Source organism: Streptomyces sp. Q2, from assembly GCF_056820935.1.
Genome location: NZ_JBXEJE010000062.1, coordinates 1 through 51469 on the forward strand (window position 1 = coordinate 1; position 51469 = coordinate 51469).

40 protein-coding genes and 3 pseudogenes are annotated in these 51469 nt (G+C 71.4%); 31 read left to right on the forward strand and 12 right to left on the reverse strand.

Annotated elements, in window-relative coordinates:
- The coding region (locus ACWBNA_RS43105; RefSeq protein WP_482710077.1) for a homocysteine S-methyltransferase family protein at positions 1-932 on the reverse strand (932 nt) is incomplete at its 3' end.
- A gap of 453 nt (positions 933-1385) precedes the next feature.
- Here ACWBNA_RS43105 and ACWBNA_RS43110 point away from each other — a divergent pair.
- Positions 1386-3434 carry an APC family permease gene (locus tag ACWBNA_RS43110; RefSeq protein WP_482710078.1) on the forward strand — a complete coding sequence of 683 codons (2049 nt, stop codon included), beginning with the start codon at positions 1386-1388 and terminating at the stop codon, positions 3432-3434.
- 56 nt (positions 3435-3490) lie between these two features.
- Positions 3491-4843 (forward strand): class I SAM-dependent RNA methyltransferase, encoded by a 1353-nt coding sequence (locus ACWBNA_RS43115; RefSeq protein WP_482710079.1) that lies wholly within the window; start codon positions 3491-3493, stop codon positions 4841-4843.
- Between the two features lie 809 nt (positions 4844-5652).
- On the opposite strand, the gene ACWBNA_RS43120 is transcribed toward ACWBNA_RS43115, so the two are convergent.
- The 3 genes from ACWBNA_RS43120 to ACWBNA_RS43130 form a co-directional block, all read right to left on the reverse strand.
- Positions 5653-6234 carry a sigma-70 family RNA polymerase sigma factor gene (locus tag ACWBNA_RS43120; RefSeq protein ID WP_482710080.1) on the reverse strand — a complete coding sequence of 194 codons (582 nt, stop codon included), beginning with the start codon at positions 6232-6234 and terminating at the stop codon, positions 5653-5655.
- 926 nt (positions 6235-7160) lie between these two features.
- Positions 7161-10289, reverse strand: coding sequence for an AfsR/SARP family transcriptional regulator (locus ACWBNA_RS43125; protein WP_482710081.1), 3129 nt, complete (start codon positions 10287-10289; stop codon positions 7161-7163).
- A gap of 386 nt (positions 10290-10675) precedes the next feature.
- Positions 10676-10915 carry a hypothetical protein gene (locus ACWBNA_RS43130; RefSeq protein ID WP_482710082.1) on the reverse strand — a complete coding sequence of 80 codons (240 nt, stop codon included), beginning with the start codon at positions 10913-10915 and terminating at the stop codon, positions 10676-10678.
- A 293-nt stretch (positions 10916-11208) separates the two neighbouring features.
- On the opposite strand from ACWBNA_RS43130, the gene ACWBNA_RS43135 reads away from it, so the two are divergent.
- The 3 genes from ACWBNA_RS43135 to ACWBNA_RS43145 all read left to right on the forward strand — a co-directional run bounded on the left by ACWBNA_RS43135 (position 11209) and on the right by ACWBNA_RS43145 (position 14662).
- Positions 11209-12357, forward strand: a complete 1149-nt coding sequence (locus ACWBNA_RS43135; RefSeq protein ID WP_482710083.1) for a serine hydrolase domain-containing protein — start codon at positions 11209-11211, stop codon at positions 12355-12357.
- A 531-nt stretch (positions 12358-12888) separates the two neighbouring features.
- A complete protein-coding gene (locus ACWBNA_RS43140; RefSeq protein WP_482710084.1) occupies positions 12889-13728 on the forward strand; it encodes an alpha/beta fold hydrolase in 840 nt (279 codons plus the stop codon).
- Between the two features lie 100 nt (positions 13729-13828).
- Positions 13829-14662 carry an alpha/beta fold hydrolase gene (locus ACWBNA_RS43145; protein ID WP_482710085.1) on the forward strand — a complete coding sequence of 278 codons (834 nt, stop codon included), beginning with the start codon at positions 13829-13831 and terminating at the stop codon, positions 14660-14662.
- Positions 14663-14999: 337 nt separating this feature from the next.
- Here the strand turns inward: ACWBNA_RS43145 and ACWBNA_RS43150 are convergent, their stop codons facing one another.
- Positions 15000-15869: a helix-turn-helix domain-containing protein gene (locus ACWBNA_RS43150; protein WP_482710087.1), complete on the reverse strand. Its 870-nt coding sequence runs from the start codon at positions 15867-15869 to the stop codon at positions 15000-15002.
- 201 nt (positions 15870-16070) lie between these two features.
- Between ACWBNA_RS43150 and ACWBNA_RS43155 the strand changes: the two genes are divergently transcribed.
- The 9 genes and pseudogenes from ACWBNA_RS43155 to ACWBNA_RS43195 all read left to right on the forward strand — a co-directional run.
- Positions 16071-17087, forward strand: coding sequence for a zinc-dependent alcohol dehydrogenase family protein (locus ACWBNA_RS43155; RefSeq protein ID WP_482710088.1), 1017 nt, complete (start codon positions 16071-16073; stop codon positions 17085-17087).
- A gap of 174 nt (positions 17088-17261) precedes the next feature.
- The gene (locus ACWBNA_RS43160) at positions 17262-17945 is read left to right on the forward strand and encodes an SDR family NAD(P)-dependent oxidoreductase (protein WP_482710090.1); all 684 of its coding nucleotides are present in this window, start codon (positions 17262-17264) and stop codon (positions 17943-17945) included.
- Positions 17942-18460, forward strand: coding sequence for a cyclophilin-like fold protein (locus ACWBNA_RS43165; protein WP_482710091.1), 519 nt, complete (start codon positions 17942-17944; stop codon positions 18458-18460). Before ACWBNA_RS43160 ends, ACWBNA_RS43165 begins: the two co-directional genes overlap by 4 nt.
- A 61-nt stretch (positions 18461-18521) precedes the next feature.
- Positions 18522-19289, forward strand: a complete 768-nt coding sequence (locus tag ACWBNA_RS43170) for a glucose 1-dehydrogenase (RefSeq protein WP_482710093.1) — start codon at positions 18522-18524, stop codon at positions 19287-19289.
- A gap of 36 nt (positions 19290-19325) precedes the next feature.
- Positions 19326-19739, forward strand: coding sequence for a (R)-mandelonitrile lyase (locus tag ACWBNA_RS43175; RefSeq protein WP_482710094.1), 414 nt, complete (start codon positions 19326-19328; stop codon positions 19737-19739).
- A 280-nt stretch (positions 19740-20019) separates the two neighbouring features.
- A complete protein-coding gene (locus ACWBNA_RS43180; protein ID WP_482710095.1) occupies positions 20020-21123 on the forward strand; it encodes an acyltransferase family protein in 1104 nt (367 codons plus the stop codon).
- Between the two features lie 314 nt (positions 21124-21437).
- Entirely contained in the window at positions 21438-21641 is a 204-nt protein-coding gene (locus ACWBNA_RS43185) for a hypothetical protein (RefSeq protein ID WP_482710097.1), read from the forward strand.
- Between the two features lie 392 nt (positions 21642-22033).
- Positions 22034-22216: a hypothetical protein gene (locus tag ACWBNA_RS43190; RefSeq protein ID WP_482710099.1), complete on the forward strand. Its 183-nt coding sequence runs from the start codon at positions 22034-22036 to the stop codon at positions 22214-22216.
- Positions 22217-22490: 274 nt separating this feature from the next.
- Positions 22491-22793 (forward strand): annotated as a pseudogene (locus ACWBNA_RS43195) (STAS domain-containing protein); the annotation flags it as partial.
- Positions 22794-22904: 111 nt separating this feature from the next.
- Here the strand turns inward: ACWBNA_RS43195 and katG are convergent.
- A complete protein-coding gene (katG, locus tag ACWBNA_RS43200; protein ID WP_482710100.1) occupies positions 22905-25121 on the reverse strand; it encodes a catalase/peroxidase HPI in 2217 nt (738 codons plus the stop codon).
- A gap of 33 nt (positions 25122-25154) precedes the next feature.
- A complete protein-coding gene (locus ACWBNA_RS43205; RefSeq protein WP_384308896.1) occupies positions 25155-25592 on the reverse strand; it encodes a Fur family transcriptional regulator in 438 nt (145 codons plus the stop codon).
- 224 nt (positions 25593-25816) lie between these two features.
- Between ACWBNA_RS43205 and ACWBNA_RS43210 the strand changes: the two genes are divergently transcribed.
- The 5 genes from ACWBNA_RS43210 to ACWBNA_RS43230 all read left to right on the forward strand — a co-directional run bounded on the left by ACWBNA_RS43210 (position 25817) and on the right by ACWBNA_RS43230 (position 30357).
- Entirely contained in the window at positions 25817-27127 is a 1311-nt protein-coding gene (locus tag ACWBNA_RS43210) for a phytase (protein WP_482710101.1), read from the forward strand.
- A gap of 358 nt (positions 27128-27485) precedes the next feature.
- Positions 27486-28067 carry a hypothetical protein gene (locus tag ACWBNA_RS43215; protein ID WP_482710102.1) on the forward strand — a complete coding sequence of 194 codons (582 nt, stop codon included), beginning with the start codon at positions 27486-27488 and terminating at the stop codon, positions 28065-28067.
- An 84-nt stretch (positions 28068-28151) separates the two neighbouring features.
- A complete protein-coding gene (locus ACWBNA_RS43220) occupies positions 28152-28859 on the forward strand; it encodes a YcnI family protein (protein WP_482710120.1) in 708 nt (235 codons plus the stop codon).
- A 100-nt stretch (positions 28860-28959) separates the two neighbouring features.
- Positions 28960-29640, forward strand: coding sequence for a hypothetical protein (locus tag ACWBNA_RS43225; protein ID WP_482710103.1), 681 nt, complete (start codon positions 28960-28962; stop codon positions 29638-29640).
- 102 nt (positions 29641-29742) lie between these two features.
- Positions 29743-30357: a sigma-70 family RNA polymerase sigma factor gene (locus tag ACWBNA_RS43230; RefSeq protein ID WP_482710104.1), complete on the forward strand. Its 615-nt coding sequence runs from the start codon at positions 29743-29745 to the stop codon at positions 30355-30357.
- Positions 30358-30768: 411 nt separating this feature from the next.
- Here ACWBNA_RS43230 and ACWBNA_RS43235 read toward each other — a convergent pair.
- Together ACWBNA_RS43235 and ACWBNA_RS43240 are read right to left on the reverse strand one after the other, a co-directional pair.
- Positions 30769-31570: pseudogene (locus tag ACWBNA_RS43235) on the reverse strand (FAD-binding oxidoreductase); the annotation flags it as partial.
- Positions 31571-31677: 107 nt separating this feature from the next.
- Positions 31678-32157 (reverse strand): MarR family winged helix-turn-helix transcriptional regulator, encoded by a 480-nt coding sequence (locus ACWBNA_RS43240; protein ID WP_482710105.1) that lies wholly within the window; start codon positions 32155-32157, stop codon positions 31678-31680.
- Between the two features lie 83 nt (positions 32158-32240).
- Between ACWBNA_RS43240 and ACWBNA_RS43245 the strand changes: the two genes are divergently transcribed.
- The gene (locus ACWBNA_RS43245; protein WP_482710106.1) at positions 32241-32756 is read left to right on the forward strand and encodes a YceI family protein; all 516 of its coding nucleotides are present in this window, start codon (positions 32241-32243) and stop codon (positions 32754-32756) included.
- On the opposite strand, the gene ACWBNA_RS43250 is transcribed toward ACWBNA_RS43245, so the two are convergent.
- The gene (locus ACWBNA_RS43250; protein ID WP_482710107.1) at positions 32737-34467 is read right to left on the reverse strand and encodes a hypothetical protein; all 1731 of its coding nucleotides are present in this window, start codon (positions 34465-34467) and stop codon (positions 32737-32739) included. The genes ACWBNA_RS43245 and ACWBNA_RS43250 overlap by 20 nt on opposite strands.
- Positions 34468-34618: 151 nt before the next feature.
- Positions 34619-38668 (reverse strand): bifunctional nitrate reductase/sulfite reductase flavoprotein subunit alpha, encoded by a 4050-nt coding sequence (locus ACWBNA_RS43255; RefSeq protein WP_482710108.1) that lies wholly within the window; start codon positions 38666-38668, stop codon positions 34619-34621.
- Positions 38669-38853: 185 nt separating this feature from the next.
- Here ACWBNA_RS43255 and ACWBNA_RS43260 point away from each other — a divergent pair, with 185 nt between their 5' ends.
- From ACWBNA_RS43260 to ACWBNA_RS43275, 4 genes are all read left to right on the forward strand, one after another.
- The gene (locus tag ACWBNA_RS43260; RefSeq protein ID WP_482710109.1) at positions 38854-39249 is read left to right on the forward strand and encodes a cell division protein SepF; all 396 of its coding nucleotides are present in this window, start codon (positions 38854-38856) and stop codon (positions 39247-39249) included.
- Between the two features lie 74 nt (positions 39250-39323).
- Positions 39324-40520 (forward strand): AAA family ATPase, encoded by a 1197-nt coding sequence (locus tag ACWBNA_RS43265; protein ID WP_482710110.1) that lies wholly within the window; start codon positions 39324-39326, stop codon positions 40518-40520.
- Positions 40517-40843 (forward strand): nucleotide pyrophosphohydrolase, encoded by a 327-nt coding sequence (locus tag ACWBNA_RS43270; RefSeq protein WP_482710111.1) that lies wholly within the window; start codon positions 40517-40519, stop codon positions 40841-40843. Before ACWBNA_RS43265 ends, ACWBNA_RS43270 begins: the two co-directional genes overlap by 4 nt.
- Positions 40844-41054: 211 nt before the next feature.
- A complete protein-coding gene (locus ACWBNA_RS43275) occupies positions 41055-41513 on the forward strand; it encodes a DUF6099 family protein (protein ID WP_482710112.1) in 459 nt (152 codons plus the stop codon).
- 170 nt (positions 41514-41683) lie between these two features.
- On the opposite strand, the gene ACWBNA_RS43280 is transcribed toward ACWBNA_RS43275, so the two are convergent.
- A complete protein-coding gene (locus ACWBNA_RS43280) occupies positions 41684-41893 on the reverse strand; it encodes a hypothetical protein (protein ID WP_482710113.1) in 210 nt (69 codons plus the stop codon).
- Positions 41894-42138: 245 nt separating this feature from the next.
- On the opposite strand from ACWBNA_RS43280, the gene ACWBNA_RS43285 reads away from it, so the two are divergent.
- The 7 genes and pseudogenes from ACWBNA_RS43285 to ACWBNA_RS43315 form a co-directional block, all read left to right on the forward strand.
- Positions 42139-43062 carry an LLM class F420-dependent oxidoreductase gene (locus ACWBNA_RS43285; RefSeq protein WP_482710114.1) on the forward strand — a complete coding sequence of 308 codons (924 nt, stop codon included), beginning with the start codon at positions 42139-42141 and terminating at the stop codon, positions 43060-43062.
- A gap of 89 nt (positions 43063-43151) precedes the next feature.
- Complete coding sequence (locus tag ACWBNA_RS43290; RefSeq protein ID WP_482710115.1) at positions 43152-44048, forward strand: DUF4232 domain-containing protein; 897 nt, start codon at positions 43152-43154, stop codon at positions 44046-44048.
- A 140-nt stretch (positions 44049-44188) separates the two neighbouring features.
- Positions 44189-45658 carry a 3' terminal RNA ribose 2'-O-methyltransferase Hen1 gene (locus tag ACWBNA_RS43295; RefSeq protein WP_482710116.1) on the forward strand — a complete coding sequence of 490 codons (1470 nt, stop codon included), beginning with the start codon at positions 44189-44191 and terminating at the stop codon, positions 45656-45658.
- Positions 45655-48216, forward strand: coding sequence for a polynucleotide kinase-phosphatase (locus ACWBNA_RS43300; RefSeq protein WP_482710117.1), 2562 nt, complete (start codon positions 45655-45657; stop codon positions 48214-48216). Before ACWBNA_RS43295 ends, ACWBNA_RS43300 begins: the two co-directional genes overlap by 4 nt.
- 179 nt (positions 48217-48395) lie before the next feature.
- A complete protein-coding gene (locus ACWBNA_RS43305) occupies positions 48396-49934 on the forward strand; it encodes a VMAP-C domain-containing protein (protein WP_482710118.1) in 1539 nt (512 codons plus the stop codon).
- The gene (locus ACWBNA_RS43310) at positions 49931-51037 is read left to right on the forward strand and encodes an AAA family ATPase (protein ID WP_482710119.1); all 1107 of its coding nucleotides are present in this window, start codon (positions 49931-49933) and stop codon (positions 51035-51037) included. Before ACWBNA_RS43305 ends, ACWBNA_RS43310 begins: the two co-directional genes overlap by 4 nt.
- A pseudogene (locus ACWBNA_RS43315) lies at positions 51038-51469 on the forward strand (hypothetical protein); the annotation flags it as partial.

Here is a 51469-nt window from a genome sequence, read left to right on the forward strand (position 1 = left end):
TGCTCCGGCGTCGTCCCGCAACAACCACCGATCAAGCTGAGGCCGTAATCACGGACGAACGTCTCCTGCGCATCCGCCAGTTCCGGGGCGGTCAGCGGGTAGTGGGCGCCGTCCTTCCCGAGGACGGGGAGACCGGCGTTGGGCATGCAGGACAGGGGGATGCGGGAGTGGCGGGCCAGGTAGCGCAGGTGTTCGCTCATCTCGGCCGGGCCCGTGGCGCAGTTGAGGCCGATCATGTCGATGCCCAGCGGCTCCAGCGCGGTCAGTGCCGCGCCGATCTCCGAACCCAGCAGCATCGTGCCGGTCGTCTCCACGGTCACCGAGACGATCAGCGGGCGGTCCTCGCCGAGCGCGTCGAGGGCGCGGCGGGCGCCCACGACGGCGGCCTTGGTCTGGAGCAGGTCCTGCGTGGTCTCGACGAGGAGCGCGTCGGCGCCGCCCGCGACCATGCCCTCGGCGTTCCGCTGGTAGGCGTCACGCAGGGTGGTGTAGGGGGCGTGCCCCAGCGTGGGGAGCTTGGTGCCGGGTCCCATGGAGCCGAGGACCCAGCGCTGCTGTCCGGTCGAGGCGGTGAACGCGTCGGCGGTCTCGCGGGCGATCCGGGCGCCCGCCTCGGACAGCTCGTAGACGCGTTCAGCGATGTCGTACTCGCCGAGGGCGGCGTGGTTCGCCCCGAAGGTGTTGGTCTCCACGCAGTCGACGCCCACGGCGAAGTACGCCTCGTGGACGGAGCGGACGATGTCGGGGCGGGTCAGGTTCAGGATCTCGTTGCAGCCTTCGAGGTTCTCGAAGTCCTCCAGCGTGGGGTCCTGGGCCTGGAGCATGGTGCCCATCGCTCCGTCGGCCACCACCACACGGGAGGCGAGCGCGTCTCGGAGCGCGGACACACGAGTCCGGCTGTCGGCGGAAGGGGTCGGCGGCACAGAGGCCATGAAAGGGCTCCCTCGGGTGCGACGGCTGTCGGCTTAGCTGCCGGAGGGCGACCGGCAGACTCGATGCCACGGTACTAGTCGCCCCCATCGGTGTCGCCAAGGAGATCCCATCGGTGTCCCTGGGGGAAGATCCGGGGTGATCACCTGCGGCTGATGCTTCGGACGCTGATGAGGGTGAGGATTCCGAGGCCGACGAGGGTGCCGGCTGCGCCGATCAGCTCTGCGGTGGTGTGCATGGACCCTCCAGCGGTCGGCAACAGCCTGGAAAACGGTCGGGATTTAGTCATATAGGCATGGCGACCGCACGGCCCGCGGAATCCGCAGCCGCACACCCCCTGATTTCACTCGGAGAGCAGACACCGAGCGGTCCGGAAGCCGACGTGGTGCACCCGCGGCGAAGAAGTGGGGTGGCGAGTGGGCGACCCCACGTTCGAACGCCTACGATCCTCTGTTGTGTCCAAACTGACCGACGTGCCCAAACGGATCCTGATCGGGCGCGCACTGCGCAGTGATCGGCTCGGCGAAACGCTCCTGCCGAAGCGCATCGCTCTACCCGTCTTCGCCTCCGACCCGCTGTCCTCCGTGGCGTACGCGCCGGGAGAGGTGCTGCTGGTCCTCTCCATCGCGGGCGTGTCGGCGTACCACTTCAGCCCCTGGATCGCTCTCGCGGTCGTCGTGCTGATGTTCACGGTGGTCGCCTCCTACCGGCAGAACGTGCACGCGTACCCGAGCGGCGGCGGCGACTACGAGGTGGCCAACACCAACCTCGGGCCCAAGGCGGGCCTCACGGTCGCCAGCGCCCTGCTCGTCGACTACGTCCTCACCGTCGCCGTCTCCATCTCCTCCGGCATCGAGAACCTCGGCTCGGCGGTCCCCTTCGTCGTCGAGCACAAGGTGCTCTGCGCGGTCGCCGTGATCGTGCTGCTCACGTTGATGAACCTGCGCGGTATGAAGGAGTCGGGCTCGCTGTTCGCGATTCCGACGTACGTCTTCGTCACGGGCGTCTTCATCATGATCGCGTGGGGAGCGTTCCGCGGGCTGGTCCTCGACGACACCATGCGGGCACCGACGGCGGACTACCAGATCAAGCCCGAGCACCAGGGCCTGGCCGGGTTCGCCCTGGTCTTCCTGCTGCTGCGCGCCTTCTCCTCCGGCTGTGCCGCGCTCACCGGCGTGGAGGCGATCTCCAACGGCGTCCCCGCGTTCCGCAAGCCCAAGTCGAAGAACGCGGCGACCACGCTCGCGATGATGGGCCTGCTCGCCGTCACCATGTTCTGCGGCATCATCGCGCTGGCGGCGGTGACCAAGGTCCGCATGGCCGAGAACCCGGCCGTCGACCTGGTGCACAACGGTGTCGCGCTCGGCTCCGACTACGTGCAGAACCCGGTGATCTCCCAGGTCGCCGAGGCCGTCTTCGGCAAGGGCAGCTTCCTGTTCATCGTGCTGGCCGGGGCCACCGCGCTGGTGCTGTTCCTGGCCGCGAACACGGCGTACAACGGCTTCCCGCTGCTCGGCTCGATCCTCGCCCAGGACCGCTACCTGCCCCGCCAGCTGCACACCCGCGGCGACCGGCTCGCCTTCTCCAACGGCATCGTGCTGCTCGCGGGCGCGGCCACGCTGCTCGTCGTCATCTACGGCGCCGACTCGACCCGCCTGATCCAGCTCTACATCGTCGGCGTGTTCGTGTCCTTCACGCTCAGCCAGACCGGCATGGTCCGCCACTGGAACCGCCACCTGGCGACGGAACGGGACCAGGCCAAGCGCCGCCACATGGTCCGCTCGCGCGCGATCAACGCCTTCGGTGCCTTCTTCACGGGCCTGGTGCTGGTCGTCGTCCTGGTCACCAAGTTCACGCACGGCGCGTGGGTGGCGCTGCTGGGCATGTGCATCTTCTACGCGACGATGACTGCCATCCGTAAGCACTACGACCGGGTGGCCGAGGAGATCGCGGCTCCCGAGGGCCCGAGCGACGACAGCGTACGGCCGTCCCGCGTCCACTCCGTCGTCCTGATCTCGAAGATCCACCGACCCACCCTGCGGGCGCTGGCCTACGCCAAGCTGATGCGCTCGGACACCCTGGAGGCGCTCAGCGTCAACGTCGACCCGGCGGAGACCAAGGCCCTGCGCGCGGAGTGGGAACGGCGCGGGATCGACGTACCGCTGAAGGTCCTCGACTCGCCGTACCGCGAGATCACGCGGCCGATCATCGAGTACGTCAAGAGCCTGCGCAAGGAGTCGCCGCGCGACGCGGTGGCCGTGATCATCCCCGAGTACGTGGTCGGCCACTGGTACGAGCACCTGCTGCACAACCAGAGCGCGCTCAGGCTGAAGGGCCGGCTGCTGTTCACCCCGGGCGTCATGGTGACCTCGGTGCCCTACCAGCTGCAGTCCTCCGAGGCGGCCAAGAACCGGGCCCGCAAGCGGCAGGAGTGGAACGCGCCGGGTTCGGTGCGGCGCGGGCCGGCACAGGAGCGGGCGAAGGAGTCGTCGACACCGAAGTAGACTGGTGGGCTGTTGTCCCGCAGTTCCCCCTCTTACGCACCTGGAGTCACCCCGCCATGCAGGCAGAACCGAAGAATCCGCAGGCGGGGTCGCAGGCGCGGTCGCTGGTGGGCGAGGAGTACGAGGTCGAGGTCGGCCCCGTCGCCCACGGCGGCCACTGCATCGCCCGTACCGACGAGGGCCAGGTGCTGTTCGTCCGGCACACGCTGCCCGGCGAGCGGGTCGTGGCGCGGGTGACCGACGGCGAGGAGGGTGCCCGGTTCCTGCGCGCGGACGCGGTCGAGGTGCTGTCGGCCTCCAAAGACCGCATCGAGGCGCCCTGCCCCTACGCCGGGCCCGGCCGCTGCGGTGGCTGCGACTGGCAGCACGCCAAGCCGGGCGCGCAGCGCCGCCTCAAGGGCGAGGTCGTCACCGAGCAGCTTCAGCGGCTCGCCGGCCTCACGCCCGAGGAGGCGGGCTGGGACGGCACCGTGATGCCCGCCGAGGGCGACAAGGTTCCGGCGGGCCAGGTGCCGCAGTGGCGCACCCGCGTGCAGTACGCGGTGGACCCGGACGGCAACGCCGGACTGCGCCGCCACCGCTCGCACGAGGTCGAACCGATCGACCACTGCATGATCGCCGCGGAGGGTGTCAGCGAGCTGGGCATCGAGAAGCGCGACTGGGCGGGCATGGAGTCAGTCGAGGCGATCGCGGCGACGGGGTCGCAGGACCGCATGGTGATCCTGGAGCCGCGGCCCGGTGCCCGCCTGCCCCTCGTCGAGCTCGACAGGCCCGTCTCCGTGATGCGCGTCGAGGAGCACGACGGCGGCATCCACCGCGTCCACGGCCGCGCGTTCGTACGCGAGCGCGCCGACGGCCGCACCCACCGCGTCGGCAGCGGCGGCTTCTGGCAGGTCCACCCGAAGGCGGCGGACACACTGGTGACGGCGGTCATGCAGGGTCTGACGCCGCGCAAGGGCGAGATGGCGCTGGACCTGTACTGCGGTGTCGGCCTCTTCGCGGGCGCGCTCGCCGACCGGCTCGGCGACAAGGGCGCGGTCCTCGGCATCGAGTCCGGCAAGCGCGCCGTCGAGGACGCCCGGCACAACCTCGCCGGCTTCGACCGCGTCCGCATCGAACAGGGCAAGGTCGAGGCCGTCCTGCCGCGCACGGGAATCACCGAGGTCGACCTGATCGTCCTGGACCCGCCGCGCGCGGGGGCCGGCCGCAAGACGGTGGCGCACATGGCGTCGCTGGGGGCCCGCAGGATCGCGTACGTGGCGTGCGATCCGGCTGCGCTGGCACGGGACCTCGGGTACTTCCGGGATGGCGGGTACCGGGTGCGGACGTTGCGGGTGTTCGATCTGTTTCCGATGACGCATCACGTGGAGTGTGTGGCTGTTTTGGAGCCCGCTGCAAAGGGTGTCTGACCTACTGTTTCCTTGGGTTCTGCAGGTTTCGGGCCGACGAGCCGACCGGTTTGCGCGGGCGCATCACGTAGAGCGCGTCGCGATCCTTGAGCCTTCCGAAAAGGGTCGCTGACCTGCGATTTCACCTGGTGCGCATGATGAGCGCCGTGGGCGTTACGGGCTGATTGTTGACGCTCAAATGACGCTTTCAGAGGTGTCTTGACGCTCATTTGACGCTCGTCCTGATGGGTATCAGGCCCGCGCAGTTCGGTGTGCTCCCCAACAGCACACTCCACCACGCCCCTACACGGGGCACGGAGCAGAAAATGCATCCACCGCATCGGCGCCGAGGCCGCGTTGGGCCCGCAGGTCACGCAGCCAGTCGTCGTCGGTGGCGAGTGCCTTGCGCACCACGTCCAGAGCGCCCCGGGCACAGTGCTGCTGACGCCCGCAGAACTCCAACGAGCGGCGGAAAGCGACGATTCTTCCTTGTCATCGTCTCCGGGCTGGAGGCCGGTACCGCCCCTGTCTCCGTACGCATCATCCGGCAGCTTCTCCAGCAGGGCGGTGCGATTCGTGTCGACGCGGTGCTCCGCACGGCGGGGATCGAGGGGGTGCCTCGGCCGCCTGGAGGATATGACGTGCGCCGTACGCGCGCACGGGGCTGCGCACGGGCCTGCCTCCGGGCACGGGAGCCGCTGCGGTAACTGTTGGATGTCGCCTCCCGCCCGCACGGCTCCGCCGCTGCCGCCTCTGCGGTTGAGGCCGTGCGTGGCGCGGCCCGCCGCCTGCGTGGAGGACCAGGGCGGCACCCACCGCCCGTGCCCTGGCTAGTCGCCGAGTACGTCTTGCTTCTCCAGGGCCTTGCGCAGTGCCCGCACGGCGTAGAAGGCGCGGCTCTTGACGGTGCCGGGCGGGATGCCGAGGTGCTCGGCTGCCTGGGCCACGCTGCATTCCAGGTAGTACATGAGGCCGATAACGGTCCGATGCTGCTCTTTCAGCTCCCGCAGTGCTTCCTGCACTGCGTGGGAGGTGATCGTGGATCTCATGCCGTCCCAGGATGTGTCCAGGTCCTCGACCGGCATCAGCTCAAGCGGCCTTATCTGCCGAGCCCGGTGGTGGTCGATGACAAGGTTCCTGGCCACCGTGAACAGCCACGGCCTGATGTGGTCGCCGCGGGTGCCCAAGAACCGGGCGTGTTTCCAGGCACGGGCCGCGGTCTCCTGGAGGATGTCCTCCGCCTTGTGCCAGTCGCCGTCCAGCAGCCGCGTGGCGTACCGGACGAGGAGAAGTCCGTACTGATCGTAGACGTCTCGGATGAAGGCATCGCAGTCGGCGTCCGAAGTGACGTTCCGGGCCTTCGCCCGAGCCGGAGCGAGGGTGGTGGTCCCCGCTTCCATGATCCCGTTCATGGGTGGCGCCCCATCCTGTTCGAGTGTTCTGTGGCGTGCTCTCCCGCATGCGCGGGCGAGTGGCTCAACCCTCGTAGGGAGCCCTTGGCCAAACCTTGTCGTCTCCTTGTCGCGCCCCTTGGCGTCTCTCGCCGACCGCCCCGGCCAGGCCCTGGCATCACGCTGCGGAGCGCGCTTGTGGCCGAGTCGCACACGGAAGAACCGCCGCCGTGGCGTTCGGGCCGCGGGGGCGGAGCGGGTGCCCGCTCGTGTCGCGACGTCCGTCACGACGCTCTGGTACACGTCGACCGGGCACCGCACCGATCGGCCGGTCCTCCGTCGCGCATCCGCCCCACGCGTTCTCACGCACGGTGAAACGGCCGCCCTGGACGCCGTTTCATGTGTTGGCTGCCCGCGTCGCACACCGGGCCCGTAAGGGCTGAGTGGAGGCCGGCGGTCGGCACAGGTGGCTCAGCGGAGGCAAACCTGGAAGGGCATCGGCCAGGAGGCCGTCGGCCGGCGGCGGGAGAGCGTTGACGCTGTCCTCGGTGCGATCTCCAAGGAGGCGCCGACGATCTCGCGGCGGCCGCCAGGTCCGGATCCTCGAAGGTTCCTTCCTGCCCATCCCCGGTAACGCTCAACTGCGGGCCGATCACCGGCGCGAGACCCTTCAGGCGCAGCTCGCCCGTGACGGCGCCGAGGACGCATTCACTGCAGGGTGAACCGGAGAGCCGCGCGCCTCGTTCAGCAGACCGAACGCCTACGCGTCGGGGCCTGCGGGCCAGGCGGTGACTCCTCGCCAGGTCCGAGACGGTTGCACACGGGCCGGTCGTCCACCCCTTAACTCGGTTACTGAGAGGAGGGCCCGCGCCCGCTGGAGCTCAGCGGACGCGCGGACGAGTGGCCATCCGCTGAACCATCCCGCTCGGTGTCAACGGCGCTCTTGATCAGTACACCTGGCGCGCAGGGTCAGCATTCCTCGGAACCGGGAGCTGATGGCCCCCGGCCGCCCTCTCCGGCACGGTGGGCACGGGATCCGCATCCATGTCCAGGGCGGTGAGCCGGTCACGGACCTGCTGGGCGCTGCGGGACATGGCTCGCTCGTCGGCGCTTTGGAGGGCGTGTACCCAGTCCGCTCGTGCGCCTTCCCGGTCGCCCGAGGCCAGCCGGGTATCGCCCAGCCGCATCAGTGTGCCGACGGCGTTCCTGTGGTCGCCCAGTTCCTCGAACGCCCGCGTCGCACGCTGGTAGGTGGCCACCGATTCCCCGTAACGACCGAGCAGGCGGAGGTTGTAGCCCAGAATGTCCCAGGCCTGGGCCAGCTGCCACGGCGCGTCCAGGCGCTGGAACAAGGCGATGCCCTCCTCGCTGTACTGAAGGCTTTTCTCGAGCTGCCCCAGGTTGGAGCGGAACCAGGCGAGTTCGACGAGGCACTCGGCCAACCACAGCTCTTCACCTGTCTCCCGAGACAGCTCCAGTCCCCGCTCGGAGGACGTCACGGCCTCCTGGATCCGGCCGAACAGGAACAGCGCGCACGCCGTGACGTAGTGGGCTCGGGCCAGCTCACCGGTTGCGTCGAGCTCTTCGAAGATCGTGGTGGCGAGTCGCAGGTGGTGCAGGGCTTGTTCCTGATGACCGAGATAGCCGTGGACGCCACCGAGGTGGCGTAGGCAACGGCCTTCTTCGAGACGGTTGTTCTGGCGCCGGGCCACTTCGAGGGCGGGGGTCAGTGCGGTGATGGCTTCGGGCCAGAATTCCTGGCGGTAGAGATAGTCCTTGAGTGACCAGGCCAGCCCGGTGGTGTGGTGGTCCAGCTTCTGGCTGACGGCGGTGTGGAGCAGGCCGGTCAGCACCGGGTGTTCGGCGGTGAGCCATCGGGCTGCCTGCCTGATGGTGGTGAGGCTCTCCGGGGTGACGCCTGGGTGGGGTGCACCGAGGTCGAGCTCGGGCGTTGTGTCGTGTTTCAGGAGCTGGTTGGCCTCGTAGGCGGTGAACATGTAGTGGTCCAGGACCCGGAGGGTGGCGTGGTGGCGTTCGTCGGTGGTGTCGTGGGTGTGGGTCAGTTCGGTGGCGTAGCCGCGCAGGAGGTCGTGCAGGCTGTAGCGGCCGGGCAGCGGCTGTTCCACGAGGCAGGAACTGACCAGGCCGGCGAGTGCGCGGCGGGTTCGGGGGAGCGGAAGGCCGGCGAGGCTGGCCGCGGCGGGGGCAGTGATGTGGGGGCCGGGGTGCAGGGCCAGGAAGCGGAAGAGCCGGGCGGTGGGCTCGTCCAGATACTGGTAGGACCAGGAGAAGACGGCGCGTACGTCGGTGGTGGTGTCGAAGCCGGTGAACGCGTCGAGGCCGCCGTGGGTGTGTCGCAGTTCGTCGGCGATGGCGTGGAGGGGGAAGGAGGGATCGAGTTCGGCGCGGGCGGCGACCACGGCCATGGCCAGGGGAAGTCGTCCGCACAGGCGGATGATCTCGGCTGTGGCGGTGGGCTCGGCGACCAGTCGTTCGGTTCCCAGGCGTCGTTCGAGGGCTTGATGGGCCTCGGTCTGTGAGGGCAGGGGGAGGGTGAGGGGTTTGGCGCCGTCGGTGGCGATCAGGCCGCGGAGTTGGTTGCGGCTGGTGATCAGGGTGAGGCAGCCCGCTCCCGCGGGGAGCAGGGGGCGCACTTGTTGCTCGTCGCGGGCGTTGTCCAGGACGAGGAGGATCTGCCGGTCGGCGAGGAGGCTGCGGAAGAGTGTGCTGCGGCCGGGGGTGTCTTCGGGGATGCGCGGGGCGGGAACGCCGAGGGCGGTGAGGAAGCCCTGCAGGGCGTTGCCGGGTTCGACGGCGGGTGCGTCGGGGTGGAATCCGCACAGGTTGACGAAAAGCTGTCCGTCGGGGAAGGAGGGGGCGATGCGGTGGGCGTGGTGGACGGCGAAGGTGGTCTTGCCGACACCGGGAGCACCGCTGATGACGGCGACAGGGGCAGCGGTCGGTCCGGGCCGGCCCGGTGCACCGCTCACGGCCGACAGCCACGCGCCCTCGGCCGCCCGCCCCGCGAACACCGGGAGACTGCGCGGCAGTTGTGCCGGACGTGCCAGGGGCGGCGACGTGGTTCCCTCATCATCCGTGGCCGGGCCGCACCTCGCGTCGGAGCGATCGGCCGCGTCGGCCGGTGAGTCGGCGGCCGGGCCGACGGGCGCGGTTGCCCCGCGGTCGTCCGGCATCCCGGACATGGCCGACCCGATCGGATCGCGGCTGCGTCCGGCACCCCCGCCGGGGAAAGATGCCGCACCGAATCTGTTCAGCTCCCTGGCTGCGGCAAGGGGTGGCAGGTCGTGGTGAAGGATGCCGTGGTGCAGGGCGCGTAGGGACGGGCCCGGTTCGAGGCCGAGTTCGTCGGCGAGGTGCCGGCGCAGGTCGGTGTAGCGCATGAGCGCTTCAGGGTGCCGGCCGGCGAGGTACAGGGCGCGCAGCAGCAGGGCCCAGCCGGTTTCCCGCAGGGGATGCTCTGTGGTCATTTCCTGTGCCGCGTCCAGGGCTTCGGTGATCCGTCCTTGCAGGAGCAGGGCGGTGGTGCGGATCTCGCGGGTGGTCTGACGCAGTTCTTCCAAGCGTGCTGCCTCGTGGATGGCGAACAGGTGGTGCGCGGCGTCGGCGAACGGGGTGCCGTGCCACATCTCCAGGGCTCTTCCGGCCTCTTCCACGACGCGTTCGGCCCGGCCCTGGTCCAAGAACCGGTGTGCCTGGGCAAGGGCCCGCTCGAAGCGCACGGTGTCACGGCTCTCGGGCGGCACACGCAGGGCGTAGCCCAGGGGCTCGGTGACCAGCACCTCGAAGGTGCCCTGTCGGCGCAGGTGCTGGGGTTCCAGGACCGCGCGTACCTTGCTGATGTGGGCGTGCAGGGAGCCCATCGCTGCGCCCGGTGTCCGGCCCGACTGCTGCGGCCACAGTTCCTCGCACAGCGTCTGCGGAGCGACCGCCCGGCCGTCGGCGAGCAGCAGGCGGATCAGCAGCAGCCGCTGCCTGCGCCGACCCGGATCGAGTACCGTGCCCGCCCGCCGTACCACCAGCGGGCCCAGCAGTCCGAAGTCGAGCCCCTGCCTCACAGTTGTCACCGTACCCACTCAGAATCCCGCTCGACGGCGCCGCCATCGGGGGCACATACATGACCATGACCGCGAACACGTGGGCGACCCACTCCCGCGGTGATGAAACCGGGCGCCGGCACACCCGGACACCCACGCGCCCCTCGTCGCGGTGACCTGTCCGCCGAGGTGGGGGCGGAGCAGGCGATCGGAAGGGCGAGGACCCCGTCGTCCGCTCTCCGCATACCGGACAGGACATTAGCAGGACGCCACCCGACGGGATGACCTCGACGGCGGCGCGATGCGCCGCGGTGACAGGGGTGCCTTCGCCGGCCACGGCGCCTGCAGTCACGCCGCATTGCGCTGTCGCCTGGGCGCCATCGAGGTGCCCAGGCGGTGATGGAGGTTCAGCGGGCGAGGCCGAAGGCGGCGGCGCGGGGCAGGAACACCGTGCCCCCGTCCGTCGCCGTCACCAGCGCCGAGACGTACCAGGTGCCAGGGTCCAGCTCGGCCGCCTCCTTCGCCGTGACGTTGAGCGTGTAGTGCAGCGGGAGGTTCCGTCCGTGGTGCTGCGGCAGGTGGCGCTTTCCACGTCGCGCATCTCCGCCTCCGCCAAGAAGGGCCGCCCCCACCTGATGGCTGCTCACCCGCTACCCCGACCTCGGCCCGCCATGGAACGAACCGGCGGCCGGCTGATTCCGGCGCTGCTGATCCGCGAGCACCCCGCGCCGGACGGCCGGTGAAGAACGCATCCGGTACGCGGCCCGTCCGGTCGGCCGTGTCGCAGAGCGGGCCGGATCCCCTGTAGACGGTCTCTGTAGATGACCTCCTGCCAGAGGGGCATCCACAGAGATGCCCTCACCTGCGACGAACCGTGAACCAGCGTGACGTTCATTCCGTTGGGTGATCGAACGGTCGTCGTCAGGAGTGGGAAGAAGACATGGTCATCGTCGAAGGAACGAGCACCGCCCGGTTCGAACCGGTCCGAGCGGCGCTGGCAGCGCACCTGGAGTCCGGCGCGGAGTTGGGGGCGTCGATCGCCGTCGATGTCGACGGAGTCATGGAAGTCGATCTGTGGGGTGGGCATGCCGACGAAGCGCGGACCGTTCCGTGGCGTCAGGACACGTTGGTCAGCCTGTGGTCGACCACCAAGACCCTCAGCAGTCTGGCGGCCCTCGTCCTCGTCGACCGGGGGGCACTGGATCTGCACCGCCCGGTCGCGCACTACTGGCCCGAATTCGCCGCTCAGGGCAAGCAGGACATCGAGGTGCGGCATGTCCTGGCACACACCTCGGGACTCTCCGGCTGGCAGCAGCCCTTCACCATCGACGATCTGTACGACTGGCCGACCGCGAGCGCCCGGCTGGCCGCGCAGGCACCCTGGTGGGAGCCGGGCAGTGCCTCGGGCTACCACGTGCAGACTCAGGGACAGCTGGTGGGAGAGCTTGTCCGGCGGGTCAGCGGCCGTACCCTGACCGAGTTCGTCGACACCGAGATCGCCAAGCCGTCGCAAGCCGACGTCCAGATCGGTGCGCGGCAGGCCGACTGGCCGCGTATCGCCGAGCTGGTGGCACCGTCGCAGCTCCCCGCAATGCCCGCCGGCCTCGATCCCGAGGGGATCTTCACCAAGACGTTGCTCGGAAGCCCCGCCCGGGACGAGCACGTCGACACCCCGCAGTGGCGCCGTGCCGAACTCGGAGCCGTCAACGGACACGGCAACGCACGAGGCATGGCCCGTGCCCTCTCGGTGATCTCACGGCGCGGCCAGGTGAACGGCCACCGGCTCCTCGCCGCGGACACCGTGGACAAGGTCCTCGACGTACAGGCCGACGGAATCGACCTGTTCCTGGGCGTTCCCGTGCGCTGGGGCATCGGCTTCGCGCTCGCCGACGCGAGGACGATGCCGCACCTGCCCACCGGGAGGGTCTGCTTCTGGGTCGGCCGGGGCGGCTCGATCGTCATGATGGACCTCGACAGGCGCGTCACGTTCTCGTACACGATGAACCGGCTGGGCGACGGAATCCTCGGCTCGGAGCGCACCCTCAGCTACATGAGGCATGTCTACGAAGTCCTGGACTCCACCGACTGAGGCACGCCCGCTCCACCCCGGAGGCCCGGACGACCGCGAGCTCCGTGGGCAAAGCCGGGACTCACCGGTTCAGCTCGCCCGTCAGGGTGTCGTTCTCGTGTGGTGCCCCCGGCGCAGTGCGAGGACCGCGGAATGACCTCGACCGTAGCCTCGATCACATCGGGAAGCGGCTGACCACCGTGCCCCACGCGGCCACGTTCGATGCCCGCGAACGAACATCCCGTTCCCGGGGTGAACCGGACCTGCCTTCTCATCGTAGGACAGGACGAAAGGCGTTCTGCCCCGGCAGTTGGGGGGTCTGGCGATGCTCCAGGGCCAGGTCGGGCGGCAGCCCGGCAGCCGCTCTCCAGGGCCGCTGTCGCGTGTCGCCCACCATCCGTCCGATCCGCGCTAACCACCTGGCGCAGACGGAACGCACCACAACTCGGTCATCCACAAAGGAACTCGGTGCCTTCGTTTCTCGAAGGCACCGGCCCGCTTCGCCGGCACGGTCCGGTGCGGGCCGACAACCAAGGAAGAGGACATTCACGCATGCGCATCACCCGCCTGGCCCGTCCGAGCCGCAGATCCGCACTGCTCGGCGTCACAGCGGCGGTGGGGCTGTCTGTGGCCGCCGTCACCCTGCCCGGCGTAGCCGGTGCGGTGTCCCACCGTCCGACACGTCCGACGATCGTGCTGGAGCACGGGGCGTTCGCCGACGCGTCGAGCTGGGACGGTGTCGTCACTCGGCTGCAGCGTGCGGGCTATCCCGTGGTGTCCGCCGCCAACCCGCTGCGTGGTCCGGCGACTGATGCCGCTTACCTGCGCAGCGTCGTCGAGCACATCGACGGGCCCGTGGTCCTGGTCGGGCACTCCTACGGCGGTACCGTCATCAGCCAGGCCGCCGCGGGCCTGGAGCGCAAGGTGAAGGCACTGGTCTACATCGCCGCGTTCCTGCCCGACGCGGGCGAGAGTTCGCTCGGACTGACGAACAAGTTCCCCGGCAGCACCCTCGGCCAGGCGATCGAGTCCGTCAACTACACGCTGCCCGACGGTGGTCAGGGCGCTGACGTGTACATCAAGCCGGAGAAGTTCCGCGACCAGTTCGCTGCGGACGTGCCGGCGGACAAGGCCAGGCTCATGGCAGCAGGACAGCGTCCGATCGCCGCCGCCGCGCTGGAGGAGAAGTCGACGAAGGCCGCCTGGAAGACGATCCCCTCCTGGTCGCTGGTCACCACCGAGGACCTCAACATCCCCGTGGCCGCCCAGCGCTACATGTCGGCCCGTGCCGGGGCTCGCACCACGGTCATCGACGCGTCGCACGCGGTGTCCGTGTCCCGCCCCGAGGCCGTCGCCCGCATCGTGGAGCAGGCGGCCCGCACGGTCCGCTGACCGGCAACTCAGCACTGGCGCGGCATCGCACGTCCCAGAGCCATGCCCACCCGGGCACTTCACCACCAGACGCATTTCCCACCGAAAGGCAGTAACCAGCATGGCGTTCATCACCGTCGGCCAGGAGAACTTGACCAGCATCGAGCTGTACTACGAGGACCACGGCACCGGGCAGCCGGTCGTACTGATCCACGGCTACCCGCTCGACGGCCACTCCTGGGAGAAGCAGTCCGCCGCCCTGCTGTCGGCCGGCTACCGCGTGATCACGTACGACCGGCGCGGTTTCGGCCGCTCCAGCCAGCCCACCACCGGCTACGACTACGACACCTTCGCCGCCGACCTGAACACGGTCCTGGAGACCCTCGACCTCAACGACGTCGTCCTGGTCGGCTTCTCCATGGGTACCGGCGAGGTCGCCCGCTACCTGGGAACCTACGGCTCCGCCCGGATAGCCAAGGCAGCCTTCCTCGCCTCTCTCGAACCCTTCCTCCTCAAGACCGACGACAACCCCGGCGGCGTCGACGGCACCATCTTCAAGGACATCGAAGAGGCCGTCACCGCCGACCGCTACGCCTACTTCACCGCGTTCTACGAGAACTTCTACAACCTCGACGAGAACCTCGGCACCCGCATCAGCGAGGAAGCCGTCCGCAACAGCTGGAACGTTGCCGCCGGAGCCTCCTCGTACGCCTCCCTGGCCTGCGTGGCGACCTGGTCCACCGACTTCCGTGCCGACCTCCCCAAGATCGACGTCCCGGCACTGATCCTGCACGGCACAGCCGACCGCATCCTGCCCATCGAGGCCACCGGAGAACGCTTCCACCAGTCTCTCCCGCAGGCCGACTACGTCGTCGTCGACGGCGCCCCCCACGGCCTGCTGTGGACCCACGCCCAGGAGGTCACCCAGGCCCTCCTCACCTTCCTGGCCAAGTGACCGACGGCCGACGGCCCTCCCGCCGAGAGCGGGCACGCGGCCGGTTACGTGGGGGACGCGAGGCTGATCCTGCTCGTTCGCTCGCGGGCCGCTCGTCGGCAGGACCGTGAACCGTGCGCACCCCGCCGTCGTTCCCACGACGGCGGGGTGCGGCGCACGAACCTCTCCTGGATCCAGGACAGTTGCCCGCCGAGCAGCTCTGGCATGATTCGAGAGCCGGAGTGACGCCTCCCTGACGGCTCTTGACCTGCTGATTCTCCCCGATTCTCCCCGATTCTCCCCGGTCCTGACCGGTCAGGACCGGTTGCGGTCCGGGCGTCCTGCTTGCCCGTCGCGGTCAGCCGACGGGGGAGGAGGCCGGCAGGTCCTGGTCGGTGGCCCAGGAGGCCAGGATGCGCAGCCGGTCGTGGGTGGGGGAGCCCGGGAGGGCCGTCCAGACTGTCAGGTGCTGGTCGGGGTCGGTGTTGGCGGTGAGCGTGTCCCAGTCCAGGACGAGTTCGCCGACGACCGGATGGTCGAGGGTCTTGGTGCCCACGGTGCGGGCGGCGACGTGGTGATCGCCCCACCAACGGGCGAACTGCTGGTCGCGCAGGGACAGTTCACCGACCAGTTCGATCAGGTGGGGATCCTCCGGATATTTCGCGGCCTCCATCCGCAGCTGTGCCACGGAGATGTGGGCGGAGGTCTCCCAGTCGGCGTAAAGGGTGCGCATGGCCGGATCCGTGAAGATGATCCGCGGGTAGTTGCGATGCTTTTCCGGGATGCGGGAGAAGTCGGTGACCAGTGCGGCGGCCAACGCGTTCCAGGCCAGGATGTCGCCTCGCCGGCCCTGCACGATGGCGGGCGTGGCGGTGAGGTCGTCCAGGACCCGCTGCAGCTGCGGCTGGACCTTTTGCCGGCCGCGTCGCCGGGTGCGGGTGGTGGTCTTGCCCGCGAGCTGGAAGAGGTAGCCGCGCTCGTCGTCGTCCAGGTGGAGTACCCGGGCGAGGACGTCCAGCACGGGCGCCGACGCCTGCATACGACCCTGTTCGAGCCGGGTGTAGTAGTCGGTGCTGATGCTGGCGAGCTGGGCGACCTCCTCGCGGCGCAGACCGGCCACCCGGCGGGGCTTGCCGGTCTCGGGCAGCCCGACCGTGCGCGGGCTCAGCTCCGAGCGGCGTTTCTTGAGGAATTCTCCCAGCTCGTTGAGGGGGACGTTGGCGGTCATGCATCCCAGGATGACACCGATTACAGCCGGGAAAGGGGGGAGAGTTTCCTCCCAGGATGTTTCCTTCCCAGGATGAATTCCTCCGCTTTTCGCCCCTGCTCCCGAGTGTGAGGCTCGATGTCGAGCAGCCGACCCCGACCCCGACCCCGATCCGGAAGCCGGCTGCGGCACACCGACCCTCGCACCGAAGGAAGCACCCCCATGCGCGGAGCAGTCATCTACGCCCCCGGCGACGTGCGCTTCGAGAACCTCGACGACCCGAAGATCATCCACCCGACCGACGCGGTGATCCGCACCGTCGCCACCTGCGTGTGCGGCTCGGACCTGTGGCCCTACCGCGGCGCGGAACCCGTCGGCGACCCGCACCCGATGGGGCACGAGTACGTCGGCATCGTCGAGGAGGTGGGTGGCGAGGTCGCCAACGTCAAGCCGGGCCAGTTCGTGGTCGGCTCCTTCGCCACCTCGGACAACACCTGCGCGAACTGCCGTAACGGCTGGCAGTCCAACTGTCTGCACCGCGAGTTCATGAGCACCTGCCAGGCCGACCGCGTCCGTATTCCGAACGCCCACGGCACCCTCGTCGCCACCGACGAGCTCCCGGACGGCGCGTTCGTGCCGAGCCTGCTCGCCGTTTCCGACGTGATGGGCACCGGCTGGTACGCGGCCCTCGCCGCCGAAGTGAAGCCCGGCTCCACCGCGGTCGTGGTCGGCGACGGAGCCGTGGGTCTGTGCGGTGTGATCGCCGCCAAGGAACTCGGCGCCGAGCGGATCATCGCCATGAGCCGTCACGACTCCCGGCAGAAACTCGCCCTCGAGTTCGGCGCCACCGACATCGTCAGCGAACGCGGCGACGAAGGCATCGCCCGCGTCAAGGACCTCACCGGCGGTATCGGCGCCGACTCCGTGCTGGAGTGCGTCGGCACCGGCGAGTCGATGCGGCAGGCCCTGCACTCCGCCCGCCCCGGCGGCAACGTCGGCTTCGTCGGCGTCCCGCACGAGGTGGCGGTCGACGGCCAGGAGCTGTTCTTCTCCCACGTCGGCCTGCGCGGCGGCCCCGCCCCCGTGCGCCGCTACCTGCCCGACCTGATCGACCGGGTCCTGTCCGGCCGGATCAACCCGGGCAAGGTCTTCGACCTCACCCTGCCCCTGGAGCAGGTCGCCGAGGGTTACAAGGCGATGGACGAGCGCCGCGCGATCAAGGTCCTCCTCAAGCCCTGAACACGAACGCGTCCACGTCCTGAACGCGAACGCGTCCACGTCCTGAACGCGAACGCGTCCACGCCCTGAACAGGAACGCGTCCACGCACTGACCGCCAACGGGTCCACCCCCGGGGCCACACCCAGGCGCGGCCCCGGACCGGGGGACCACACCCGCTCACGCAAGGACTGACCATGACGACCTTCGCTCTCGTCGGCGCCGGGCCCGGCCTCGGGCTCGCCACCGCCCGCCGCTTCGGAGCCGCCGGCCACACCGTCGCCCTCATCGCCCGCAACGCGGAGAAGCTGGACGGCCTGACCGCCGACCTCGCCCGTGACGACATCCAGGCCCGCGGCTTCACCGCCGACGCCCTCGACCCGGCCGACCTGACGGTGGCCCTGCGGGCGGCGGCCGAGGCACTCGGGCCCATCGAGATCCTCCAGTACAGCCCCGCGCCCCGGGCCGACTTCATGAAGCCGGTGCTCGACACCGGCGCCGACGACCTCGACGCCCCGCTCGCCTTCTCCGCCAAGGGCCCCGTCACCTGCGTGAACGCCGTCCTGCCCGGCATGCGCGCCCTGGGCCGCGGCACCTTGCTGTTCGTCAACGGCTCCAGCGCCGCACGCCCCAACCCGAAGGTCGCCGGCACCTCGATCGCCTTCGCTGCCGAAAGCGCCTACGCCCGCATGCTCCACGACGCGCTCGCCCCGGAGAACATCCACGCCGCTCAGCTGATCATCCCCGGAGCCATCCGGCCCGACGCCGAGCACAGCAGCCCTGACGTCCTGGCACAGCGTCTGTACGACATCCACCAGCAGCGGGACGGCTTCCGCCACTACTCCGAGCCCTTGCCCGACCAGCCACAGGACGGCCGGTGAACCCGGCACCCCTTCGCGCTCTCACCCGCGTGGTCCCGGCCGCCGCCCTCCTGCTGGCCGCGACCGCCTGCACCAGCGAGTCCCCGTCCTCCTCCGCCTCCCAGCCCGCGTCGCCGCAGGCTTCGACAGCCCCGGCGGCCACCATCCCGCCCGGCAGGACAACCGCCATGGACATCCGGCTCACCCTCAACGGCCACCGCGTCGCCGCCACCCTGAACGACAGCGACACCGCCCGCGACCTCGCCGCCCAGCTCCCCCTCACCCTGTCCCTGCGCGACTTCCACCAGGCCGAGAAGATCGCCGACCTGCCGCGAGAGCTGACCACCTCCGGCGCCCCGGAAGGCGCCGACCCCAAGGCCGGTGACCTGGCGTACTACGCGCCCTGGAACCAGCTCGCCACCTACTACCGCGACGCCCCCTACGCGGCCGGCCTGGTTCCCCTCGGGCACATGGCCGACGGCGGCACCGGGCAGCTGGCCACCGCCGACGAGATCACCATCGAAGCCGCGCCCTGACCCGCCCCGGCGAAGACGCTCCCGCGCCGCCACACCACTGCACCCGAACGGAGACCACGACGTGAACCCCACGTACGACTTCACCGGCCAGGTCGCCCTCGTCACCGGGGCCGGCGCCGGTATGGGGCTGGCGACCGCCCGCGCGTTCGCCGCGTCCGGAGCCGCCGTCGCCCTCACCGACATCGACGAAACGGCCCTGAACGCGGCGGCGAAGGAACTCACCGACGCAGGCCACCAGGTCCTCGCCCTCACCTGCGACGTCAGTGACGAGGACCAGGTCGCCGCCGCGGTCGACCGCACCGTCGCGACCTTCGGCCGCCTCGACATGGCCTACAACAACGCCGGCATCCAGATCCCGCCCAGCGACGCAGCCGACGAACCCGCCGAGCGGTTCGACCGCGTCAACGCCATCAACCTGCGCGGCGTCTGGGCCTGTATGAAGCACGAGCTGCGGCACATGCGCGCCCAGGGCAGCGGCGCCATCGTCAACTGCTCCTCCCTGGGCGGCCTCGTCGGCCTCCCCGGCCGCGCCTCGTACCACGCCTCCAAACACGGAGTCCTCGGTCTGACCTCCAGCGCCGCCCTCGAATACGCCCCGCGCGGCATCCGCGTCAACGCCGTCTGCCCCGGCACCATCGACACCCCCATGGTCCGCGACATGATCGCCAAGGGAGAACTCGACCGTGCCGAGGCCGAGGCCGGCCAGCCCGTCAACCGGCTCGGCACCGCCGAGGAGATCGCCCAGGCGGTCCTGTGGCTGTGCAGCCCCGGGTCGGGTTTCGTCATCGGCGTCGCCCTCCCCGTGGACGGCGGCTACGTCGCCCGCTAGGGACAGTCCACACACGAAGGAGACAGGAGAGACACCATGGAATTCGTCAAGCAGCAGTCCAGCAGCAAGGCCCCGGCGCACTGGTTCACCGGCGACGTCTGGTGGGACGTGATCGTGGCCGGTCAGGAGCCGTCCAGGTTGCGCGCCAACCTGGTCCGCTTCTCACCGAGCGCCCGCACCAACTGGCACTCCCACGCCCTGGGCCAGACCCTGCACATCGTGTCCGGCATCGCCCTGATCGGCACCCGGGACGGCACCGTGTTCGAGGCCCACCCCGGCGAGACCGTCGCGTGTCCGCCGAACGAGGAACACTGGCACGGCGCCGCCCCCGACCGGTTCATGGAGCACATCGCCCTGTGGGAGGTCACGGGCGACGGCACCCCCGAGACCGCCTGGGCCGAGCCGGTCACCGACCAGCAGTACGACGGCCCCCGCACCCGCAACCAGTAGACCCGGCCCCGAGCACGCAACCCGGGCTCACTCACACGTTGCCGCCGGTGCTCGCGGCGGCCGGAAAGCGGCGCTGAACGTGTGAGGAACATGAGAATTTGTGTGACCTCCGCCGCGCGGGGCAGACGCGGCCGTTATGAGCACCCCTCATCCGAGCACGGTAGACGAGGCCCCGGAGCAGAGCCTGGGCGGCCGAGCGGCGCCGCCTCTCGTCCCCCCATCGGCGGAACGGGACAGACGCGGTGGGCGGGGCTTTCCGTCGGCACCACGTGGTGGGCGGGTGGCGGGGCTGGACGGATTGCGGACGGTCGCCGTGGTGCTGGTGATCGTCTATCACGTGGAGCCCGCCCGGGTGCCCGGCGGCTCGGTGGGCGTGGACGTCTTCTTCACGCTCAGCGGGTTCGTCATCACCCGGCTGCTGGTCGCCGAGTACGCCCGTACCGGGCGCATCGGCCTGTGGTCGTTCTACCGGCGGCGGTGGCTGCGGCTGGTGCCGGCCATGCTCGTGATGTGCGCGGTCATCGCCCTGCTGTCCCTGGCGCTCCCGATGCCACTGCTCGACGGGGCGTGGGTGGCGGCGGCGCTGGCCGCGGCCTCGGTGGTCAATCTCGTACGGGCCGGGCAGCCGGGCCCGTACTCGGACCTCACCGCGCCCTTCAGTCACACCTGGTCTCTGGGGGTGGAGGAGCAGTTCTACCTGGCCTGGCCGCTCCTGTTGCTGGTGCTGCTCCGGCGCGCGACGGCGCGGACCGTGCTGGGCTGCGTCGCGGCGCTGTGCGTCCTGCCGGTGCTCTGGCGGGTGGCGCTCTGGGACCCCACAGCGGCGCACCGCATCTACAACGGCCCCGACACCCGCGCCGACCAGCTCCTCGTCGGCGCTCTGCTGGCCGTCGTCCTGGCCCGGCTGCGCGCCGACGACCCCCGGCTGGCGCTGTTGCGCCGATGGGCCGGACGGCTCTGCTGGCCCGCCCTCGCGCTGCTCGGTCTGGTCGCCTGGCAGGTGCCGATCACCGGAGCGAGCGGATGGAACCCCGTGTGGTACACGGTCGGCTTCCTGGCCGCCGCCGTCCTGTCGGCCACGGTGGTGGCCGCGCTGGACCTGTGTCCACGGTCGTGGCCGTCCCGTCTGCTGTCGGTGTCCGCCCTGGCATGGGTCGGACGCAACCTCAGCTACGGGATGTACCTGTGGCATTACCCCGTCATCCGGCTGCTCTCCGGTCTCGGTGTGGAAGGCGACCGGCTGCTCCCCGCCGGCGTCGCGGCGACGGTCGCGGCGGCCCTCGTCTCGTACGTCCTGGTCGAGCGGCCCCTGCTGCGACGCAGCCGGTTCCGCGTACGCCGGTTGGAACCGGTGGTCGCCGCGGCGGGTCGGCCGGTCCTGTGATGTGGGCTTTGCGGACAGGGCGGACAGGGCGGACCGCGCGGACCGTGCCGACCACAGGAGCGTGGCCAGGACGGCGTTTCGGACGGGTACGCGGACTGCTTCGGCGGCCTCTTCCGCAGCGGTATCCGGGCGCGACGGCCTACCCGCCGCCCGACGTGGGCGGCGCCGAGCCCGCCGCCGTGGAGGGGCGGGCGCCCGTGCGGTCCGGTCCAGTTCGGCCCGCCAGCACAACCCTCGGGAAGGATCAGCTGTCTTCCTTCGGAGACCGTCCGCCCCGAGGACAAGGCTCATCTCTTGACGAGGAGGCACGTGGGATGGCTGTACATCCTCACGAGTCGGACGGCTTCCTCGCACACTCGCGCAGGCACGGGAAGGGGGTCGTCGTGAGCGGGCAGTCCACCGGGGAACCCGTCGACGTCCTCTCCGAGGTGGTCGCACCGCTGCTGCGCCGTGCCGACCTGTTGTCCCAGCTCCTGCGGATCGGATGCCTGCGCGACCCGCGGGAGCAGGACGCGTAGCCGGTTGCCGAAGATCCGGTAAACCTGCACACCGTTCACCGACAGGCCGCACGAAGCCCGAACCGTCGTCACGACTGCGCCGGATTGCGACGGCCCCGGCGCGGGGGCGTCCGTCCAGGGAATCGGTGGCAACCACCATGCGTGCAGCGCTGACGTAGGTCGCGTGAATTATTCGGCGTATTCGGTCACCGCGGGGGCACGCCGGTGAAGCCGGATTTCGCGATGTGTCCCGTTTGAACTCGGACGGCTGGCCGCCCCTTTGCCGACGTGCTTTGATCCTGCGCGTGGCGAAAGTCGCCGGGATGGGTTCCCGCCTTCTTGACTCGGGCGAACTCTGCCATTCCGAAATACCTATGCGAAGGGAACCGCGCGCAATGAACCGTGCTTGCCCGGTGGAAACAGTCGAGATCTCCGACGCCGACCTGGACAACGTCTCCGGTGGCGGCCTCGCCGTCGGCGGCTTGGGCGCTCTCTCCGTCGAGACGCCGATCGCAGACGTCTGCGCCGACCTCATGGCCGTCGCTTCGACCGAGGGGCTTGCGGCGGGCGGGAGCGTCCACACCACCGCTCTGTGACCAAACGCGCGTCCNAGACGTCTGCGCCGACCTCATGGCCGTCGCTTCGACCGAGGGGCTTGCGGCGGGCGGGAGCGTCCACACCACCGCTCTGTGACCAAACGCGCGTCCAGCCATGGCCCCGGATCTGATGATCCGGGGCCATGGTGATGTACCCCACCATTTTCACGATGTCGACGACGTGGAAATCGGGCCGCCCACAAGCCCCAGCGCCCTGATCCCGTACGCGCCAGCCGTTTGGTACGGCGCGGGGCGCGGGAGCGGGCTCTTTCCCCACCTGGCCGACGTCACCGTCGTCGCGGACCCCGACGGCACGCGGGTCGTCTACGCGGTGACCGGCGAGCTGTTCTTCGCCTCCTCCAACGACCTCGTCGGCCGGTTCGACTACGCCGGCGATCCCGGCAAGGTCGTCATCGACCTGTCGGCCGCGCACATCTGGGACGCCTCCTCCGTCGCCGCCCTGGACGCCATCGAGGCGAAGTACGCCCAGCGCGGCAAGGCGGTCGAGATCATCGGCCTGAACGACCCCAGCGCCGACCTCCACGGCAAGCTCACCGGCGAACTCGCCGGTCACTGAGTCCCGCTCCCGTCCCGGCGGGACTCCGGCCGGAGGACCGCGCAGCGCACGGGAAGCGCACACGACGATGCCCGGGCGACCCCTGTGGGGGTGGCCCGGGCATCTTCACGATCAGACGAGGTCGAACCGGTCCAGGTTCATGACCTTGTCCCACGCGGAGACGAAGTCCTTCACGAACTTCTCCTTCGCGTCGTCGCTCGCGTAGACCTCAGCGAGGGCGCGCAGCTCGGAGTTGGAGCCGAAGACGAGGTCGGCGCGGGTGCCGGTCCACTTGACCTCGCCGGTGGCGGCGTCGCGGCCCTCGAAGGTGGTCTGGTCCTCCGAGGTCGAGCTCCACGCCGTGCCGAAGTCCAGGAGGTTGACGAAGAAGTCGTTCGTCAGGGTCCCGGGGGTGTCGGTGAGGACGCCGTGCGCGGACTGCCCCTGGTTGGCGCCCAGGACGCGCAGGCCGCCGACGAGGACGGTCAGCTCGGGGGCGCTCAGGGTGAGCAGGTTCGCCTTGTCGAGCAGCAGGTACTCGGCCGGCAGGCGGGTGCCCTTGCCGAGGTAGTTGCGGAACCCGTCCGCGACCGGCTCCAGCGCGGCGAAGGACTCCGCGTCGGTGTGCTCCTCGGTGGCGTCCACGCGGCCCGGCGTGAAGGGGACCTCCACGTCGAAGCCGGCGTCCTTGGCGGCCTTCTCGACCGCGGCGGCACCGCCGAGGACGATCAGGTCGGCCAGGGAGACCTTCTTGGCGCCGGCGTTGAACTCGGCCTGGACGCCCTCCAGGACGCGCAGGACCTGGGCGAGCTGGTCGGGGTCGTTGGCCTCCCAGCCGCGCTGCGGCTCGAGGCGGATGCGGGCGCCGTTGGCACCGCCGCGCTTGTCGCTGCCACGGAACGTGGACGCCGAGGCCCACGCGGTGGACACCAGCTGCGAGACGGTCAGCCCGGACGCGAGGAGCTTGGCCTTCAGGGCCGCGATGTCGGCGGCGTCGATGACCTCGCCCTCGGCCTGCGGCAGCGGGTCCTGCCACAGCAGCGTCTCCCCGGGAACCTCCGGGCCGAGGTACAGGGACTTCGGGCCCAGGTCGCGGTGGGTCAGCTTGAACCAGGCGCGGGCGAAGGCGTCCGCGAACTCGGCCGGGTTCTCGTGGAAGCGCTTGGAGATCTCACCGTAGATCGGGTCGAAGCGCAGCGAGAGGTCGGTGGTGAGCATCGTGGGCAGACGCTTCTTCGACGGGTCGTGCGCGTCCGGGATGATCGCCTCGGCGTCCTTGGCCACCCACTGCTTGGCGCCGGCCGGGGACTCGGACAGCTCCCACTCGTAGCCGAAGAGGATGTCGAAGAAGTCGTTGCTCCACTGGGTGGGCTTGGTGGTCCAGGTGACCTCCAGACCGGACGTGATGGCGTCGCCGCCCTTGCCGGTGCCGTAGGTGGACTTCCAGCCCAGGCCCTGCTCCTCCATGGAGGCGGCCTCGGGGTCGTTGCCCACGTGGTCGGCCGGGCCGGCGCCGTGGGTCTTGCCGAAGGTGTGGCCACCGGCGATGAGGGCGACGGTCTCCTCGTCGTTCATCGCCATACGGCGGAACGTCTCGCGGATGTCGCGGGCCGCGGCCAGCGGGTCCGGGTTGCCGTTGGGGCCCTCCGGGTTGACGTAGATGAGGCCCATCTGGACGGCGCCGAGCGGGTTCTCCAGCTCACGGTCGCCGGTGTAGCGCTGGTCGTCGAGCCAGGTGGTCTCGGGACCCCAGTAGACGTCCTCGTCGGCCTCCCAGACGTCGGCGCGGCCGCCGCCGAAGCCGAAGGTCTCGAAGCCCATCGTCTCCAGCGCGACATTGCCCGTGAGGATCATGAGGTCGGCCCAGGAGATGGACTGGCCGTACTTCTTCTTGACCGGCCACAGCAGACGGCGGGCCTTGTCGAGGTTGCCGTTGTCCGGCCAGCTGTTCAGCGGCGCGAAGCGCTGCTGGCCGCGGCCGCCACCGCCGCGGCCGTCGCTGATGCGGTAGGTGCCGGCGCTGTGCCAGGCCATACGGATCATCAGCGGGCCGTAGTTGCCGAAGTCGGCGGGCCACCAGTCCTGCGAGGTGGTCAGCACCTCGGCGATGTCCCGTTTCACGGCCGCCAGGTCGAGGTTCTGGAACGCCTCGGCGTAGTCGAACGACTCACCGAGGGGGTTCGCGACGACCGGGTCCTTGGCAAGGATCTTCAGGTTGAGGCGCTCCGGCCACCACTGGCGGTTTCCGCCGCCCTGGGTGGGGTGCGGGGCGCGCCCGTGCGCGACCGGGCAGCCCGAGGCCTCCTCCGGCTTCGGGTCCGTGACGATCGCGTCATGGTTCTCGGTCATGGGGAATCCTTCCGAACGGGGTAAACCACAAGCTCAGGAGCTGGGGGCGGTGGAGCAGGAGGGGCACAGGCCCCAGTAGATGACTTCGGCCTCGTCGACCGAGAAGCCGTGGTCGACGGACGCGGTCAGGCAGGGGGCGTGGCCGACCGCGCAGTCGACGTCGGCGACGACACCGCACGACCGGCACACGAGGTGGTGGTGGTTGTCGCCGACGCGTCCCTCGAACCGGGCGGGGCTGCCCGGTGGCTCGATGCGGCGTACGAGCCCCGCGGCAGTGAGTGCGTGCAGGGCTTCGTACACCGCTTGAAGCGATATGTGACCGACACGGTCGCGCACCCCGGAGGCGATCGCCTCGACGCCGAGGTGGTCGCCGCCCCGGACGGTCTCGAGCAGCGCGACACGGGCGGCCGTCACCCGCAGGCCGGCACCACGCAGTTCCTCGGCAGTGGCGGGGGGCTGGGGTGCAGTCATGCCGCCAACCTACCCTCATAAACACGAATGGTTCAAGAAATGGAACGGTACAAGTTTGGTGTCCTGTGGGTGGCGGGCGAACGCCGGGCCGTCGACCCCGGCGAACGGCGGTCGTCCTACGGCCGTACGCGCCACGGCGGCCCGACAGATCGCCGTCTCCTGGTGGCAAACTTTCTCGCGCACCATCGACATGTCCTTGACACATCGACGGTAAGGAAGCGCCTGTGAGAACGCCCCGCACCGCGCGAAGAGCCGCACTTCTCGCCTCGGGCACCGTGCTGACGACCCTCCTCGCGGCCTCCCCGGCATGGGCGGCCGACCTCCCGGTGGTGACGGCCACCGGTGAGACCGCCGCCCTCTACGACGACGAGGCCGGCGGCAACTCCGACGCCGACGACCCGGCGATCTGGCGCAACCCCGCCGACCCCGGGCGCAGCCTCGTCGTGGCCACCGCCAAGGAAGGCGGTCTGCGGGTCTACGACCTCGACACCCGCCTCGTGCAGTCGCTGCCCGCCCCGCAGCCGCCCGGCGCGGACGACGCCCCGGGCCGCTTCAACAACGTCGACCTCGTCTCCGGCCTGCGCACGCCGGCCGGGCGGGCCGACGTGGCGGTGGTGAGCGACCGTGGCGGCGACCGGCTGCGGATCTACCGCGTCGATCCGTCGCGGCCCGGCGGTCCGCTGACCGACGTCACCGACCCGGCCGCCGCCCCGGTCTTCTCCGCCGGCCAGGCCGAGATCAACGACCAGCGCACGGCGTACGGCCTGGCCACCTGGAAGGACCGGACCACCGGCCGGGCCTACGCGGTGGTGAGTCAGCGCGAACGCACCCGCCTCGCCCTGCTCGAACTCGTCCCGGCCGCGAACGGCACGGTCGGCTACCGCAAGGTCCGCACCCTCGACCTCCCCTCCTCCTTCCGTCTGCCGAACGGCACGACCTGGAGCCCCTGCCTGGAGCCCGGCGAACTCCCGCAGGTCGAGGGCATGGTCGTCGACCCGGCCACCGGCACCCTCTACGCGGGCCAGGAGGACGTCGGCATCTGGCGGCTCCGCGCCGACCTCACCGGCAAGCCGGCGCTGGTGGACAAGGTGAAGGAGTACGGCGTCCCCGGGACCTATGACGAGGAGACCGAGGAGTGCGCCCCGGGCGCCGACCCCGGCTACGGCGGCAGGCGTCTGGCGGCCGACGTCGAGGGCCTGACCCTCTTCCAGGAGCCCGACGGCGACGGCTACCTCCTCGCCTCCAGCCAGGGCGACAACACCTTCGCCCTGTACGACCGAGAGGTGAGCGAGGGCAACGAGTACGAGGGCGGCTTCCGGATCGGCGCCGCGACGGACACGCTCGACAGCGTGGAGGAGTGCGACGGCGCCGCCGTCCTGAACGCCCCGCTCGGCGACCGCTACCCGCGTGGCCTGCTCGTCGTCCAGGACGGTCAGGAGACTCCCGCCGTGCCGGACGGTGAGGGCGGTACGCGTACGGCGACCGGCTTCACGTTCGTCGACCTCGGTGCCGTGGTGGACGCCGCCGGGATGTGACGTCGGTGGGTTGTGACATCGGTGGGAGGCCCCGGCGCGGTGTTGGGCAGCCTGCACAGGTCGGTGCCCGGGCGCGCCGGTACCCGCGGCGAGACGCACGGGCCTGCCAGGCACGGCGGTGACGCCGACGAACCTACTGTCCGACGCTGTGGCCGGTCCTGGAGTCCTGTACTCCGGCACCCGCGGGGCCGGCCGCCTGGGCTGGTCGGCGGAGTCGGCGGAGTCGGCGGAGTCGGCGGGGGTCGGCGAGGTCGGCCGCACGGCGGCAGGGAAGCGTCCGGTCATGCCCGTGCAAAATCGTCGCGGGATGGCCGGGCGCGGGGCGAACCTCCCGAGGTGAGTGGCAGGATCGGGCGGCATGAGGGCGTCCCCTGCGGTGCGAGGGCTGCGCGCGGCGGTGTTCGCGGCGCTGTCCGTGCTGCTGGCCGCCGCGGGGCACGCACTGGCGACCGGGATGACGCCGCCGGTGTGGGTGCAGGTCACGGGGTTCGTGCTGGCGTTCGCGGCAGGGTGCCTGCTGGGCGGGCGGGAGCGGTCGCTGGTGCCCATCGGCGGGGCGACGCTCGCGGCGCAGGGAGGGCTGCACATCGCGTTCGGGGCCGCGCGGTCGCACGCGGTCGTGGCCATGCACGGCATGCGCATGCAGCAGTCACACGCCCTGACGCCTCACGCCACCCTGGCCCATGTCTCGGCCGCCCTCCTGCTGACCTGGTGGCTGCGACGCGGCGAGGCCGCGCTGTGGTCGCTGTTGCGCCGGGCCGTCGCGATCGTGCCGGGGCTCGCCGCCTGGTGGCAGGTGCGCAGGGGCGGGTGGGCCGTGCCGGCCCGTCCCGGGGCCGTACGACGAGCGGGCGACGGACCGGGAGCGCTGCGCCGGATCCTGCTGCGGCACGCGGTGCGGCGACGCGGCCCGCCCACGGGGATTCCGTACGCGATCTGACCCCCGACGCCCGTTCCCAGTACGGAGATCGACCCACCCATGTCCTACCGCCCCATGTCCTGTCGCCCCATGTCCCGCCGAGCCATGTCCCGCACACCCACCTCCCTGCGCCGCGCCGGCGGCGTCGCCGTCCTCGCCGTCGCCGGGGTTGTGGCCGCCGCGGGCGCCGCCTCCGCGCACGTCACCGTCCACCCCGAGAGCTACGCCAAGGGCGCCACCGACGGCGTCCTGAGCTTCCGCGTCCCCGACGAGGACGACTCCGTGAGCACCACGAAGGTGCAGCTCTTCCTGCCCACCGACCACCCCGTCCTCGGCGTGCTCGTGTCCCCGCACGACGGCTGGAGCGCCAAGGTGACCGACACGAAGCTGAAGACGCCGGTCAAGACGGACGACGGCACCATCACCGACGCCGTCTCCGAGATCACCTGGACCGGCGGGGCGATCGGGCCGGGCCACTACGAGGACTTCGACGTAGCCTTCGGGCAACTTCCGGACAGCACCGCCCAGTTGACGTTCAAGACCCTGCAGACGTACTCCGACGGAAAAATCGTCCGCTGGATCGAGGAGGCCGAGCCGGGCGCGGAAGAACCGTCGAACCCCGCGCCGGTGCTCAAGCTCACGGCGGGTGACGGCACGTCGGAGGCGGCAGCCGCGAGTTCCCGGTCGACGGCGGCCTCGGCCGACGACTCCACCGCGCGCGGGCTCGGCATCGCCGGTCTGGTCGCGGGTGTACTGGGCCTGGCGGCCGCCGTGTTCGCCGTCGTGCGAAGGGGCACCCCCCCATCCGCCTAGACGGTGTCGTGGATCACATGTGTGGGGATGAGTCCGGGGCCGGGGGAATTTCCGTACCCCTGCGTGACGACGCGCGGGTCGATGTGAGGATGAGGGCGTCATGACAGCCGGGTGGGGTTCTCGCACAGTACGGGCCGCGGTGTTCGCGGCCGTCTGTGTGCTGCTCGCCGCCCTGGGCCACGTCATGATGTCCGGCAGCCACGTACCCGCCTGGGTGCTGGCCGCGGGATTCGGTGTGACCGGTGCCGTCGGATGGGGTCTGTCCGGGCGGGAGCGCGGGCTTCCCCTGGTCGTGGCGTTCGTGGTCACCGTGCAGACTCTCCTGCACTCGGCGTTCTCGCTCGCGCAGTCGGCGAGCGGGGTGCCGTCGAGCGGCTCGCCGGCCCCGGGCGTGCGCTCCCCGCACATGGGCTCCTCGCACATGGGCTCCGCCCACACAGCGTCCATGCACATGGACGGCATGGCCTCCATGGACATGAGCCACACGGGCCACTCCACCGGCGTCGACACGTCCTCGTTCGGCATGCTCGCCGCCCACCTCCTGGCCGCGCTGCTGTGCGGCCTGTGGCTGGCGCACGGCGAACGGGCCGCCTTCCGCATCCTGCGGGCCGTCGCCGGATGGCTGGCCGCCCCGCTGCGGCTGCTGCTGGCACTGCCCGCCACCCCTGACCGCCCGCGCCTGCGGGGACGCCGCCCGCGCACTGACCAGGCGCCGCGCCTGCTCCTTCTCGTCCACGCGATCACTTCTCGGGGTCCGCCCGTGGGGACGGCTGTCGTCTGAAGACAGCTGGTACCCCGAGGCCGCCGTACGGGCGCCTCGGGCCGCGGCCGTACGCCCACACAGGCGTCGTGCGTCGTACGGCCGCATCCCCTCACATCACGGATGCCCCGAGAAGGACACCAAGTGATCGCTACAAGGCACCTCATGGACGACTCGACGACTGCCTGGGCGCTCGCCGCCCGTGCCGGTGACACCGAAGCCGTCGAGCACTTCGTCCGCGCACTGCACCGCGACGTCCTGCGGTACGTCGCCCACCTGTGCGCCGATCCGCAGGCCGTGGACGACCTGGCCCAGGACACGTTCCTGCGGGCGCTCGGCAGCCTGCACCGGTTCGAGGGCCGTTCCTCCGCCCGTGCCTGGCTGCTGTCCATCGCGCGCCGCGCGGTGATCGACAGCTACCGGCGCTCGGCGGCCCGACCCCGGCTGCACGACGTGACGGACTGGCAGCTGGCCGTCGAGCGGGCCCAGCCGTGCGGTCTGCCCGGCTTCGACGACGGCATCGCGCTCGCCGACCTGCTGGCGGCGCTGCCCGACGAGCGCCGGGAGGCGTTCGTCCTCACGCAGTTGCTCGGCCTGCCGTACGAGGAGGCGGCCGCGCTGGCCGGCTGCCCGGTCGGCACGGTCCGTTCCCGGGTGTCCCGCGCCCGCGCCACCCTCATCGACCTGCTGACAGCGGCGGAGGAGCAGCACCCGCGGCGGGCCGCCGTGGCTGCCTGAAGCGGCCTGGCGGCCGGGTTGCTTGCAGCCTGGTGGCTTGCCGGCCTGAAGTGGCCTGCTGGGCTGCCGCTTTGCCGACCTGCAGCGGCCTGCGGTCTGCGGCCTGCGGCCTGGTGGCTTGCCGGCCTGGCGGCCTGCGGCCTGGCGGCCTGAAGAGGCTTGCCACTGCCGCCACTGCCGCCCTCCCGGGCCCGAGCGCCCTGCCGCCCCACCCCACCCGATTCAGCCGCGCAGCTTTCCGCACCAGCCCCGTCGCCGTGCCGAGTGCGAGTAGCCCCGTCCCGGCCAGGGCGAGTGCCCTGGCCGGGCGGCCGGGTGGGATGGGGCGGGCGTAGGGGGCGACGCCGTACGCGCTTCCAGGGAGGCCGGGACGGCCGAGGCCGGTAACTCCGCGAGGTGGACCGCCTCGTGCGGGATGTCCGGGAAGCGGCGGCGGATCCCGTCGGCGTAGGTGTCGCGCAGGGTGCGCAGTTGACGGTAGACCGCCGCCTTCAGGTCGCCGTGCCGTTCGATCTCGGCGTACTCCTCGTCGCCGGTCGCGCCGAACCAGAAGCGGGTGCCGTCGTAGAGCAGCACCTCCAGGCGGGCGATGTTGTCGACGACCTTGCCGGTCGCCTGTGCGGTGGCCCGCAGGAGTTGTTGCCGATCATGCCGCCGATCGCGCAGCTCGCCGGGCGCGTACCGGCGCCCGCCGGCACGGTCGGTCGCTGCCGCACCGCAGGCGGTACGCCAACTGGTTCGCGTGGGTGGCGGGCTCCGGCCCGAAGCGCAGCCCGGTCGGCGCGAGTTGCCGGTTGAGTTCGTTCAGCACGATGCCAGGCTGGACGACACACGTGCGGGCGTCCTCGTCCACGGACTCCAGCCGGTCGCAGTTCTTCGACGGGCCGATCACGACGGCGGTGTTGGTGCACAGCCCGGTCAGACTGGTCCCGCCGCCCCGGGACAGCGCGGGCACGTCGTACGCACGCGCCGCGGCCACCGCCACCGCCACCGCCACCGCCTCCGCGGCGGCTTCCGGCGTACGGGGCACCACCACGCCGGCCGGGGGCTGCCGCAAGTTGGAGGCGTCCGTCGCGTAGGCGGCCCGGCTGCCCGCGTCGAACCGGACCTCACCGTCGACCGGCGCGCGCAGGGCTCTCTCCAACGCGCCCGCGTCGAAGGGTGGTACGGCCGCTCGCCGGGTGACGGGGTCGGGCAGGTCCAACGCGCCCACGGGGCCCTCCTCGCGGGGTCGGCGCAGCGGCGGCCGCCGTGCCCGGGGCCCGGGGCACGGGGCACGGGGCGACCGGGTTCCCCACGGCCGCGCCGACCAGACGAGACCTAGTCGGAGGCCGTCTCCTTGGCGAAACCCGGCAGCAGCGCACGCATCGCCTCGCACTGGGCCGGCCCGACGAACTGCTCCAGCGCCTGGATCACCGTCTCGGCCAGCAGCTCGGAGGACTCCTTCAGCAGGTCCCGCGCCTTGTCCGTGAGGGCCACCTCGACGCCCCGCTTGTCGCCGCAGACCGACTTGCGGGTGACGAGACCGGCGTGCTGGAGGCAGGCGATCTGGTAGGTGAGCCGGGTCTTGGGGCGGCCCAGGAGCTCCGCGATCTGTGTCATGCGCAGGCCCGCGGGCTGTTCGGCCAGCAGGCACAGGACCAGGAACTCGTCATGGGAGACGTCGAGCCGTTCCTTGACGACGGAGCGCAGCCGCTGCTCCACGGCCCCGGTGGAGGCCAGCACCAGCATCCAGGCGCGGAGCTCGTCCGGCAGGAGTCGGGTGCCGGAGGAGGAGGGGCATTCGGGCAGATCGGCCATGATTTCGAGTCTACCTGTTGTCCAAGTTTGGATTATTGGCTAGTGTCTGGTCATCCAAATTTGGACGACAGGAGCAAGGGATCATGACCGTCACCGTTGAAACGGGTACGTGGCAGCTCGACCGCACCGCCTCCACCGTCGCGCTGCGGCACAAGACGATGTGGGGCCTGGTCACGGTGAAGGGCACCTTCTCCGGCGTCACGGGCCAGGGCGAGGTGCGCCCCGACGGTTCGGCCGTCGGCACCCTCACCCTGGAAGCCGCCTCCCTCGACACGAAGAACGCCAAACGCGACACCCACCTGCGGTCCGCCGACTTCTTCGACGTCGACCACCACCCCGAGATCACCCTCGCCGTCCGCAGCGCCGAACTCCACGCCGACAAGACGGTCCACGTCGTCGGTCAGCTCACCGCGCGCGGGGTCAGCAGGCCCCTGACCTTCACCGCCAACCTGGTGGAAGCGGACGCCGACACGCTCACCCTCGCCGCCGAATTCACCGTGGACCGCGGCCAGTTCGGCATGGGCTGGAACCAGCTGGGCATGATCCGCGGCGTCACCACGATCACGACCACGCTCCGCTTCAGCCGGACCGCAGCCTGACGTAGGTGCTCGACAGCGTCTGCGGCGAGGCCGTGAAGGCCCGCAGCCGGATCCGTACACCCGGCCGTCGGGGCACGGCGTACGTCCCGCTCGGCGGCCGGAGTTCGTACGTCGCCGTCGTGTGCGCGGGCAGCGCGGCCGGCCCCCGCAGGACCGACCAGTACGGGTCCATGCCCTGCCCCGCGGTGAGCGTGAAGTGGGGTGTCAGGGCGGTGTCGTCCGTGTTGGTGACCCGCAGGGTCAGCCGGGAGAGGGCGCTCGCCGAGACCCGCCGCACCGACGCGACCCGCATCCGCAGCGGAGGCGTCCCCGACACGGCCAGTACGGAACTCACCAGCGCGGGCGCGAGCAGCACCACAGCCGCCGCGACCCGCGCCGGACGCCGGTGCGGGCCGCACAGCGGGCGCGGCCTCGGCTGCCACGCGCCGGCGAACTCCGACGGGGGCGCGGTGACCGCCGCCGCCAGCCACAGCGGCGTCATCATCAGGTAGTAGCCGTCCTGCGAACGCGTCGCCAGGAAGAAGGCGCACCACGGCAGGACGGTCGCCGCGGGCCCCAGCCGCCGTACGCACAGCACGAACAGCGCCAGCAGACCCGCGACCAGCAGCGCACTCGCGTGCCCGTACCAGTCGAGCCGGTCACTGCCGTTCGTGAAGTAGAGCGAGACGTCCACCAGGCCCTGCCCGTGCAGCACCGCGCCCTGGGTCAGCGGCAGGGCGATGCCGGTGAACCACCGACCCGGCTCGCTCACGATGAAGTACGTGCTGATCAGCAGCCACACGGTGACGGCGAGCCCCACGACCCGCAGCATCACCAGCGCCGCCGCCCGCGCGCCCAGCTCGCCGCGCCGCACGGCGTAGACGCCGGCCAGCAGGAACGGCGCCAGGAACCACGGCAGTTGCTGCGCCGCGCACGCCGCTCCCAGGCAGGCGGCCTGCGCGAGCCCGGCCGGGCCGAGCCGCCCGCCCCGCCCGATCCGCGGCCAGCGCACCACTACCGGCACCAGCAGGGCCAGCGCCAGGATCGACGGGTAGCCGAGCCTGGCGTACGAGGGCAGCATGCCGAAACCGAGGCACACCATGGTCGCCGCCGACCGCCACGGGGTGGGCAGCAGCCGCCACAGCACCACCGTGCCGACGACCAGCGCGAGCGAAGCCAGCACCGACGCCGGTGTGCCGCCGTGACCCAGCCACAGCAGGGGAGCGGTCAGCAGCGGGGCCAGCGGGGGATAGCCGTACGTGAGGTCGTAGCCGCCGCTCGTCGTCGGGGTGAGCCCGACACCGGGGTGGCCGAACAGCCAGGGCCAGGGCTGCCCGTAGACGGCGTGCCCGGCGACCAGCTCCCGGGCGGCCTGCGTGGTGAGGTCCGCCTCGTCGGAGCCCCGGTGGGAGAGCACCAGCGCGCACAGCGCGAGCGTCACCGCGGTCACCAGGACGCACAGGTCCAGCCGCGCCAGCGACCGCTCCCGGCGCACCACCAGCGCCAGCACCCCGTACACCAGGATCGACGCGTAGCAGACGCAGATCACCGCGGCCACGGGCAGTCGGTGCTCGGCCGCCTGCGTCCACACCGAGCGCGTACCGATGAGCAGGCTGATGCCGGCGAGCAGCGTCAGGACGCGATGCCACTGCGCGGGGGGTTCCGGGGCGGCGGGCCCCGCCGGCTGCGGCCGCCGGCCGGGTGCCGACAGCTGAGTATCTGCCAGGAGCACGCCACCGGACGTTAATCGTGCCTGGTGAGCGGGGTGCCGCAGCAGGTGAAGAGTGCGGTGTGAGGGCGGTAAGGAAGCGGGCATCTGGGGCAAAGGGTGCCTCAGGGGGCCCCGCGCTGGGCGTCTCGGCGGACGCCCCGCACAGGGCGTCTCAGTACACGTCCCGCACGTACCGCTTCGCCGCCGCCAGCTGCTTCACCCACGCCGCGGCCTCGGTCTCGTCCAGCCCGCCGTGGGCGACCGCGATGTCCCGCAGGGCACGGTCCACGTCCTTCGCCATCCGGGAGGCGTCGCCGCAGACGTAGAAGTGGGCGCCGTCCTGGAGCCAGCGCCACAGCTCCGGGCCGTGCTCGCGCATCCGGTCCTGCACGTAGACCTTGTTGCGCTGGTCCCGGGAGAAGGCGGTGTCGAGGCGGGTCAGGGCGCCCTCGTCGAGCAGGGCGGTCAGCTCGTCCTCGTAGTAGAAGTCGGTGGCGCGGTGCTGCTCACCGAAGAACAGCCAGTTCGGCGCCCGGTGACCGAGTGCCAGGCGCTCCTGGAGGAAACCGACGAAAGGCGCGACGCCCGTACCGGGGCCGACCATCACCATCGGCGTCGACGCGTCGGCGGGCGGCCGGAAGTGCGGCGAGCGCTGCACGAACACCGGCACCTCGGTGTCCGCCTCGGCGTCGGCGAGGAAGGGCGAGCAGACCCCGCCGCGCGGCCGGCCGGCCAGGTTCTCGTAGCGCACGACCGACACCGTGAGCGAGACCTGGTGCGGATCGACGAGCGGGCTGGACGATATGGAGTACAGCCGCGGCTGCAGCTTCTTGAGGACGTCCGCCCAGTCCTGCGCGGCCGCCCGCACGGGGTGCTCGGCGAGCACGTCCACCGCCTGGCGGCCCCAGCTCCACTGCGCGAGGCCGTCCTTGTTGTCGGGACGCAGCAGCCTGCGCAACTCCCGGTCGTCACGGACGTGTTCGGCGACGAAGCGGAGCAGATCGGGGGTGATCCTCGTGATGTCCAGGTGCCGGTGCAGGGCCTCGGCGAAGGGAACATCACCCACACCCCCGAGGAAGACGGAGGTCGCTCCCTCGACGCCGGTCGCCGCGAGCCATTCCTCCACCAGTGCGGACGAGTTGACCGGCCGCACCCCGAGCGCGTCCCCGGCCTCGTACGTCAAGGACGTCCCGCTCGTGTCGAAGGTGAACCGCCTGACCTCCTTGCCCGCGCCGGCCCGGCTGAGCAGCCGGTTGCCGACGAGACGGGCGGCGGTGGGGGCCGGCTTGGGGGAGCGGGCGGGTTTCGCGGCCGGGGGCCCCGGGTCCGTCGCGGGCTCCTGGACGTCCGTCTTGGTGCCCAGCGCGCCGAGCACCTCGTCCAGCCACGCGTCCGCCGACGGCTCGAAGTCCGGTTCGCAGTCCGTGCGCGGCGCCAGCCGCACCGCGCCCAGCTCGTCCAGCCGTGCGTCCAGCCGGCGGCCGTGCCCGCAGAAGTCGGAGTACGAGGAATCGCCGAAGGCCAGGACGGCGTAGCGGACCCCTTCCAGGCGCGGTGCCTGCTCCCCGGACAGCGCCTCCCAGAAGCCGGAGCCGTTGTCCGGCGCGTCCCCGTCGCCGAAGGTGCTGGTGATCAGCAGCAGGTCGGCGCCGGACGGGAGCGCGCCCAGGTCGGTGTCGTCCATGCCGACGAGCGTCGCCGTGTGCCCGCTCTCGGACAGCCGGTCGGCGACGGCCCCCGCGAACTCCTCGGCGTTGCCGGTCTGCGAGGCCCACAGGATGACGACCTGACGGCCGCCCCGGACCTGCGGCTCGGCCGTGGTCCGCGAGTACATGCCGGCCAGGACGCCGTTCACCCACAGCGCGTGCTCGGGGCTGAAGGGCGCGTCCGGCGGGAGCACCGGGATGCCGGGGGCGCCGGAGTCGATGCCCGCGAGGAAACCGGTGAGGTAGAGCCGTTCCTGAGAGGTGAGCACGGGCGGCGGGGCCGGTGCGATCCCGAAGGGGTCCGCGCCCGGGGTGACGGCGGTCGGAACGAGGACGTCGGCGGGGACCGCCGGTGCAGCCGGTGCCGACACCCGTGTCAACGACACCGCGCACACCTTGAACTCCGGCTGGAACGACACCGGATCCACCGCGTCGCTCGTGACGGCGTTGACGCTCAGGTACTCCCCGAACAGGTCGTTCCAGTGGAACGGCGCGAAACAGGCCCCCGGCCGCACCCGGTCGGTGACCACCGCGGGCAGCACGGCCCGCCCCCGCCGCGACGCGACCTCCACCCGGTCGCCCTCCGAGATCCCCAGCTCCCGCGCGTCCTCGGGATGCAGCTCCACGAACGGCCCGAAGTTCAGCTTGTTGAGCTTGGCGACCTTCCCCGTCTTCGTCAGCGTGTGCCACTGGTGCTGCACCCGCCCGGTGTTCAGGACGAACGGGTAGTCGTCGTCCGGCATTTCGGCGGCCGGCATGTGCGGCCGCGCGTGAAAGACGGCCCGGCCGCTGGCGGTCGGGAACCGCAGCCCGCCTTCGCCGCCGACGTACCGGATCGGATTGCGCTCGGGCCCGTCCTCGGTGGCGGCCGGCCACTGCACGGGCGTCGACCGCAGCCGCTCGTACGTCACCCCGCGCAGGTCCCACCCGGTCACGGGGTTCCAGAAGCCCCGGATCTCCTCGAAGATCTCTTCGGCGCTCTCGTACGAGAACCCCGTCTCGTAGCCCATCTCCCGCGCCACGGCCGCGATGAGCCGCCAGTCCGCCGTCGCCTCGCCGGGCGGGTCGGCCACGGCCCGGGTCAGCGTGAGGGTGCGCTCGCTGTTGACGAAGACGCCCTCGCCCTCGGTCCACATCGCGCCGGGCAGCACGACGTCGGCGTACGCGTTGGTCTCGGTGTCGCCGAAGACGTCCTGGGTGACGACGAACTCGGCGGCCTCCAGGCCCTCGATGACGGTACGGCGGTTGGCGACCGAGGCGACCGGGTTGGTGCAGATGATCCAGCAGGCCCTGATCTCGCCGTCGGCCATCTTCTGGAACATCTCGACGGTGCCCTTGCCGACCCCGTCGGCCCGGACGGTTCCCGGCGGCAGCTCCCACAGCTCCTCGACGAACGCCCGCTCGTCCGGCACGAGCACCGACCGCTGCCCCGGCAGCCCCGGCCCCATGTAGCCCATCTCGCGGCCGCCCATCGCGTTGGGCTGGCCGGTGAGGGAGAAGGGCCCGCTGCCCGGACGGCAGATCGCGCCGGTCGCCAGATGCAGGTTGACCAGGGCGTTCGTGTTCCAGGTGCCGTGCGTGGACTGGTTGAGCCCCATGGTCCAGCAGCTCATCCACTCACCGGCCTCGCCGATCAGCCGCGCGGCCTCGCGCAGGTCGTCCTCGGCGAGCCCGGTGATCTCCGCGACGACGTCGGGCGCGTAGTCGGCCAGGAACTCCTCCATCGCCTCCCAGCCCTCGGTGTGGGCGGCGACGAACTCGGGGTCGGTGTGCCCGTTCTCGACCAGCAGACGCAGCAGCCCGTTCAGCAGAGCCAGGTCGGTACCCGGCTTGACCTGCAGGAACAGGTCCGCCTTGGCGGCGGTCGCGGTGCGCCGCGGGTCCACGACGATCAGCTTGGCGCCCGCCTTGACCCGCTCCATCATCCGCAGGAACAGGATCGGATGGCAGTCGGCCATGTTCGAGCCGATGACCAGGAAGACGTCCGCCTTGTCGAAGTCCTCGTACGAGCCCGGCGGGCCGTCGGCACCCAGCGACAGCTTGTATCCGGCGCCCGCGCTGGCCATGCACAGCCGCGAGTTCGACTCGATCTGGTTGGTGCGCACGAACCCCTTGGCCAGCTTGTTCGCCAGGTACTGGGCCTCCAGGCTCATCTGCCCGGAGACGTAGAAGGCGACGGCGTCCGGCCCGTGCTCGTCGATGATCGTGCGCAGCTTCCGCGCGGTCTCGGCGATCGCGTCGGTCACGGGCACCGGCACCGGCTCCTCGCCCCGGTCGTCCCGCACCAGCGCCGTGGTCAGCCGGCCGGGCGCGGCGAGCATCTCGGCCGTGGTCGCGCCCTTGGTGCACAGCCGTCCCGCGTTCGCCGGGTGCGCCTTGTCACCGGACGCCTTCAGGACCGTACGCCTGCCGTCCGGGCCCATCCCGACGTCGAGCAGCATGCCGCAGCCCACACCGCAGTACGAGCAGACCGTGCGCACCTGCTGCGTCTGCTGCGTCCGTGGGGTCGTCGTCATGCGACAACCGTACGAATTGCCCGTTACGCCTATGTGACACAACTTGATCACCAGGGGTTACGCCCGTTGCACAGGCGTCCCGGACGCGCTGTGAGGGGGTCGCGGAGTGTGTCGCTGTGGGCCGAACGGGTGACCATGCGTAAGAATTGCCCGATGCAGACAGCAGTGCGAGCCGAGAACGGAGCATGCCGGTGAACAGCCACGATGTCACCGACGAACAGTGGGAGGGGCTCGCCCAGGTCGTGCCGCTGCGGGGCCGGGACGCCTGGCCGTCCTCCGTGGGTCACCGGGCCATGCCCGAGGCCGAGACCGAGACCCGGCGGCGCTTCGTGGTGTTGAGGGTCACTGTCTTCGCGGACGCCCGCGAGGTCGCCGAGACGCTGATGGCGGGCATACCCGTCCTCCTCGACCTCACCGCCGCGGAGACCGACGTCGCCAAACGCATCCTCGACTTCAGCACCGGCGTCGTCTTCGGGCTGGCGAGCGGAATGCACCGGGTCGACAAGAACGTGTTCCTGCTCACGCCGGCCGGCACGGAGGTGACCGGCCTGATGGAAGGGGTGGGTGTGCCCGGCGCGTGAGGCCGGTCCCCCGATCGTAGGAAGGTCCTTCGGGCGGAACGGTTCGCCTGACGGCGGAGTCCTACGGTCCGCATATGACCGTGTCCTGCACGTCCCCCGTGTCCCCCACGTCCGGCTTACCCCCCGCTCCGGCGCCGTCCGGGGAGGGCACCGGGCGTCCGGACCGGCCGTGTGTCACCGAACTGCGCCTGTCCGCCTTCGCCGGGCACCGGCGTGCCGGATTCCCGCTCGGCCCGCTCACCCTGTTCGCCGGGCCCAGCGGCTGCGGCAAGACGACCGCGCTTCGGGCGTACGAGGCGCTCGCCCGGCTCGGCGGCGGGGCCGCCGTCGGCGAGGTGTTCCCCGACCCGGCCGCCTGCGTCCCCGACCGCGCCCGGCCCGACGCCCAGCGCCGGCGCGGTTTCCGCATCGGCTGCACGGCCGACGGACCCGAGGGCCCCGTCCGGCTCGACGTCGCGATCCAGGCCGAACCCGACCTGCGCATCGTGGGCGAGCGGTTGTCGACGGACGGCCTGGTCCTCCTGGAGACCGCCCTGCGCGACCCCTCGCGCCGCACCGTGCAGGCCGCCTGGCACACCGCGGGCTCCGCACCGGTCACCCGCGCCCCGCTGCCCGACGACCGGCTCGGCACCGCCCTGCTCCCGCTGCGCGTCGCCGGCAAGACGGACGGGCAGCGCAGAGTCCTCGCCGCCGCCGAACAGATGGTCGTCGCCCTGCGCTCCGTCTACGCGTGCGATCCACGCCCCGGCCGGATGCGCGCCCCCGTCCCGACCGGCACGGGGCGCTTGCTCGGTGGCTGCGACAACCTCGCCGACGTGCTCTGGCGCACCCGCACCGAATGCACGCGACGGCACGCGCAACTCGTCACGGCGGTGCGCGCCGGATGCGCCGGCCCCGTCACGGACCTGTACGCCGAACCGCTCACCGACGGAACCGTCCGTGCGCTGCTCGACCGGGGCGACGGGGTCCGCACGCGGCTCGGACGGCTGGGCGACGGCGAGTTGAGGTACCTCGCGCTGGCGCTGGTGCTGTTCACCGGACCCGGCGTGCTGGAGGTCGACCCGGTCGGCGAGGTGCCGGCGGCCCTGCAGACCCTCACCGTGCTCGCCGACAATCTCGACCGGGGCCTGGACCCACGCCAGCGGACCGAACTGCTGCGGCTCGCCGCCCGCATGTGCGACCGCGGCCACATCCGCCTGGTCGGCGCGGTGAGCGACGCGTCCTGGGCCGCCGGTGTCGCGGGAGTCACGGTGGTACACCTGAAGCCGTGACCGAACCTGTCGACGTGGCGAAACTGCAGCGCAGGCTGGCCGAGTTCGCCGCCGCGCGCAACTGGCAGCCGTACCACACCCCCAAGAACCTCGTCGCCGCGCTCAGCGTGGAGGCGTCCGAACTGGTCGAGATCTTCCAGTGGTTGACGCCGGAGGAGTCCACCCGCGTGATGGCCGACCCGGACACGGCGCACCGCGTCACGGACGAGGTGGCCGACGTCCTCGCGTATCTGCTCCAACTGTGCGAGGTGCTCGGCATCGACCCGCTGGCGGCGCTGGACGCCAAGATCGACCGGAACGAACGGAGGTTTCCGGCGCCGTAGGAGTCATCGCGGGAGCCATCGAGGGAACTCTCGCTGGAACTTGCGCGTCCGTTATCACTCTGCGGAGTCGAAAGCCGAGTCGAAATCGATTCGTTGTCCGAAGATTTCCCCCTTCCTCTGGCTTTTTGTCTCAGGCGCCCTCACTCTGGGTAGTGAACAAGGGAGTTCGGGCGGACGCGCCGCGCGCGCGTCGGACAGACGGGGGCAGCGCATGGACGCTGTGCGGCTCATCGTGGTGAGCAGGCGCGCCCTGGCGGGAGGCGGTGACGCGCCGCACGTCATGGCGGAGGTGTGGCAGGCACAGGCCCTGGCCCAGGCGATAGGCAGCCGCCTCGCGGTCGCGGGCCCGCCCGAACTGCGGGGCGAGGCGCTGGGGTTGACCGAGCTGGCGGGCAGAGGCTGCGGTGTCCTCGACCGCCCGGACATCGACACGGAACATCTCCGCGCCGCCCAGCTCACCGAACTGGGCGACGCCCGCCAGGCGCTCCTGTGCCTCGGCGGCCTTCTCGGCGAGGTGGGCATCGCCCTGGTGGGCCTCGCCAGCGCGGCGGACGACGAGGCCACGTACTGGCAGTGCATGGAAGCGATCGACGCGGCGGACGAATCGAGGGACAGGGTCCTGGACATGCTGCGAAGACTGGCCGACAGGGACGAGGCGTTGCCGGCGTAGGGAGGGGGGGCGGACGTGGAGGCGCGCGGTCGTGTGCCGCCCATCCGCGGGCAGTCGTGCCGCTGGGGCGGCACGGGTGGGCGCGGGCGGCGCCCCGTAAGCGCCGGGCTGCGCGACCCCCCCTCCACCCACCAGCGCCGCACCCCGTTCCCCCGGGGTGCGAACGGCCGTCAGCCGGCCTCCTTGCCCTCCACCCCTCCGCGCCCCGCGCACCCCGCGCCCCCGGCCGACTGCAGGTCCGCGTCCAGCGCCGACAGATCCGCGTTCAGCGCCGCCATCAGCTCCTCCATCTGCTGGAGCAGCCCCTTCGGCTGCCCGACAGCGGTGGCGGCACCGGCACTCCCACTCCCGCCCTGCTGCGGCACTGTTTCTTCGGACATGACGGCCTCCTCGGCCCAAGGCCCCCTCGGGGCCGACGCGGGTGACGGACGGCGCCCCCGCGGCGACCGTCCGGTGCGGGCGCCGGTCGGTCCGGCTCCGCCCGAGCCCAGCGATCACCGCCGTACCGGGTCACTGGCGAGGTCGCTCCTCGCGAGCGGCCCGGACGGATTTCACCCGACCGGGCACGGGTGCGACCCGAGGGACCGATGGGGTTGACGGTGATCGCAGCGTGCAGGATGGAGGCATGGATCTCCGCATCTTCACCGAGCCCCAGCAGGGCGCCACCTACGACACCCTTCTCACCGTCGCCAAGGCCACCGAAGATCTCGGCTTCGACGCGTTCTTCCGCTCCGACCACTACATGAAGATGGGCTCCGTGGACGGCCTCCCCGGCCCCACCGACGCCTGGATAACCCTGGCGGGGCTGGCCCGCGAGACGAAGCGCATCCGCCTCGGCACGCTGATGACCGCCGGAACGTTCCGGCTGCCCGGCGTGCTCGCCATCCAGGTCGCGCAGGTCGACCAGATGTCCGGCGGCCGCGTCGAACTGGGCCTGGGGGCGGGCTGGTTCGAGGAGGAGCACGCGGCGTACGGCATCCCCTTCCCGAAGGAGAAGTTCGGGCGCCTGGAGGAACAGCTGGAGATCGTCACCAAGCTGTGGGCGACGGAGATCGGCGAGACCTACGACTTCCACGGCAAGTACTACGACCTCACCGACTCGCCCGCGCTCCCCAAGCCCACCCAGCGCAAGATCCCGGTCCTCATCGGCGGCCACGGCGCCACCCGTACCCCGCGCCTGGCCGCCCGGTACGCCGACGAGTTCAACCTGCCGTTCGGCTCGATCGAGGACAGCGAGACCAAGTTCGGCCGGGTGCGTGCCGCCGCCGAGGAGGCGGGCCGCAAGGCGGACGAGATCACCTACTCCAACGCCCTCGTGGCCTGCGTCGGCAAGGACGACCAGGAGGTCGCCCGCCGGGCCGCCGCCATCGGCCGGGACGTCGACGAGCTGAAGGCCAACGGCCTGGCCGGCACCCCGTCCGAGGTCGTCGACACGATCGGCCGCCATGCCGAGGTCGGCTGCGAGCGGATCTACCTCCAGATCCTCGACCTGTCCGACCTGGACCACCTGGAGCTGATCTCCTCGCAGGTGCAGGCGCAGCTGTCCTAGCGCGCCGAAGGGTCACTGTGACAAGCCTGTGGCCGGAACTGTGGCCTCCACCACAGGTGATGTGATCCGGATGCTGGTGGGGTGGCCCGATGCGGAAAGCCACCCCCTTGCTCCCGGTCCTCGTCGCCGCCCTGCTTCTGGCCGGCTGCGGATCGGAGCGCGCCGGCTCCCCGGGCGGCGGAGCCGGCGCGACGCCCCAAACCCCGGTGTCCGATCCGGGGCTGGACGGTGCGCGGATCACCGGCCTGACCCTTCCGTCCCCCTCGACGCCCGGGATCGTCTCGGCACACTCCCCGGTCTCCGCCGCCTACGAGGTGGTCAACGACAGCTCAGAAGCGCTGACGTACACGATCCTGATCGACTTCACGACGGCCGCCGGCCAGGTGGTGACCAACACCCGGCAGACCGTGCGCGACGTCGAACCGGGCAGAACCGTGCGGCGGACCGTCGACATGCCGCTCCTGACGGGGGGCGGCGGGGACATGAAGGTGACGCGGGCGAAGGTCTCCGAGGTCACCGGCGTCCCCGCGGCCGAGGCGCCGGCCGAGCCGGGCACCTGCCCCTCCTCCGGGATCAACGTCACGACCGACGAGGGCGACGCCGCCATGGGGCTGCGTGTCGTGGGACTGTGGCTGGAGAACTGCGGCACCGCCGACTACCACGTGGAGGGCTACCCGCGGCTGACCCTCCTCGACGAGGACCGTGAACCGGTCGACGGCGTCAGGATCCTCCAGGGCGGCGGCGCCATCACCACCGCCGTCACCGGCTCCGACGACCCGCCCCGGCCCGTGACCCTGAAGCCCGGCGAACGCGCCCGGGCAAGCCTGGTGTGGCGCAACACGGCCCAAGCCGGGGTCGCCGTCAACGCCCCCTACGTCAGGGTCCGGGCGAAGTCCGGAGCCGCACCGGTCATGGTGACGCCCCACATCGACCTCGGGACCACCGGAAAGCTGGGGGTCGGCCCCTGGCAGGCGGAGGAGCGGTAGCGGCGCCGATAAACGAAAGCGCCGGTCGGCAAGGCTATGGGATCGTGTGACCGTCGTCCTGCCGCGCCCTCGGGATCACCTCCCTGAGGGCTTTCGCACGTACGACAGCCATCACATCCACCGGCCGGAGAGGCCTCCCTGTGTTTCTGACGATCAGTACCACCGGTACTCCCGAACGCCCCGCCACCGACCTCGGCTTCCTGCTGCACAAGCATCCCGAGAAGGCGCAGGCGTTCTCCACGTCCTACGGCAAGGCGCACGTCCTCTACCCCGAGGCGGATGCCGAGCGCTGCACGGCGGCGCTGTTGCTGGAGGTCGACGCGGTGGCACTGGTCAGGCGCGGCAAGGGCAAGGGGCGCGGCGGCGCACCGGACGCGGCACTCGCGCAGTACGTCAACGACCGCCCGTACGCCGCCTCCTCGCTGCTCGCCGTAGCGCTGAGCGCCGTCTTCTCCAGCGCGATGCGGGGCGTGTGCACCGCCAGGCCCGAAGCCGCCGAGCAGCCCCGGCCGTTGCGCATCGAGGTGCCCGCGCTTCCGGCCAGGGGCGGACCGGAACTCGTACGTCGTCTCTTCGAGCCGCTCGGCTGGGCGGTGAGCGCCGAACCGGTGGCGCTGGACAGCGAGTTCCCGGAGTGGGGCGACTCGCGGTACGTCCGTCTCGTCCTGGAGTCGCAGGCGCTGACCCTCGCCGAGGCGCTGCGTCACCTGTACGTGCTGCTCCCCGTCCTCGACGACGCCAAGCACTACTGGGTGGCTCCCGACGAGGTCGACAAGCTGCTGCGGGCCGGTGAGGGCTGGCTGCCCGAGCACCCGGAGCAGAAGCTGATCACCAGCCGCTATCTGTCGCGCCGCTGGTCGCTGACCCGGCAGGCGATGGAGCGGCTGGAACTGGTGCGGCTGGCCGAGGCCGACGACACGGAGGTCGAGGAGATCGACAACGCCGTCGAGGCGGAGGTCGAGACCGAGGAGAAGCCGACCCCGCTCGCCGTGCAGCGCCGGGACGCGATCGTCACCGCGCTCCAGGCGTCCGGCGCCGCTCGGGTGCTCGACCTCGGCTGCGGGCAGGGCCAGTTGGTGCAGGCGCTGCTCAAGGACCCGCGGTTCACCGAGATCGTCGGCACCGACGTGTCGATGCGGGCACTCACCATCGCCTCCCGGCGGCTGAAGCTGGACCGCATGGGGGAGCGACAGGCCTCGCGCGTCCAGCTCTTCCAGAGCTCGCTGGCGTACACCGACAACCGGCTCAAGGGGTACGACGCCGCCGTGCTCAGCGAGGTGATCGAGCACCTCGACCTGCCCCGGCTGCCCGCCCTGGAGTACGCGGTGTTCGGCGCGGCCCGTCCGCGCACGGTGCTGGTGACGACCCCGAACGTCGAGTACAACGTCCGCTGGGAGAGCCTCCCGGCCGGGCACGTCCGGCACGGCGACCACCGCTTCGAATGGACGCGCGCGGAGTTCCGCACCTGGGCCGAGGCGGTGGCCGAACGGCACGGCTACGGCGTCGAGTTCGTCCCCGTCGGACCGGACGATCCCGAGGTGGGTCCGCCCACGCAGATGGCCGTGTTCCGTATCAAGACCGTGAGCGAGAAGGAGGCGAAGGCGGCATGACCGAGACCGAGAGCAAGACCGAGACGCAGACCAAGGGACGGGTCCTCCCCGTCACCGACCTCTCCCTCGTCGTCCTCGTCGGCGCCTCCGGCTCCGGCAAGTCCACCTTCGCCCGCCGGCACTTCAAGCCGACCGAGATCATCTCCTCCGACTTCTGCCGCGGCCTGGTCTCCGACGACGAGAACGACCAGAGCGCGAGCCGGGACGCCTTCGACGTCCTGCACTACATCGCGGGCAAGCGCCTCGCGGCCGGCCGCCGCACGGTCGTCGACGCGACCAGCGTGCAGCAGGACAGCAGGCGTCAGCTGATCGACCTGGCCAGGGAGTACGACGTACTGCCCATCGCCATCGTGCTCGACGTGCCGGAGGAGGTGTGCGCCGCACGCAACGCGGCCCGTACCGACCGCGCCGACATGCCACGCCGGGTGATCGGCCGCCACATCCGCGAACTGCGCCGTTCCGTAAGGAACTTGGAGCGCGAGGGCTTCCGCAAGGTACACATCCTCCGAGGCGTCGAGGACATCGAGGACGCCACCGTCGTCACCGAGAAGCGCTTCAACGACCTCACCCACCTCAACGGCCCCTTCGACATCGTCGGCGACATCCACGGCTGCGCCTCCGAACTGGAGACGCTCCTCGGCAAGCTGGGCTACACCGACGGCGTCCATCCTGAGGGCCGCACCGCGGTCTTCGTCGGCGACCTGGTCGACCGCGGTCCTGACAGCCCGGGCGTGCTGCGCCGCGTGATGTCGATGGTGCAGTCGGGCAACGCCCTGTGCGTGCCCGGCAACCACGAGAACAAGTACGGCCGTTACCTCAAGGGCCGCAACGTCCAGCACACCCACGGACTCGCCGAGACCATCGAGCAGATGAACGGCGAGAGCGAGGAGTTCAAGCAGCGGGTACGGACGTTCATCGACGGGCTCGTCAGCCACTACGTCCTCGACGGCGGCCGCCTGGTCGTCTGCCACGCCGGTCTGCCGGAGAAGTACCACGGCCGTACCTCCGGCCGGGTCCGCTCGCACGCCCTGTACGGCGACACCACCGGGGAGACCGACGAGTTCGGGCTGCCGGTGCGCTACCCGTGGGCGGAGGACTACCGCGGCCGGGCCGCCGTGGTCTACGGCCACACCCCCGTCCCCGAGGCCACCTGGCTCAACAACACCATCTGCCTGGACACCGGAGCCGTCTTCGGCGGCAAGCTCACCGCGCTGCGCTGGCCGGAGCGCGAACTGGTCGACGTACCGGCGGAGCGGATGTGGTACGAGCCGGCCAAGCCGCTGCGCAGCGAGGCGCCGGGCGGGCACGACGGACGTCCGCTCGACCTCGCGGACGTGCACGGCCGCCGGATCGTGGAGACACGGCACGCGGGCCGGGTGTCGGTCCGGGAGGAGAACGCCGCGGCGGCCCTGGAGGTCATGAGCCGCTTCGCGGTCGACCCGCGGCTGCTGCCGTACCTTCCGCCGACCATGGCGCCGACGGCCACCTCGCACATCGAGGGGTACCTGGAGCACCCGGCCGAGGCCTTCGCCCAGTACCAGGAGGACGGCGTCGAGCGGGTCGTGTGCGAGGAGAAGCACATGGGCTCGCGGGCGGTGGCCCTGGTGTGCCGGGACGCGGAGGCGGCCCGCAAGCGCTTCGGCGTGGACGGCCCCACGGGCTCGCTCTACACGCGCACCGGCCGCCCCTTCTTCGACGACGAGGCGGTGACCGAGGAGATCCTGGGCCGCCTGCGGACGGCGATCGAAGAGGCGGGCCTGTGGTCCGAACTCGACACGGACTGGCTGCTGTTGGACGCCGAGCTGATGCCGTGGTCGCTGAAGGCCTCCGGCCTCCTGCGGTCGCAGTACGCGGCCGTGGGCGCCGCCTCCGGCGCGGTGTTCCCGGGTGCGCTGGCCGCCCTGGAGGGCGCGGCGGCACGCGGCGTCGACGTGTCGGACCTGCTCACCCGCCAGCGCGAACGGGCCGACACCGCCGCGAAGTTCACGGACGCCTACCGGCGCTACTGCTGGACCACGGACGGCCTCGACGGCGTCCGCCTGGCACCGTTCCAGATCCTCGCCGTACAGGGCCGCAGCCTCGCCGCCCTGCCGCACGACGAGCAGCTCGTCCTGCTCGACCGGCTCGTGGAGCACGACGGCAGCGGACTGCTCCAGACCACCCGACGCCTGTACGTCGACACCGCCGACCCGGAGTCGGTGCGAGCCGGCGTCGACTGGTGGCTGGAGATGACCGGCCGCGGCGGCGAGGGCATGGTCGTCAAACCGGTCGGCGCGGTGGTGCGCAGCGCGGCCGGCCGCCTGGTGCAGCCCGGCATCAAGTGCCGGGGCCGTGAGTACCTGCGGATCATCTACGGTCCGGAGTACACACGCCCGGAGAACCTCGCCCGGCTCCGCGGCCGGTTCCTGAACCACAAGCGCTCCCTCGCGATCCGCGAGTACGCGCTCGGCCTGGAGGCACTGGACCGGCTGGCCGAGGGGGAGCCGCTGTGGCGGGTGCACGAGGCGGTGTTCGGGGTGCTGGCGCTGGAGTCGGAGCCGGTGGACCCGAGGCTGTAGCCGCCGACAGCGCCCCGTGGGACCCCGCGAGGGTCGATTTCCGGTCGAGTCGCCCAACTGCGGCGCGTCCGGCCGGACTTCGGCCCGCGCGTCCCCACTTGTCCCTGGTTAACCGCCAGTTGCCATGCTAACTTCGCAGGTCGGTCAGGCAGGCGTACCGGCTTCATGGGGGACAGTCGGTGGAGACAGGCGCGGGGTGGGACAGGCCCGAGGACGGTTCCGCGCGCCCGCGGGGGCTTCAGCTCCTCCAGGACCTGACCGACGGCCTGTGCGAGCTGACCTGCACGGAGGACTCCGAGAGCCGCCGCCAGTTCGCCGTGCTCCTCGGACAGCACCTCGGCCGACCGGTCGACGTACGCGGTGTCCGGCAACGCGAGGACGTGGTGGCGCTGGTGCGCGTCGCGCTGAACGTGGCGGGCGGGGAACGCGTACTGGTCGGGGTGGTCCGCCTCCTCGAAGGAAACCCGGCGGGCGACGAACTCGACCGGCTGATCGACCCCTTCCCGGCCGCCGCCCTCGAGACGCCGCTCGGCCCCCTCAGCCGCGACGACGAGAACAGCGCCCGCGCCGTCCTGGCCAAGGGCGAGATCTCCGCGAGCCGGCTGCGCGACGACCTGGTCGGCGAGCTCGGCGGCCTGGACCTGCCCACCGGGCTCTTACCGGAGCAGCTCCTGACCCACGTCCTGGAGTGGAACACCCAGCCCGACGGCCTGCCGCCCGCCGTGCTCCTCCTGGACCGGGCGGCCCGGCTCGCCCTCGCCCCCGGCCATCGCGCCGCCCTGTCCGGCTGGGCCGACGACTGGGCCCGGCGCGCCGGACTGACCGGGGAACTGGAGCGGCGCAGGGCCGCGCGCCCAGCCGTGGTGAGCGACCCCGACATCCCGCGCTGCCTGATCGTCGCCGTCGAACCGGCCCGGGACGGCACCGGCGAGATCGTCGTACGCCCCTGGCTCAACACCGTCCCCGGCCACTGGAACCCCCAGCCCGGCGAACCGGCCACCACCACCCTCGACGGCCTGGGCGCCGCCGTCGAGCAGGCCCTCGGGCAGGGCGCCCGGCTCTGGTCGGTGCCGCGCGAACCCGACCCGAGCGGACGCCTGCAGCCGCCGCCCTACATCGAGTTCCTGCTGCCGTACGACCTCCTCAACCACGACGTGGCCGCGCTGACCCACCGGATCGGCGACGGACGGCCGCTGCCGCTCGGGCTGAAGTACGGGGTGCACCTGCGGAGCCTGGAGCGCATGCGCAGCAAGGACACCCTGGTCAGGGAGCAGTGGCGGGAGCGCTGGCGCACTCTGCGGGAGCACGGGGTCACGGTGCACGGCTGGAGTGAACCGGATGGTGGGCGCCTGGACGCATGGCAGGCGGTGCTCGCTGGGGAGAACAGACATACGGCCGTGGTGCTGGACGCTCCGGCCGACCGCCTTGCCCTGGAGGCGCTCAAGGCCGCCATCGCGGAGGGGATCGGACTCGCGGTCTGGGACCGCAGAGGGGTTTTCGACGAGGAACGCCGGGAGGTGGTGACCGCCGTGTTCGCCGCCGTGCCGACGCCCGCGCAGATCCCGACGGCCATTCACCGGCTGCGTCGGAAAGCCGAGTTGAACGCCGCGGGGCCGAGCCGGTTCCTCGGCCGTCACATCGGCTTCTTCTGGGACGACCCCACCCGACTCGTTGACATCGATCCCGGCGATCTCGCCGGCGAGGAGGCACCGGCATGAGCGCGCACGAGCAGACGTCCCCGAACGGCTGGCGCGTCTTCCACGCCACGGGCAGTGCCCCGGCCGTCCCGCCCCGGCTGCCGGAGCCGCCGCCCTGGCGCCGGTTCCGCGGCGAGCCGCTCCAGCCCGCCCCGCCGGACGACCCGGAGGCCGCGCTGCGCCGCCTGGGCCCCGGCGACATCACCCCGCAGCTCGGCCCGGACGAGATCGACACCGTCAACGCCGCCCTGCTGCTGCGCAGGCCCCTGCTGATCACCGGCCCGCCCGGCGTCGGCAAGTCCACCCTGGCCTACCTGCTCTCCCGCGAACTGGGCCTGGGCCGGGTCCTGGAGTGGAACATCGTCAGCCGTACCACCCTGCGCGACGGCCTGTACGTCCACGACGCCATGGGACGCGCCCAGGCCATCGCCGCCTGGCAGGCGGGACCGAGGGACGTGGGCCTCCCCGAGTGGGCCGGTGCGCGGGCGGCCGACGAGGGGCCCGTCGCGGACGTCAACACGGCCCTCTCGTCAAGAGATCGTCAACTCCCGCCGTTCCTCGGGGACTTCATCACCCTCGGCCCCCTCGGCACCGCCCTGCTGCCCTACGATCGTCCCCGTGTGCTTCTCGTCGACGAGCTCGACAAGAGCGACATCGACCTGCCGAACGACCTGTTGCACGTCCTGGAGAACGGAAGCTATGACGTCCCCGAGCTGGTGCGCGAAGCCGCGGACACCGCGCGCGTCCACACCAGCGACCCCGGGGGCCACGCCCTGGTGCGCGGTGGCCGGGTCGAGGCGCGGGAGTTCCCGGTCGTGGTGATCACCAGCAACGGGGAACGCGAATTCCCCGCGGCCTTCCGCCGGCGCTGCCTGCCGCTGGAGATGCGCACCCCCACTCGGGAACAACTCCTGGCCATGGTCGAAGGGCACCTCGGAGCCCGCCCGCAGGGCACCGAAGACCTGGTCGACCTGTTCGTCCAGCGGGTCCAGGCAGGCGGAACCCACTCCCTCGACCAGCTACTCAACGCTGTCCAGATGACTACCGCGGGTGGTTTCCAGGCGGATGGTGCCGGGCGTAAGCTCGTGGAAATGCTGCTCCGCGACCTCGCGAAGGGCCGCTGAATGACCGGCTTTCCCAGGGAGCGCGCGTCCGGGCTCGGCGACGAGAATCCTGTTTCGGGGTCGTCGCCTCCTTCGGCGTTCCCCGAGTCCGTCGAGTATCCGCGAGAGCACGGAGCGACATTCCCCGCCGCCCTCGACCAGGACGCACCGGCCCGCCCGCCCCACGCCGAGGAACAGTCCGCGCCGCGCTGGCAGGAGGTCGCCGACGCGGTCTGGCTCGCCGCCCACTGGTCCCGCCACGACCGTCCGGCCGGGGAAGACACCGAGCACCCCGACACCACGCCCACCGCGCGGCCCACGAGCCCGGACGCCGACGCCGTACGACCCCCCGAGACGCCCGCGGCCGCCGAGGCCGGCCCCGCGACCCCGCCCGCCGACGATGCCGTACGGCCGCCGCGACGATCACCCGCCGACGCCGGCACCCCTCGCCCG

What these genes read in the sequence shown, in the direction of transcription:
- ACWBNA_RS43255 (WP_482710108.1), bottom strand. Translation starts at nt 38,668, where the DNA reads ATGACGACGACCCCACGGACGCAGCAGACGCAGCAGGTGCGCACGGTC.
- ACWBNA_RS43120 (WP_482710080.1), bottom strand. Translation starts at nt 6,234, where the DNA reads ATGAACGGGATCATGGAAGCGGGGACCACCACCCTCGCTCCGGCTCGG.
- ACWBNA_RS43135 (WP_482710083.1), top strand. Translation starts at nt 11,209, where the DNA reads ATGGTCATCGTCGAAGGAACGAGCACCGCCCGGTTCGAACCGGTCCGA.
- ACWBNA_RS43220 (WP_482710120.1), top strand. Translation starts at nt 28,152, where the DNA reads ATGTCCCGCACACCCACCTCCCTGCGCCGCGCCGGCGGCGTCGCCGTC.
- ACWBNA_RS43215 (WP_482710102.1), top strand. Translation starts at nt 27,486, where the DNA reads ATGAGGGCGTCCCCTGCGGTGCGAGGGCTGCGCGCGGCGGTGTTCGCG.
- ACWBNA_RS43155 (WP_482710088.1), top strand. Translation starts at nt 16,071, where the DNA reads ATGCGCGGAGCAGTCATCTACGCCCCCGGCGACGTGCGCTTCGAGAAC.
- ACWBNA_RS43280 (WP_482710113.1), bottom strand. Translation starts at nt 41,893, where the DNA reads ATGTCCGAAGAAACAGTGCCGCAGCAGGGCGGGAGTGGGAGTGCCGGT.
- ACWBNA_RS43185 (WP_482710097.1), top strand. Translation starts at nt 21,438, where the DNA reads ATGGCTGTACATCCTCACGAGTCGGACGGCTTCCTCGCACACTCGCGC.
- ACWBNA_RS43205 (WP_384308896.1), bottom strand. Translation starts at nt 25,592, where the DNA reads ATGACTGCACCCCAGCCCCCCGCCACTGCCGAGGAACTGCGTGGTGCC.
- ACWBNA_RS43160 (WP_482710090.1), top strand. Translation starts at nt 17,262, where the DNA reads ATGACGACCTTCGCTCTCGTCGGCGCCGGGCCCGGCCTCGGGCTCGCC.
- ACWBNA_RS43275 (WP_482710112.1), top strand. Translation starts at nt 41,055, where the DNA reads ATGGACGCTGTGCGGCTCATCGTGGTGAGCAGGCGCGCCCTGGCGGGA.
- katG (WP_482710100.1), bottom strand. Translation starts at nt 25,121, where the DNA reads ATGACCGAGAACCATGACGCGATCGTCACGGACCCGAAGCCGGAGGAG.
- ACWBNA_RS43260 (WP_482710109.1), top strand. Translation starts at nt 38,854, where the DNA reads ATGCCGGTGAACAGCCACGATGTCACCGACGAACAGTGGGAGGGGCTC.
- ACWBNA_RS43290 (WP_482710115.1), top strand. Translation starts at nt 43,152, where the DNA reads ATGCGGAAAGCCACCCCCTTGCTCCCGGTCCTCGTCGCCGCCCTGCTT.
- ACWBNA_RS43245 (WP_482710106.1), top strand. Translation starts at nt 32,241, where the DNA reads ATGACCGTCACCGTTGAAACGGGTACGTGGCAGCTCGACCGCACCGCC.
- ACWBNA_RS43145 (WP_482710085.1), top strand. Translation starts at nt 13,829, where the DNA reads ATGGCGTTCATCACCGTCGGCCAGGAGAACTTGACCAGCATCGAGCTG.
- ACWBNA_RS43230 (WP_482710104.1), top strand. Translation starts at nt 29,743, where the DNA reads ATGCCCCGAGAAGGACACCAAGTGATCGCTACAAGGCACCTCATGGAC.
- ACWBNA_RS43150 (WP_482710087.1), bottom strand. Translation starts at nt 15,869, where the DNA reads ATGACCGCCAACGTCCCCCTCAACGAGCTGGGAGAATTCCTCAAGAAA.
- ACWBNA_RS43240 (WP_482710105.1), bottom strand. Translation starts at nt 32,157, where the DNA reads ATGGCCGATCTGCCCGAATGCCCCTCCTCCTCCGGCACCCGACTCCTG.
- ACWBNA_RS43265 (WP_482710110.1), top strand. Translation starts at nt 39,324, where the DNA reads ATGACCGTGTCCTGCACGTCCCCCGTGTCCCCCACGTCCGGCTTACCC.
- ACWBNA_RS43300 (WP_482710117.1), top strand. Translation starts at nt 45,655, where the DNA reads ATGACCGAGACCGAGAGCAAGACCGAGACGCAGACCAAGGGACGGGTC.
- ACWBNA_RS43225 (WP_482710103.1), top strand. Translation starts at nt 28,960, where the DNA reads ATGACAGCCGGGTGGGGTTCTCGCACAGTACGGGCCGCGGTGTTCGCG.
- ACWBNA_RS43140 (WP_482710084.1), top strand. Translation starts at nt 12,889, where the DNA reads ATGCGCATCACCCGCCTGGCCCGTCCGAGCCGCAGATCCGCACTGCTC.
- ACWBNA_RS43175 (WP_482710094.1), top strand. Translation starts at nt 19,326, where the DNA reads ATGGAATTCGTCAAGCAGCAGTCCAGCAGCAAGGCCCCGGCGCACTGG.
- ACWBNA_RS43115 (WP_482710079.1), top strand. Translation starts at nt 3,491, where the DNA reads ATGCAGGCAGAACCGAAGAATCCGCAGGCGGGGTCGCAGGCGCGGTCG.
- ACWBNA_RS43285 (WP_482710114.1), top strand. Translation starts at nt 42,139, where the DNA reads ATGGATCTCCGCATCTTCACCGAGCCCCAGCAGGGCGCCACCTACGAC.
- ACWBNA_RS43310 (WP_482710119.1), top strand. Translation starts at nt 49,931, where the DNA reads ATGAGCGCGCACGAGCAGACGTCCCCGAACGGCTGGCGCGTCTTCCAC.